The sequence below is a fragment of the Herbaspirillum sp. 1173 genome (assembly GCF_031455335.1).
GTDB lineage: Bacteria > Pseudomonadota > Gammaproteobacteria > Burkholderiales > Burkholderiaceae_D > Herbaspirillum > Herbaspirillum huttiense.
Map to the genome: position 1 here is coordinate 55939 of NZ_JAVDSP010000011.1, position 57671 is coordinate 113609.

Genomic DNA, 57671 nt, shown 5'->3' on the forward strand with positions numbered 1-57671 from the left:
AGCGCGTGCTCATCCAGTAGCGCCAGCGGATCTGCAGCGCCTGCTTCAGGTAGACGCTGTAGATGGCGATGGCCACGAAGACGAAGGCCAGCCCCGTGAACTGCCACAGCAGCGATTTGAACTGCGGATAGTCGCGTGACTGCAGCACGTTGTACATGTCGCGGTTCCAGGAATTGAGCCGCACGTTGATGTAGACCATGCCCAGGTTCAAGGCCAGGATGGCCAGCAGCAGGGCCCAGGCCTTCCACTTTTCTTCGGAAACCCAGAAGGGCTTGATGAGGCGCCATATCTCCGCGCGGGTGGCGCGATTGGCGTGGCTGGCCTGGCGAGCCGGTGTTTGTTCGGTCATGGCGAATCCTGTGGATGTTGTCCTCTTTGCTGCCCAGCTTGCCGCAAAAGACTTAACTCAGGCTTAAAGCTGCATCAGGAAGGCCCTGGAAAGCATTAAGGAGCGCTTAATGCTTTTGCAATTGAGCATTAACGGCTATGGAATGCATCGAAACAATCAATCCCGCGCGCCCGTGAACAAGGCTAGACTGCGGTCTTCGCCGATATTGCCGTGCATCAATGCTGCTCTTGGCAGCAGCGTGCATGGCCATCGGCCCCTCTTTCGGAGAATTCCATGCAGACCCTTCCCCCCAAGCGCCGCTCGCTCAGCGTGGCGGCCCAACTGGCACTGAGCTTTGCGCTGGTGCTGGCGATGATGCTGGTGCTGACGGTGGCCAGCATTTCCAAGGTCAATGCCATCGAAGGCAGCCTGGCCACCGTGAGCGAGGACAACAGCGTCAAGCAGCGCTATGCCATCAATTTCCGTGGCAGCGTGCACGACCGCGCCATTGCCCTGCGTGACCTGACGCTGGTGGGCGACGCCGAGGTCAAGGACGTGATTGCCCTGATCAACAAGCTCGATGCCGACTACCAGCAATCGGCCCGGCCGCTCGATACGGTCTTCTCCACCATGAAGGTCAATGCGGATGAACGTGCCAGCCTGGAACGCATCAAGGCGGTCGAAGCCCGCACCATGCCGCTGGCCGCCAAGGCCATCGCCCTGCGCACTGCCGGCGATGTCGACGGCGCGCGCCAGCTGCTGCTGACCCAGGTAAAACCGGCCTTCGTCGAATGGCTGGCCACCATCAATCACTTCATCGACCTGGAAGAACGCATGAGCCAGATCGAATCCGCCAAGGCCCGCAGCACCGCCCACGGCTTCCAGGCCTTCATCCTGGTGCTGCTGGGAGCCGCGCTGGTGGCCGGTGCCGTGCTGGCCACGCTGATCACCCGCAGCATCCGGGGTGCGCTGGGTGCGGAACCCGATGAGGTCAAGCAGCTGGCACTGGCGGTGGATCGCGGCGAGCTGTATCACGCCGCTGCCGCAACCCGTGGCGACGGCGGCAAGCGCCAGAGCATCATGGCGGCGCTCTCCGAGATGAGCGGCAACCTGCGCAATACCGTGACCCATGTGCGCGATGCCGCCACCGGCGTGGCCACCATCAGCGCCCAGATCGCCGCCGGCAACAGCGACCTCTCGGCGCGCACCGAAGACCAGGCCGCCTCGCTGGAAGAAACCGCCTCGGCCATGGAGCAGCTCACCGCCACCGTGAAGCAGAATGACGGCCACGCCCGCGAAGCCAATCAACTGGCCCGCAACGCCTCCGACATCGCCAAACAGGGCGGTGCCATCGTGGAAGAAGTGGTCGATACCATGGCGGCCATCAACAGCTCCTCGCGCAAGATCGTCGACATCATCGGCGTGATCGACAGCATCGCTTTCCAGACCAACATCCTGGCCCTGAATGCCGCCGTGGAAGCGGCCCGCGCCGGCGAACAGGGACGCGGCTTCGCGGTGGTGGCCACCGAAGTGCGCAACCTGGCCCAGCGCAGTGCCGCCGCCGCCAAGGAGATCAAGCAGTTGATCGATACCTCGGTCGGCAATGTGGACACCGGTACCCGCCTGGTGGAACGCGCTGGCGAGACCATGGAACAGATCGTGGCCAGCGTGCAGCAGGTCACCGATGTGATGGGCGAAATCTCGGCGGCCAGCCACGAGCAGAGCCTGGGCATCGAGGAAGTCAACAAGGCCATCGCGCTGATGGATCAGGTGACCCAGCACAATGCAGCGCTGGTGGAAGAAGCCACTGCCGCAGTGGCTACGCTGCAGGAGCAGGCCGTGAACCTGACGCGCGCAGTCGGTGTGTTCCAACTGGACGCGCCCGATGCAACCGGCGTGGTGGCAACCCCGGCACTCGCGCCCGTGCTCAACACCGTGCAGGTTCCGCTGCGCGTGGTGCCCAAGCTGGAAGTGGTGCGCAAGGCCGCGTGATCCAAAGCAGCAGTCAGCGTGATTCGTCGCACGGCGCAAGCAGGCTGACTACACAACGGGCGAGGCTCTACATTACAGCTCGCCCAGGAATTGCTCCACAAACCCGCGCATCTTCTCCTGACGCGCCTGCGCCATGGCGGCACCGGCAGCCGTCTGGAATCCTTCCTGCAAACGGAACAGCTTGGCCGGGAAATGATCCAGCGCATAGCGCGTATCCTGCAGCGGCCGTTGCTGCGCCTGCGGATCGAGCGCTTCATAGAGGCTCGATCCCATCCTCCCCGCTACATAGAAACAGCGCGCCACGCCGATGGCCCCGATGGCGTCCAGCCGGTCGGCATCCTGCACGATCTTCGCCTCCAGCGTCAGCGGCGTGATCTGCGCCGAATAGCTGTGGGCCTGTACGGCATGGGCCACGCGCTGTGCCTCCTCCTGCGTCCACCCCAGGGACAACAGGATCTCCTGCGCACGTTGGGCAGAGAGCGTGGACGCCTGGCTGCGCAGCGGTGAATTCTTCTCCACCCGCACGCAGTCATGCAGAATGACGGCCGCCAGCAGAATGCGCAGGTCGCCGCCCTCCTCGGCCTGCAGGCGGCGGGCGTTGTTCCATACGCGCAAGAGATGCGAGAGATCATGCGAGCCATCGCCGGCGTCATCCTCGACCTGCGGCAACAATTGCGCGGCCAGCGTGTCGAAGGGGCGGAAGGCGGCGGCAACCTGGGAAAGATTCATGATTCAAACAGATACAAGGGTGACAATTCATCAGTATCGCAGATCAATCGCAAGGGCCGGAAAACGCGGTCTGGTTTACCATTCCGATTTTCCGACAAGTGTTTTCCCAAGGCTCTGCTACACGCAAGCCAGTCGCATGTGAGATGATGCGGCTTCCATCAATTTCGCGGCCTGCCCCGGGATCACGATAGCGGCCCTGCTGCCGCAGCGATCTGCCCGCCGCGCATGAACGGCGTACCGCCACGCGCAATATTCCCTTCCGGTATGCCACAGTAACAACGCCCGACCGCGCCGCTACGCTGGTGGCTGCCTCGCTGGCAGTCTGCCTGTCGCACCGCCGTCGGCCCTGATCCGATTTTTGGAGTTCCCTGATGTTCAGCTGGTTTGAAAAACTGGTCCACCCCTACCCCGAGTCGCAGCCGATGCCGCCGCCGCGCGGCTTCATGCGCTTCATCTGGTTCTGTACCAAGGGCGTGCGGCCCTACATCGCCGCCATGACCTTGACGACGGCCATCATCGGCATCTTCGAGGCACTGCTCTTTGCTGCGCTCGGCCGCATCGTCGACTGGCTGTCCAAGATCGAGCCGGCGCAGCTGTGGGCGCAGGAAGGCCATACCCTGGTGTGGCTGGTGGTGATCCTGGCGGCCAGTCCGCTGCTGATCGCGCTGCAGACCATGTACAAGCACCAGACCCTGGCGGGCAATTTCCCCATGCTGCTGCGCTGGAATTTCCATCGCCTCATGTTGAGCCAGAGCATGAGTTTCTATCAGAACGAGTTCGCCGGACGTGTCGCCACCAAGGTCATGCAAAGCGCGCTGGCGGTGCGCGACTTCTGCATGATCGTGGGCGACATCCTGGTCTTCATCGCCATCTACTTCGCTACCCTGATCGGTGTGGTCGGCAGCTTCGACATGTGGATGCTGGCTCCCTTCTTCATCTGGCTGGCGGCCTTCGCGGTGGCGCTGCGCTACTTCGTGCCGCGCCTGTCGGCAGTGGCACGCAACCAGGCCGATGCGCGCTCGCTGATGACCGGGCGCATCACCGATGCCTATACCAACATCGCCACCGTGAAGCTGTTCTCGCATGCCGGGCGCGAGGCCGATTACGCCCGCAGCGCCATGCGCGAATTCCTCACCACGGTCAATCGCCAGATGCGTCTGGTGTCGGGCTTCGAGGTGGTCAATCACATCCTGAACATGGTGCTCATCATCGGTGCCACCGGGGTCTCGCTGTATCTCTGGACCCAGGGCAAGGTCGGTGTCGGTGCGGTGGCGGCCAGCACGGCGATGGCGCTGCGCCTGAACGGCATCGCGCACTGGATAATGTGGGAAATGTCGTCGCTGTTCGAACACGTGGGTACCGTGCAGGATGGCATCAACACCCTGGCGCGTGCGCACGAGGTCAAGGATGCGGCCGATGCCAAACCCATCAAGGTCAGCCAGGGCGAACTGCGCTTTGAGGGCGTCAGCTTCAGCTATGGCGGCTCGGCCCCGCGCCCGGTGGTGGACAAGCTGGACCTGGTGATTCGCCCCGGCGAAAAGATCGGCCTGGTGGGCCGCTCCGGTGCCGGCAAATCGACCATCGTCAACCTGCTGCTGCGCTTCTACGATATCGAGGGCGGCCGCATCACCATCGATGGCCAGGACATCGCCCATGTCACGCAGGACAGCCTGCGCGCGCAGATCGGCATGGTCACGCAGGATACTTCCCTGCTGCATCGCTCGGTGCGGGAGAACATCACCTATGGCCGTCCCGATGCCAGCGATGCCGAGATGATCCACGCCGCTGAACGGGCTGAGGCGCATGACTTCATCGGTACCCTGGCCGATGCCAAGGGCCGCACCGGTTACGATGCGCATGTGGGCGAGCGCGGCGTGAAGCTTTCCGGTGGCCAGCGCCAGCGTATCGCCATTGCCCGCGTGATGTTGAAGGATGCCCCCATCCTGCTGCTGGATGAAGCCACCAGTGCGCTCGATTCGGAAGTGGAAGCGGCCATCCAGACCTCGCTCTACAAGCTCATGGAAGGCAAGACCGTGGTGGCCATTGCGCACCGCCTCTCCACCATTGCGGCGATGGACAGGCTCATCGTGCTGGACCAGGGCCGTATCGTGGAGCAAGGCACGCACGCTGAATTGCTGGCCGCCGGTGGTTTGTATGCGCGCTTGTGGTCGCATCAGAGTGGCGGCTTCCTCGGTGAGGAGGAAGAGGATGCAGCCGTGATGGCGTGATGGCGTGATGCCGCAAAGGCGTAACGCCTGATTTTTATAAATGATTTAGATCATTTTTGGCTGCTGCAAAAAAAAAAATGGGCGCACTGTCGAGTGCGCCCATTTTTCTTTTCTGTCCGGCTTTATTGCAGATTGAACGATGCCGTTTTCACGTCCTTGGAGTCCAGCCCGATCTGCACCTGGAATTCGCCCGGCTCGGCCACGTATTCCAGCTTGGCGTTGTAGAAGGACAGCGCCTTGCGGTCGATGCTGAACTGCACCTCTTTCTCTTCACCCGGCTGCAGCATCACCTTGCGGAAATCCTTCAACTCCTTGACCGGACGCACCACTGACGCGGCCACATCGCGGATGTACAACTGCACTACAGTCGCACCCGCACGGCGGCCCGTGTTCTTCACCGTCACGCTGGCCTGCACCTTGCCATCCGCCGTCATGGTCGGCTGCGACAGGCGCACTTCGGAGAGCTTGAACTCGGTATAGCTCAGACCGTATCCGAACGGATACAGCGGGCCATTCGGCTCATCAAAGTACTGCGAGGTGTAGTTGCCCGGCTTGCCTTCGGTATAGGGGCGGCCCACGCGCGGATGGTTGTAGTAACTCGGGATCTGGCCAACCGAACGCGGGAAGGTGATGGGCAGCTTGCCGGAAGGATTGACGTCGCCGAAGAGCAGGTCGGCAATCGCATTGCCGCCCTCGGTGCCGGTGTACCAGGTTTCCAGAATCGCCGAGGCATTCTCGCGCGCCCAGTTCAGATCCAGCGGCCGGCCATTCATCAGCACCAGCACCAGCGGCTTGCCGGTGGCCTTCAATGCCTTGAGCAGATCCAGCTGGCTCTGCGGCAACGACAGCGAGGTGCGGCTCGAAGATTCATGCGACATGCCGCGCGATTCGCCCACGGCGGCCACGATCACCTCCGCATTGCGCGCCGCCTTGACGGCTTCATCGATCATGGACTTGGGGCTGCGCTTGTCCTGCACCACTTCCGGATCATCCCAGTTCAGGAAGTTGAGGTAATCGACGATGTGCTTGTCCTCGGTGATGTTGGCACCGCGTGCGTAGACCAGCTTGCCCTGCCCTCCCATCGCCGCCTGCAAACCTTGGCGCAGCGTGATGGTCTGCTTGTCCTTGCCGGCGGCGGACCAGCTGCCCAGCATGTCGATGTGCGAATCAGCCAGCGGGCCGACGAGCGCGATGCGTGCGTTCTTCTTCAGCGGCAGCGCAGCGTTGCGGTTCTCCAGCAGCACCATGGACTGCTGCGCCACTTCGCGCGCATCGCGGCGATGCAGGCGGCTGTCGGCATAGACGTCGGCCGGATCATCGGCCGCACGGCCGATGCGCACATACGGATCCTTGAACAGGCCCAGGTCGTACTTGGCCCCGAGGATGTCGCGCACGGCGTTGTCCAGTTCCTGCTGAGAGACCTTGCCCGAGCGCACCAGCTCCGGCAATTGCTTGATGTAGACCTGGTCGGCCATGCTCATGTCGGTGCCGGCCTTCATGGACAGGCGCGCGGCTTCGGCATCGTTCTGTGCCACGCCATGATTGACCAGTTCGGTGATGGCACCGTGGTCAGATACGGTCAGGCCCTTGAAGCCCCAATCCTTGCGCAACAGGTCCTGCAGCAGCCAGGTGTTGGAGGTGGCCGGTGCGCCGTTGATGGAATTGAGTGCCACCATGACGGCCCCCGCGCCTGCATCGATGGCGGCGCGATACGGCGGCAGGTAATCGTTGTACATGCGCTGCGGATCCATGTTGACGACGTTGTAGTCACGTCCGCCTTCGACCGCACCGTACAGCGCAAAATGCTTCACGCTGGCCATCACGCGGTTGGCGGCGATGGGCTTGGTGTCGCCCTGCAGGGCGCGTACCGAGACCTCGGCAATGCGCGAGACCAGGTAAGGATCTTCACCAAAGCCTTCAGACGTGCGGCCCCAGCGCGGATCGCGGCTGATGTCGACCATGGGTGCAAAGGTCATGTCGATGCTGTCGGCCGCGGCTTCCTCGGCGGAGATGCGCATGGCGCGTCCGACGATGTCCATGTCCCAGCTGGAGGCCAGCCCCAGGCCGATGGGGAAGGTGGTGCGGTGGCCATGGATGACGTCATAGGCGAAGAACATCGGGATCTTCAGCCGCGAGCGCATGGCGCCGTCCTGCAAAGGACGATTCTCGGGACGGGTCACGGAATTGAAGGTGCCACCCACGCGCCCGGCGGCCAGTTCCTCGGCCAGTTTCTTGGCGGGCATGTCAGGACCGATGCTGATCAGGCGCAACTGCCCGATCTTTTCTTCCAGCGTCATCTGGCGCAGCAGGTCGTCGATGAAGGCAGTCTTGTCGCCGAGCAAGGCGGGATTGGCTTGCGCGTGGGCGGCCGGGCCGGTGAGCGCGGCGCTGCAGGCCAGCGCGCACAGGGTCATGGCCAGGGCCAGGCGGGGACGGCGCGCGGACGCGGCTTGCCGCTCGGTAAGCTTGTGGGACACGGGTTTCCTCTCTCTTTTTTAAACTTTGGCGGCAGTCTGCCCTCTACTCTGTGACCTGCACAAGCGGGACAGCAGCCGGAGCGGCGGGAGCAATTATTGCTTGCGTTGTTTGATGCTTAGCCAGCCGGACGGTTCGCTATATTATTCTGTTTTGATGCCTGCGGGACACGCAGGCGCATGGCGGCGACCCGGGTTCCAACGTCCGCGCGCCGCTTCTTCATGGAGAAATGCATTGATCAGACATGGATTGAAATGGCCCCTGCTGCAGGGCCTGGTACTCGCGGCATCCCTGCTGACGGCCTCGGTACAGGCACAGAGCGCGCAGGGCTTCGACCTCAACCAGGCGGTGGTACGCGCGAAGGAACTGGCCGCCAAGCCCTATCAGAAACCGGTGAGCAATCTCTCGCCGACCTTCGCGGCGATGCAGTTCGCCGATTACATGAAGATCCAGCCCAAGAGCGAGAAGTTCGAATGGCGCGACCAAAAGACGCCCTTCAAGCTGGCCTTCTATCACCAGGGCATGCAATTCAATGCCCCCGTAGCCATCCACGAAATCATCGATGGCCGCGTGCAGGACGTGGGCTACAGCACCGACCGCTTCAACTTCGGTGACCTGGCGCTGGCCAAGGACAGCACGGCACACCTGGGCTATGCGGGCTTCCGCGTGGTCTATCCGCTCAATCGCGATGACAAGGAAGACGAGGTCATGAGCGTGCTGGGCGCGAGCTACTTCCGCGTGATCGGCAAGGGACAGGTGTACGGACTCTCGGCACGTGGACTGGCGATCGATACCGCCATGATGAGCGGCGAAGAATTCCCGCATTTCACCGAGTTCTGGATACAGCGTCCGGCCCCGGGCGAAAAGCAGCTGACCTTCTACGCGCTGCTGGATTCGCCGCGTGCGACCGGCGCCTACAAGTTCACGCTCACGCCCGGCAAGGATGCCCTGCTCGATGTGCAGGCCCGCGTGTTCCTGCGCGCCGAGGTGGGCCGTCTGGGCATTGCGCCGCTGACCAGCATGTTCCTGTTCGGACCGAACCAGCAATCCTCGCGCCGCAACTTCCGTCCGGCCATTCATGATTCCAATGGCCTGGCGATCCATACGGGCAATGGCGAGTGGCTGTGGCGTCCGCTGAACGATCCGCAGAACGTGGAAGTGAGTTCCTTCGAGGTCACCAATCCGCGCGGCTTTGGCCTCCTGCAGCGTGGCCGCGAATTCTCTTCCTATGAAGACCTGAAGGACCGCTACGACCTGCGTCCCTCGGCCTGGATCGAACCCAAGGGCGACTGGGGCAAGGGTGCCGTACAACTGGTTGAAATCCCGACCGCCGACGAGACCAATGACAACATCGTGGCCTACTGGGTGCCTGCGCAACAACCCGCACGCGGCACGCCGCTGGCTTATGACTATCGCATCCACTGGACCATGGATGAACCCGCCATCCTCAACAATGAAGTGGGCTGGGTGAAGCAGACCTTCCATACCGATGGCGAACTCACGCAAGCCAACCTGATCCGCGCCTTTGATGGCACCACGGCCTTGCTGGTGGACTTCACCGGTGGGCCGCTGGGTTCCCTGCCCGCAGGGACGGCGGTACAGCCGCAGGTGAATGTTTCCAACAATGGCGAACTGATCGATGCCCAGCTGCAGCCCAATCCGGCCATCAATGGCTGGCGCCTGACGCTGCGGGTGAAGATCCGCAACGTGGCGCAGGCAGTGGAATTGCGCGCAGCGCTCACCGCCAACGGCAAGCCCCTGACCGAGACCTGGAGCTATCAGCTGCCGCCGCGTTCGGATGTGCAGCGGACTTTCTGATGTCGCCGTAAATTATTTATATCAATCAAAAAAGGGGCTGTTCCGAATGGAGCAGCCCCTTTTGCTTTGATGCGCAAAGCCGATGCGATCAGCTCTCCACCGACTCCCCGCGCAGGCGCGCGATGACACCATCGAGCGCATCGAGGTCGTTGAAGTTGATGATCAACTGGCCCTTGTTGCGGGCACCGGTCTTGATGCTGACCTGGGTGGCCAGCAGGTCCGAGAGTTCTTCTTCCAGGCGCGCGATGTCGCGCGACTTGTCCTTGGCTTCGCGCGGCTTGGCGGCCTGCTCGGCGCTGGCGCGGGTGACCAGTTTCTCGGCATCGCGCACCGACATGCGCTTGGCCACGATCTGGTTGGCCAGCTGGATCTGGGTCGCGGAATCGACGGCCAGCAGCGCACGGGCATGGCCCATGTCGATGTCGCCGGCCATGAGCATGGTCTGCACCGGCTTGGCCAGGTTCAACAGGCGCAGCAGGTTGGAGACCGCACTGCGCGAACGTCCCACGGCCAGTGCCGCCTGCTCGTGCGTGAAGGCGAAATCGGTGATGAGGCGATGGATGCCCTGGGCTTCTTCCAGGGGATTCAAATCCTCGCGCTGCATGTTTTCGATCAGGGCCATGGCGGCCGTGGTCTGGTCGTCCACATTCTTGACCAGCACCGGCACCTCGGTCAGCCCGGCGATCTTGGCCGCGCGGAAGCGGCGTTCGCCGGCGATGATCTCGTAGGTATCTTTCCCGTTCTTCTGGCCGATGGCGCGGATCAGGATGGGCTGCAGCAAACCCTGTTCCTTGATCGAGGCCGCCAGTTCATTGAGCGCGCCTTCATCCATGCGGGTACGCGGCTGATACTTGCCGGCCTGCAGTTCGGTCACGGCCATCACCGTGGGCAGGCCCTGCGCAGCTTGCGCCTGGGCTTCTTCAGTGATGTCGGAGGAGCCGCCGAGAAGCGCGTCCAGTCCGCGTCCCAGACCCTTGGATTTTTTCGGTAGAGTTGCCATGCGATTGCCTGATGAAAACGATGCGTGATTACGGCGTTGGGAGGTGCTGCCATTGGAGCGTGAATTCAAGCGTCAATTCGCGTATGAATTCACGCCTGAATTCGCGCTGTGATCAGCGCCTGAATTACAGCGTCTTGATGCGTTCAACCATTTCCGCGCCGAAGGCGATGTAAGCCTGTGCGCCCTTGGACGAAGGATCGAAGGTCACCCCCGGCAAACCATACGAAGGCGCTTCAGCCAGTCGCACATTGCGCGGGATGACGGTCTTGAAGACCTTGTCGCCGAAGTGCTGTTCCAGCTGGTCCGAGACCTGCTGCGACAACGTCATGCGCGGATCGAACATCACGCGCAACAGGCCAATGACTTTCAGCTCCGGGTTCAGCTTGGCGTGCACCTTCTTGATGGTGTTGACCAGGTCCGACAAGCCTTCGAGCGCGTAGTACTCGCACTGCATCGGGATGATGACGCCATGCGCCGAGCACAGCCCGTTCAGGGTCAGCATCGACAGCGCAGGCGGGCAGTCGATGAGGATGAAGTCATAGTCCTCGGCGACGGCGGCGAAGGCGATCTTCAGGCGCGCTTCGCGCTGTTCCAGCTCCACCATTTCCACTTCGGCACCGGCCAGTTCGCGGTTGGCGGGCAGCACGTCGAAGCCGCCGGCTTCGGAACGCTTGCGCACGGCGCGGATGTCGGACATGCCCAGCAGCACTTCATAGATCGAGCCTTCCAGCGTCGACTTGTTGATCCCCGCCCCCATGGTGGCATTGCCCTGCGGATCGAGGTCGGCCAGCAATACGCGCTGGTTCAGTTGTGCCAGTCCAGCCGCGAGATTGACTGCGGTAGTGGTCTTGCCTACGCCACCTTTCTGGTTGGCGACACAAAATATTTTTGCCATAGTTCGTTCTTATGAGTGCGTTATTGCGTGGTCAACTTGATGCCGAAACCGATCAGGAACACGCCGGCTGCCCGTGAGGCCAGCTTGGCGATGGTGCGATTGCGGGCCATGCGGCGCGCGGCGGCATTGCCGACGATGACCAGCAAGCTGCCATACAGGAGGGTGCAGCTGCTGATGACTGCGCCCATCGTGAAGAAGGTCAACGCGCCTTGCTGCGTGGCCGGATCCAGGAACAGCGGGAAGAAGGCCATGTAGAACACGATGGCTTTCGGGTTGAACAAGGTGACCAAAAAGCCGCGCCGGAAATCTGCGGCATTGGAAAAGGGTACGACTGTACCACCGCCCTCGCCTCTTGCAAACAGGAGACGTCCGCCCAGGTAGGCCAGATAGGCCGCGCCCAGGTATTGCAGGCCATGGAACAGCAAGGGATTGGCATGCAGCAAAGCGGCCACGCCGGCTGCAGCCAGGAACATCAGCACGATGTCGCCCAGCATGAGACCCGCCTGCGCCATGAAGCCGCCGCGCAAGCCGCCCTTGGCCGCGCAGGTGAGCACGCAGAAGGTACCGGGACCAGGCAGGAGCAGGAACACCATGGTGGCCGCAATCAATTGCCAGATGTCGGTGATGCCGAGGGAATGAAAGATCGCCTGCATGGTGGGTCTCCTTGAATGTGAGCGGCCCGGGTTGCTGCCCGGGCCGCTGGCCTGATGTGAGGTACCGTGTTACGGCTTGCTCTTGACCACCCGCGCGGTATCGAACCCTTGCTTGGTGGCGTTGTTGAGTGCGTTCTCGTATTGCTCGTCACTGATGGTGGGCGTGCGCGAGAGGATCCACAGGTATTCGCGCGAGGGGCTGCCCACGGTGGCCAGGGTGTATTGATCGTCCAGGTCCATGATCCAGTAGTCACCCCACACCATCGGGATCCAGGACAGCCAGGCCGGCGCAAAGCGCACTTCCAGCTTGCTGTTGTTGCTGCCCGGGACCACCCGCGCCACGCCCTTGGCTTCCTCCGTGCCATCGGCCGTCTTGCAGCGGTTGACGACATCGATCATGCCATCATCGCGCGCGGAATACTCTGCGCTGGTGCCGGAAATGCATTTTTTCTGGAAGCTGTTGGGAATCTTGGCGATTTCGTACCACTTGCCGGCGTAACGCTTCAGGTCCACCGAAGGGACCGTCTTGACCTCCTGAGCAGAGGCGGATGCCATGCCCAGGCCGCCATAGGCTGCCATCGAGACCATGGTGGCCACCAGGGCCAGTTTAAGTTTGTTCATCAGGTCGTTCTTTCCATGAAGATGAGATGCCGTTCGGCATCCAGGCCCGGTACCTGCAGGGGCTGCACTTGCTGCACCTTCCACCCCGCCGGCAACCGGTCGATTTCCTCTTGCGGCAGCACGCCCTTGAGCGCGATGTACTTGCCACCTTGTTGCAGGAGGTGGTTCGACCATGTGACGAAGTCCTTCAGTTCCGCAAAAGCACGTGAAGTGATGACATCGTATTGTTGCTCGACAGGCAACTGCTCGACCCGCGCATGCAGCACCGTCACATTGCCCAGATGCAATTGGGCCTTCACCTGATTGAGGAAAGCGGTTTTCTTCGAAACCGTATCGACCAGGGTAATCTGCATCTGCGGCTGCGCCTCGGCCGCCCAGATGGCCAGCACGATGCCCGGCAGGCCGCCACCGGCACCCACATCCAGCACACGCTGCGCACCGGCGAAGGCCGACACCGCCGAGAGCGAATCCAGCAAGTGGTGCGTCACCATCTGCGCCGGATCACGCAAGGCCGTCAGGTTGTAGACCTTGTTCCACTTGGCCAGCAGAGCCTGGTATGCCATCAGCTTGTCGATCTGGGCAGCGGAGAGCGCCAGGCCCATGGCCTGGGCGCCTTCCTTCAGGGTGCGGGTCAGATTGTTCAGGTCTGCAGTGTTGCTCATCCGTGATGCCTTGGTATTGATCTGGTTCGGGACGGGTGTCCGGTATTTTTCTTCACGCCGCCTGGTTGTCAGCGCCAGTAGCCTGTTTCAGGCCACCCTTCTTCAGGTGCACCAGCAGCAGCGACAGCGCCGCCGGGGTCACGCCGGAAATGCGGGAAGCCTGGCCCAGGGTTTCCGGGCGATGCTTGTTGAGCTTCTGGCGCACTTCGATGGAGAGTGCCTTGACGTCCATGTAGTCGAGGTCGGCCGGCAGCTTCAGGTTTTCATTGTGATCCTGACGGCTGATCTCGTTGGCCTGGCGCGCGATGTAACCGGCGTACTTGACCTGGATCTCGACCTGTTCACGCACCGGGCCCTCTTCGATGCCGGGGCCGGCCAGCGCCTGGCCTTCGGTGCCGGTCAGGCCCATGAGGCTGTCATAAGTCACGTTGGGACGGCGCAGCAGGTCCAGCAGGTTGTATTCGCGCTCGATGGCCTTGCCCAGCACGCGCTCGGCTTCCGCTGCGGCCAGGATGCGCGGGTTCACCCAGGTCGACTTCAGGCGTTCCATTTCACGTGAAACGGCTTCACGCTTGCGCTCGAAGGCTTCCCATTGCGCATCGCCGACGCAGCCGAGTTCGCGGCCGATTTCGGTCAGGCGCAGGTCGGCATTGTCTTCGCGCAGCGAAAGGCGGTATTCGGCGCGGCTGGTGAACATGCGGTACGGCTCCTGCACGCCTTGGGTGACCAGGTCGTCGACCAGCACCCCGAGGTAGGCTTCATCGCGGCGCGGGGTCCAGGCTTCACGGCCCTGGGTCTGCAGGGCGGCGTTGATGCCGGCCAGCATGCCTTGGGCGGCCGCTTCTTCATAGCCGGTGGTGCCGTTGATCTGGCCAGCGAAGAACAGGCCCTGGACCTGGCGGGTTTCCAGCGAAGACTTCAGGCCGCGCGGATCGTAATAGTCATATTCGATGGCATAGCCGGGACGCAGGATGTGGGCGTTTTCCATGCCCTTCATCGAGCGCACCAGTTCCAGCTGCACGTCGAATGGCAGGCTGGTGGAGATGCCATTGGGGTAGAACTCGTGGGTGGTCAGGCCCTCGGGTTCCAGGTAGATCTGGTGCGAATCCTTGCTGGCGAAGCGATGGATCTTGTCTTCGATGGAGGGGCAGTAACGCGGGCCCACACCTTCGATGACGCCGGTGTACATCGGGCTGCGATCCAGCCCGCCACGGATGATGTCGTGGGTGCGGCTGTTGGTATGGGTGATCCAGCACGGCATCTGGCGCGGGTGCATGGCGGCATTGCCCATGACGGAGAACACCGGAACCGGATCGAGATCGCCCGGCTGCTCTTCCAGAATCGCCAGGTTGATGGTGCGGCCATCGATGCGCGGCGGGGTGCCGGTCTTCAGGCGACCCTGCGGCAGCTTCAATTCCTTCAGGCGTGCCGACAGCGAGACCGCAGGCGGATCACCGGCACGGCCACCGGAATAATTGTTCAGGCCAACGTGGATCTTCCCGTCCAGGAAAGTACCGGCGGTCAGCACCACGGCGTGGCCGGCAAAGCGGATACCGGCCTGGGTAATGGCACCGACGACGCGGTCGCCTTCGAGCATCAGGTCATCCACGGCCTGCTGGAACAGCCACAGATTGGGCTGGTTTTCGAGGCGCGAGCGGATCGCCGCCTTGTACAGGATACGGTCGGCCTGGGCGCGGGTGGCACGCACGGCCGGGCCCTTGGAGGAATTCAGGATGCGGAACTGGATGCCCGCCTCGTCGGTGGCAATCGCCATCGCCCCACCCATGGCATCGACTTCCTTGACCAGATGGCCCTTGCCGATCCCGCCGATGGAGGGATTGCAGGACATCTGGCCCAGGGTTTCGATGTTGTGCGTCAGGAGCAGGGTTTTCTGGCCCATGCGTGCTGCGGCCAGTGCAGCTTCGGTGCCGGCGTGACCGCCGCCAACGACGATGACGTCAAATTGTGTGGGGAATAGCATGATGCGGGCCTCGCGTAGAGGTGAGAACAGAGGCGAGATTATAAGACCTTTTATCTGGCGGGGTCCGAGGTGGGGTCGGTAGCTGTTGGTTTACCGCACTTCCCTGCCCTGCCAGACACTATCGGCCGACCGATTCGATAGTCTTGGCTGATCAATGAAACATCGATGGGGATTGTTTCACGTGAAACAGCGGGCTGGATTTTGTGGCTGAAGCAGGAATATGAATGAAAAAACGGAGCATCGCGCTCCGTCTTTTGGGTCGGGGGTCGGATGTTTCACGTGAAACACCCGGTGAAGTTTTTTGCCCTACTTGAGGAAAGCGTCGTAACCCGACTTCAGGATCAGCGCTCCCACCACCACCAGGAACAGCTTGCGAACAAAGACGCTGCCATGCTTCATCGCCAGTCGTGTGCCCACCAGCGAGCCACCGATGTTGAACACGGCCATCAGCAAACCCAATTGCCAGATGACGTGGCCGCTGTACCCGAACCAGCACAAGGCCGCCAGGTTGGTCGCAATATTGACGAACTTGGAGACGGCCGAGGCTGACAGGAAGTCATAGCTGAAAACGCGCACGAACAGGAATACCAGGAAGCTGCCCGTACCTGGACCGAACACGCCGTCATAAAAGCCCACTGCCCCACCGATCAGCGCGGCGTAGATGATTTCCCTGGTGCCGCTCAGCGTGGGCGCATGGGTGGTGCCGAAGTCCTTCTTCTTCAACGTGTAGAGTGCAACGGCGATCAGGACGAAGGGCAAGGCCTTGCGAATCAGGTCGGTCGGGATATGGGTGACGACATAGGCCCCAAAGAAGGAAAAAGCAAAGGCTGCCATCGCGGCTGGTGTCACGGTGCTCCACCTCACCGCGACCTTGCGCGCGAAGTTGATGGCAGCAGCACTCGTGCCCATCACGCCGGCCACCTTGTTGGTCCCCAGCAAAGTCGCCGGAGCAGTATTGGGAAAGACTGAGAACAGCGTCGGCACCAACACCAGTCCGCCTCCTCCCACCACGGCATCGATCAAGCCGGCAACGAAGGCCGCGCCACACAACACTACATAATCCAGCATCACTTGCCCTCCCCGGTCGACGTGAAGAAATGAACTGCAAAATCGGCAAAGGATGAAACAGGGCTGAACATGGGATGAGGGAGATGGATAAACGGTGAAATGAAGAATGGATCAGGCGGGCCACATTCTACCGCCCTGCCCCGGCTGGCATCAGCCACAGAGATGACGCTTTGGGCACTGTTGCGGAACACATCCCTGCTGTTCTGGCTGGCCCGTCATGAAGCAAAAAATTACCGCCGGGAAATCACCCTCAGGTGACTTGCCGGCGGCAGATGAAGTTTTAAGCTTCAGCGAAGAACTAGTGCGATCCCTTGGCTTGCCCCTTCCCGGCCAAGGCCAGGATCTCGCCCACGATGCCTTTTCGGAAAGCCAGCACGCAGACGATGAAGATGAAGCCGGTCACAATCGTCACCGAATCTCCCAGGGTATTGAACCAGTCGATGCTGGTGACATTGGCCAGCCAGGCACCGATATCCCCCAGCTTGTTCTCCAGCATGATGATGATGATCGCACCGACGATGGGACCGACGATGGTGCCCAGGCCACCGACCAGGGTCATCAAGACCACCAGGCCGGACATGCTCCAGTGCACGTCAGTCAGCGTCTCGAAGCCCAGCACCAGCGTCTTGGTGGCACCCGCCAGACCCGACAAGCCGGCCGACAGCACGAAGGCCAGCAGCTTGTAGCGCGCCACGTCATAGCCCAGCGAGATGGCACGCGGTTCGTTCTCCTTGATGGCCTTGAGCACCTGGCCAAACGGGGAATGGATGGTCCGCACGATCAGCGCAAAGCCTGCCACCGCGATCGCCAGCACGACGTAGTACAGGGTCATGTCGCTGCCCAGGTCGATCACGCCCAGCAGCTTGCCGCGCGGCACGCCCTGCAAGCCATCCTCGCCACCGGTGAACGGTGCCTGCAAGGCCACGAAGAACAACATCTGCGCCAGCGCCAGGGTGATCATGGTGAAGTAGATGCCCTGGCGGCGAATCGCCAGCAGCCCCATCACCAGACCGATCAAGGCACCAGTCAGGGTACCGATGATCAGGCCCAGTTCGGTCGGCAAACCCCACACCTTCAGCGACTGGCCGCACATGTAGCCGGCCCAGCCGAGGAAAGCCGCATGGCCGAAGGACAACAGGCCGGTGTAGCCGATCAGCAGGTTGAAGGCGCAGGCGAACAGCGCAAAGCACAGCATCTTCATCAGGAACACCGGGTAGATGCCGAACGGTGCCGCCAACAACAATATTAGTAAAACAGCAATTCCGATTTTCTTGTTCATGCCGGTCTCCGATTATTTCTCTTTGCCGAACAGGCCGGCCGGACGGACCATCAGGACGATGGCCATGATGATGAAGACCACGGTGGCCGACAGCTCCGGGTAGAACACCCGGGTCAGGCCCTCGATCAGGCCCAGCACCAGGCCGGTGATGATCGAACCGAGGATGGAGCCCATGCCGCCGATGACCACCACCGCGAAGACGGTAATGATCAGGTTGGAACCCATCAGCGGCGAGACCTGGATCACGGGCGCGGCCAGCACGCCGGCGAAGGCCGCCAGGGCCACGCCGAAGCCGTAGGTCAGGGTCACCATCAGGGGCACGTTGATGCCAAAGGCTTCCACCAGCTTGGGGTTCTCGGTACCGGCGCGCAGGTAGGCACCCAGGCGCGTCTTCTCTATCACGAACCAGGTGGCAAAGCAGATCACCAGCGAGGCCACCACGACCCAGGCACGATAGTTGGGCAACACCATGAAGCCGAGGTTGGTCGCACCCTGCAGCAGGTCAGGCACCGAATACGGCTGGCCCGAGACGCCATAGATGGAGCGGAAGATGCCCTCGATCATGAGCGTGATGCCGAAAGTCAGCAGCAGCCCGTAGAGGTGGTCCAGCTTGTAGAGCCAGCGCAGCATGGTCTTCTCGATCACGATGCCGAACAGGCCCACCAGGATCGGTGCCACGATGAGCATGACCCAGTAATTGAGTCCCAGATAGGTCAGGCCCATCCAGGCCAGGAAAGCGCCCAGCATGTAGAGCGTGCCGTGCGCGAAGTTGATCACGTTGAGCAAGCCGAAGATCACCGCCAGGCCCAGCGAGAGCATGGCGTAGAAGGAGCCGTTGACCAGGCCCAGCAGCAGCTGGCTCAACAAGGCTTGCAGGGGTATGCCGAATAGTTCCATAAAAACCCGTTCATCCAGATGGGTGAAGAACGCCACCGCTTACAGCAAAAATCTGCCATCCCCGCGTGAACAGAAATGACAGATTTTGCTGGCTGTGCGATGGCCTTACTGCTTGATGCATGCAGCTCGATGCGAAAGGATCACTTCCAGGCCGCGCACTTGGATTCGGCCTTGGTGGTCCACGCCTGCTCTGCCGGAATGGTCTGCACCAGCTTGTAGTAGTCCCACGGGTACTTCGAATCCGCCTGGGCCTTCACCTGGTACAGGTACATGTCGTGCACCACGCGGCCGTCGGCGCGCAGGTAGCCGTTCTTCTGGTACAGGTCGTTGAACTTGGCCTTGCGCAGCGCAGCCATGACCTTGTCGGAATCATCGGTACCGATTTCCTTGACGATCTTCAGGTACTGCAGCGCGGCCGAGTAATCGCCGGCCTGCAGGGAAGACGGCATTTTCTTGCGCACGGCGAAGTAGCGCTTGGCGAAGGCACGGGTTTCCTCGTTGGCATCCCAGTACCAGCTGTCGGTCAGGTACAAGCCTTCGGTGTTCTTCAGGGTCAGCGAGTGCACGTCGTTGATGAACACCAGCAGACCCGCCAGCTTGGCCGTCTTGGTGATGCCAAACTCGTTGGCGGCCTTCACCGAGTTGATGAAGTCGCCACCGGCGTTGGCCAGGCCGATGATCTGAGCCTTGGAGCTCTGTGCCTGCAGCAGGAAGGAGGAGAAGTCGGAGGCGCCCAGCGGGTGCTTGACCGAGCCCACCACGGTGCCGCCGGAGGCCTTCACGACGTTGGCGGTATCGGATTCCAGCGAGTGGCCGAAGGCATAGTCAGCGGTCAGGAAGAACCAGCTCTTGCCGCCCTGCTTCACCACCGCCGAACCAGTGCCCTTGGCCAGGGCCACGGTGTCGTAGGCGTAGTGCACGGTGTAGGGCGAGCACTCTTCATTGGTCAGACGGGCCGTGCCGGCACCGACCGAGAAATACACCTTCTTCTTTTCGGCTGCGACCTTGGCGCTGGCCAGGGCGGTGCCGGAGTTGGTGCCACCGATCAGCACATCCACGCCCTGCTGGTCGAACCATTCACGGGCCTTGCTGGCGGCCACGTCGGCCTTGTTCTGGTGGTCGGCCACGACCAGTTCGATCTTCTTGCCGTTGATGGAACCGCCCATGTCGGCGATGGCCATCTTGATGGCTTCCGCGCCACCCTGGCCGTCGATGTCCGAATACACGCCCGAGATATCGGTAATGAAACCGATCTTGATCACATCCCCCGAGATCTGTGCCGAAGCCGGCGCGGTCGCGAATGCCGCAGCTGCTGCGGTAACGGCCAGTGCCATTGCCTTGAGTTTCATTTTCATCTCCTCTGTTATGAAGCCCGCTTGATGATTTCGATGCGAGACAACTTGGTGGAACGGGGAGAGGATCGCTCACCCCGCGGACGTACTTGTTGGCAGTACTTCTAGTCGTGAAGCTGGTGATACCGGAAAAATCTGGAAGCCGGTCCCGGCAGCGCAGTGCGTTGCCGGGACGCGATGCTTAAACGCCGAGCAGTTCGTTCAGGGTCTGCATCTTCGCTTCCAGCTGGGAGGAAGCGAAGGATTCGACGATCTGGCCGTGTTCCATCACATAGAAGCGATCCGCCAGCGGCGCGGCGAAGCGGAAGTTCTGCTCGACCATGACGATGGTGTAGCCCTTGGCCTTGAGCGTGGTGATCATGCGGGCCAGGGCCTGCACGATGACCGGCGCCAGGCCTTCGGAGATCTCGTCGAGCAGCAGCAGGCGGGCACCGGTGCGCAGGATGCGGGCCACGGCCAGCATCTGCTGTTCACCACCGGACAGGCGCGTGCCCTGGCTGTTGCGACGTTCCTTCAGGTTGGGGAACATCTCATAGATCTCGTCGATGGACATGCCCTTGTCGGTCTTGGAGACGAAAGGCGGCAGCATCAGGTTTTCTTCGGCCGAGAGCGAGGAGAAGATGCCCCGCTCTTCCGGGCAGTACCCCACGCCGTAGTGGGCGATCTTGTGGGTGGCCAGGTTGATGGTTTCCTGGCCGTTGATCTTGATCGAGCCCTTGCGGGTACCGACCAGGCCCATGATGGAACGCAGCGTGGTGGTGCGGCCGGCGCCGTTGCGGCCCAGCAGCGTCACCACTTCGCCCTGGTGGACGTTGAGGTTGACGTTGTGCAGGATGTGCGATTCGCCGTACCAGGATTGCAGATCACTGATCTGCAGCACCAGCGGCGCGGAAGAAGAAGACGTCGTCATGGCAGCAGCATTCATGGTGGCGGTACTCATCAGTGAGCCCCTTGCAGTTCGGCCGAGGTGCTGCCCATGTAGGCTTCCATCACCTGCGGATTGCGCGAGACTTCTTCATAGCTGCCTTCGGCCAGCAGCGCGCCGCGTTGCAGCACGCTGATGCGGTCGCAGATGCCGGAGATCACGCTCATGTTGTGCTCCACCATCAGGATGGTGCGGCCGGCCGAGACCTTCTTGATCAGGGCGGTGACGCGATCCACGTCTTCGTGGCCCATGCCCTGGGTCGGTTCGTCCAGCAGCATCAGTTCCGGCTCCATGGCCAGGGTGGTGGCGATCTCCAGGGCGCGCTTGCGGCCGTACGGGAGGTCCACCGTGGTGGTGCGGGCAAAACTGGTCAGGTCCACTTCTTCCAGCAGCTGCATGGCGCGCTCGTCGAGCTGCTTCAGGCTCTCGCCGTTCTTCCAGAAATGGAAGGACGTACCGAGCTTGCGCTGCAAGCCGATGCGCACGTTTTCCAGCACGCTCATGTGCGGGAAGACAGCAGAAATCTGGAAGGAGCGAATGATGCCCTGGCGCGCGATCTGCGCAGGCGCATCCATGGTGATGTCTTTGCCGTTGAACAGGATCTGGCCCGAGGTCGGGACCAGGAACTTGGTCAAGAGGTTGAAGCAAGTCGTCTTGCCGGCACCGTTGGGGCCGATCAAGGCATGAATGTGACCGCGCTCAATTTGCAGGTTGACCGCGCTTACTGCCGTGAAACCCTTGAATTCCTTCGTCAGGTTTCGTGTCTCCAGAATGACGTCTGTCATGGTCTCTTCTTTCCCTTTGATGCCCGCGCCGGTGGATCCGGTCGTCAAGGCCTGCCTGCTGCAGAACACTGAATCTTTTGGATTCAGGAACCGCTTTGTTTACCTGGCGAATCGAGAAGCTAGTTTTAATATTTGGCGCATAGTAGCCGGTTCGTACCATTCATACAATACGTATAAGTACCGTATGGTCCAGCGCCTGAGAATTGCCGTCTTATGCCCGGGAAAGCAGGCTGGACGCGACTTTCTCGGCGATCATGACGGTCGGGGAATTGGTGTTGCCGGAGGTGATGGAGGGCATCACGGAGGCATCGGCCACACTCAATCCTGACACGCCACGCACCCGGCATTGGGCATCGACCACGGCCATTGCATCATCACTGCGACCCATGCGGCAGGTACCGACCGGATGGAAGATGGTGGTGCCCACTTCACCGGCGGCGCGATACAAATCGGCTTCACTTTCATACTGTGTGCCGGGCTTGTATTCCTCCGGGCGATAACGCGAGAGTGCGGGTGAGGCCGCGATGCGGCGGGTCAGGCGCAGGGCGTTGGCGGCGACCTTGAGGTCTTCTTCGGTAGAGAGATAGTTGGTGGTGATGCGCGGGGCCAGTGCGTGATCGGTCGAGCCCAGGCGTACATGGCCGCGCGAGGTCGGACGCAGGTTGCACACGCTGGCGGTGAAGGCCGGGAAGGCGTGCAGCGGGTCGCCGAATTTTTCCAGCGACAGCGGTTGCACGTGATACTGCAAGTTGGCGCTGGCCTGCTGCGCATCGGACTTGGCAAAGGCACCCAGCTGCGAGGGGGCCATCGACATCGGGCCGCTTTGCATGAGCAGGTATTCCAGTCCAATCTTCATCTTGCCGACCAGCGTGGACGCCATGGCGTTGAGGGTCCTGGCACCATCGACCTTGAAGACCATGCGCATCTGCAGGTGATCCTGCAGGTTCTCGCCCACGCCCGGCAGCGCGTGCACCACGGGGATCTGGTGCTGCTGCAACAGGACCGGATCAGCGATGCCCGACATCTGCAGAATGTGCGGCGAACCGATGGCACCGGCACAGAGGATGGTCTCCTTCGCTTCGGCAAACCAGGCACTGCCACCGCCGGTGAATTCCACGCCAGTACAGACCGGCCCCTGCTCGCCCTGCTCCATGCGCAGGCGGCTCACGTGGGAGCCGGTCATGATGGTGAGGTTGCCGTCCTTCATGGCAGGCCGCAGGAAGGCCTTGGAAGCGTTCCAGCGTACGCCGCGCTTCTGGTTGACGTCGAAGTAGCCGCAGCCCTCGTTGTCGCCCTGGTTGAAGTCCTCGACCTTCGGAATGCCATTCTCGGCGGCCGCATCGCGGAAGGCATCGAGGATGTCCCAGCGCAGGCGCTGCTTCTCCACGCGCCATTCACCGCCGGCACCGTGGAACTGGCTGGCACCGAGGTGATAGTCCTCGCTCTTCTTGAACAGTGGAAGGACGTTCTGCCAGCGCCAGCTGTCGTCACCCGTGACTTCGGCCCAGTGATCGTAATCACGCGCCTGGCCACGCATGTAGATCATGCCGTTGATGGAAGAGCAGCCGCCCAGCACCTTGCCGCGCGGGTAGATCAGGCTGCGGCCATTGAGGCCCGGATCGGCCTCGGTGCGGAACATCCAGTCAGTGCGTGGATTGTTGATGCAGTAGAGATAGCCGACCGGGATGTGAATCCAGATGTAGTCGTCCTTGGCCCCCGCTTCCAGCAGCAGTACCTTCTTGCCAGTCTGGCGCGAAAGCCGGTTGGCCATGACGCAGCCGGCGGTGCCGGCACCAATGATGATGTAGTCGTATTGCCCTGCCGATTGCATGGTGTCTCCGCTGGCTTGTTCTTGTGATCTTGTCGTCTGCCGCCGCCCCCTGCCACGGCAAGAGGCGGCCGGCGCCCTGCTTACTTCGCCACCGGCATGGTGAACTCAGCCCCCTTGCCGATGGTGGCGGACCAGCGCTGCATGATGGACTTGTAGCGCGTATAGAAGCGGATGCCCTCTTCGCCATAGGCATGGGTATCGCCGAAGAGCGAGCGCTTCCAGCCGCCGAAGGAATGCCAGGCCATCGGCACCGGGATGGGCACGTTGATGCCCACCATGCCGACCTGGATGCGGCGCGAGAATTCATGCGCGGTATTGCCGTCGGCCGTAAAGAGCGAGACGCCATTGCCGTACTCATGCGCGTTGATCAGTTGCACAGCCGACGCGAAGTCCGGCACGCGCACCACGCACAGTACCGGACCGAAGATTTCTTCCTGGTAGATCTTCATCTCGGTCGTGACATTGTCGAAGAGCGTGCCGCCGATGAAGAATCCTTCCTCATGGCCCGGCACCTTCAGGCCGCGGCCATCGACCAGCAGCTTGGCACCGGCATCCACGCCGCTCTGGATGTAACCCTCCACCTTGGCCTTGTGGGCGGCGGTGACCAGCGGGCCCATCTCGGCGTCATCCTCCATGCCGTTCTTGACCTTGAGCGCCTTCACGCGCGGGATCAGTGCGTCCACCAGCTTGTCGGCCACGCTGCCCACGGCCACCGCCACCGAGATCGCCATGCAGCGCTCGCCGGCCGACCCATAGGCCGCACCGATCAGGGCATCGACGGCCTGCTCCAGGTTGGCGTCGGGCATCACCACCAGGTGGTTCTTTGCACCGCCCAGCGCCTGTGCACGCAGCGGGAAGGTGCCCGCACGCTCGGTGGCCTTGCGGTAGATGTATTCGGCAATCGGGGTGGAGCCGACGAAGGACACTGCCTGCACCTCCGGATGCTCCAGCAGCGCGTCCACGGCCACCTTGTCGCCCTGAACCACGTTGAAGACGCCATCCGGCAGCCCAGCACGCTTGAACAGTTCAGCCAGCATCAGCGAAGGTGAAGGATCGCGCTCGGAGGGCTTCAGCACGAAGCTGTTGCCGGTCGCAATGGCGATCGGCGCCATCCACAGCGGCACCATCACAGGGAAGTTGAACGGCGTGATACCGGCCGTCACGCCCAGCGGCTGGCGCAGGTTCCAGTTGTCGATGCCGCCGCCGATGTTGTCGGTGAACTGGGTCTTGAGCAATTGCGGGATGCCGGTGGCGAATTCGACGATCTCCAGACCACGCGTGACCTCCCCTTTCGCATCCGAAAACACCTTGCCGTGCTCCAAGGTGATGGCCTTGGCCAGCGCATCGTGGTTCTGCTCGATCAGCTCCTTGAACTTGAACAGCACCCGCGCCCGCTTCAAGGGAGCCGTCTCGGCCCAGGCCGGTGCCGCCGCACTGGCGGCTGCCACGGCCGCATTGACTTCCTGCACCGAGGCCAGCGAGACCTTGGCAGTGGCAGCACCGGTGGCCGGATTGAAGACATCCTGGCTGCGGCCGCTCTCGGAGCGGGAAATCTGGCCATTGATGAAGTGATCGATGTGCGGGAGGCTCATAAGGTTTCCTTTGGTGTTTTCAATGAAGGTGGAAGGCGCTGTCTCCTGCTCCCTCCTGCAATCTGGCCAGTCCGTCACCCCGACGGACCCATGGCATGGATGAGCAAGAATAGTCGCCCACCCGCCGGACATCCAATGAGGAATTATCAAGAGCAATATAAAGATTGCTTATAATCTGGACTTTCTTGTACACACGCTACCCACAAGATCCTCACAGCCTGATCACAGGGATATCCACGGGTTTATCCACATACAGGATCGTGAAGAAGAAGGATCAATTGCGGGAGAAGACGATGGATCTGACCCAGTTACGCGCATTTATCACAGTCGCCCATGAGGGCAACCTGACCCGGGCCGCTGAAAAACTGCATCTAACCCAACCCGCAGTGAGCCTGCAGATCAAGGCCTTGCAGGAAAGTCTTGGCATCGGATTGTTCAATCGGAGTGCATCCGGCATGGTCCTCACCGCCCAGGGCAACACATTGTTGCCGCTGGCCGAGCGCGTCCTGTCCGATGTCCAGGCTTTACGGCGGCACGCGACCGACTTGCGATCGAGTGAAAATATCGTGTCCGGGACATTGGCCATCGGCACGATCCTGGATCCGGAGTTCATCCGGCTCGGCGCTTTCCTGAAGTTGCTGGTCGAGCGCCATCCGCAATTGTCGACTCAGCTGGCGCATCACATGTCGGGATCGGTCCTCAATGAAGTCCGGGCTGGCCATCTGGACGTGGGATTCTTCCTGGGTGACCCCGGCAAAGGTTTTCATGCGATGACGCTGACCTCGTTCAGCTACAACGTCATCGCGCCCGCGGGCTGGAAGAACCGCGTCTCGGGCAAGGGATGGAAGGAACTGGCGCGGTTGCCGTGGATCTGGACGCCGCCAGAATCCGCACATCATCGTCTATTAAGCAAGATCTTCGCTCAACATCAGATAAAACCACAGACTGTAGCCTTGGTTGACCAGGAATCATCGATGCTGGATCTGGTGAAATCGGGGGTGGGATTGTCCTTGGCGCGCGAATCGATCGCGCTCAACCAGGCTCACGCGCATGGCTTGGTCATTGCAGATGCGGTCGAACTGTCGACTGAACTCAGCTTCATTGCATTGGAAAAACGACAACATGAAGCAGCGATCAAGGCGGTTTTCCAACTGTTGCAACAAGTCTGGCAGAACTGAGCGCGACTAGAAAGTTGCCGCATTGACATCTCAATGGGTTGCATTAAAGCAATTTCTTTCAGAAATCTCCTTCTTCCTGCCGAACCTAAAGGACTTTTCATCCGTATCAGGAGCTTGCCAAGGCCTTTTGGTGAGGTTTTTGGGGTTGAAAGCCAATTTTTTGGAAAGATGTCCACTGCGCACGCGCTTTCGGTTCTTTAATTCAGATGTGGATATATATAAGTAGTAGTAGTAGTTAACGCCGCCAAAAACTGTGGATAACTCGGTTTACACGAAAAAAATCAAGACTTTAGCTTTCTGATAAACGCTTGGTAAGCTTCTGCATTATCGAGGCACAGATTCTGGACAAAAATTCGGCCGTGGATAAATCGGCGAGATATACCCAAAACGCCCAGCGGATATGCAGAGACTTATCCACAGGTGGTCTCCAAACCCCACAAAATTACGGCATGGACTCCAAAAAACCTTTCCTGATCGCAATTCAGCCTTCGGGTTTGCAATTTGAACAAGTCGCCGGACTCTCGGTGATGCAATCAGGCTTGCGCGCCGGCATCCGGCTGCCCAATTCCTGCCGGAATGGCACTTGCCGGACTTGCATGTGCAAATTGTTCACAGGCGAGATTACTTATCAGATCGAATGGCCCGGCCTGACGCGAGAAGAAAAGGCCGAAGGCTGGATTCTGCCTTGCGTGGCCGAGGCCCAAAGTGACTTGGTGCTCGACGTTCCAGCCGCCGTCGACCTGAAGGCTTGATGTTTTATCCACAGCGGTCCCCGGGACCGGTCGATTTTTAGCCGACAAACCCAGATTACCTCTCCCTGTGGATAAAAAAAGCCGCCCAAGGCGGCGCGGAGCCCGCTGGCAGCATTTCTTTTCCACAGCGCTCTGCACCCTGCGTTCTCTCTGACGGCGTCGCCCAGGACGTCATTCAATGCCGTTGCCGACGATCAGCTGTAAAAACACCCGCACAGCAAGCTTTTCCTGGTCGACAAGCGCCTTGATCCACGAACACTTTTGTTTTGCCCACAGCCGGTAGCGGTCCTGATGGCCTGCAAACCAAGCCGCGTCGCGTGCGAAAGCTCGCGCGCTTAGGCTTTAAATCTAAGCTGTTTATAAAATTAGTAGTGATGGTTAACGTCCGGCTGACATTGTGGATAACCTTGATTACGCGTGAAAAATCAGCTGTTTACGAAAAGGACAAGGCCTTGGGCAAGGTCTGTATGAAGTCATAACCGATCTTGGATAAAAATCCGCCTTTGGATAACTTTTTGACTTTTCCCCAAACGATGAAAAAGTTATTCAGAACTTTATCCACAGGCTGAGCGGAAATTGATGGATTCGCGTCGTGAAGGCAGGGAATTTCGGGATGTCACCGATTTCAGGCAATTCGACCCCGATTTAAGTCCTTGGCATGGGGGAAACAGGGGGCAGGAAGGGGGATTTCGGGAAATTTGCCCACAGGTGAAAAAAGCAAACGGGAGCCGAGGTCCACTGCGACTCATCCGAAATCACACCAAAAGCCTGCGGGCCAGGAAAGTTATCCCCTGGCCCGCCGGCTTTTTTCATGGTGTTTTGAGGCTGCCTATTTTTTAGGCGTCGACTTCAACGGCATGGATTTTCCCGGTGGCGGGGCCTGCGGCGCCTTCTTCACTTCCTCCAGCAGCTGGCCACATTCGGCCTTCTGATCACCGTCGATATTGATGAGGGGCAGGATGGCCGTTACCGGTGCCAGCAGGCCGAGCGCCACCGCACCGCCAGCACGCAGTGCCAGCACACCCTTGTTCACGCCGACATCCGGATTCTTGAAGCTGCCCTTCACGTACAGCGGCGAGCGCAGCGAGATGATGCGCAAGCCCTTGCTGCGCGGATGCACGTTCAGGTCCAGCTGTTCGTGCTTCATGTCGATGCTGCCATCGACCACGATCAGGGCGTCTTCAGTGTCCAGCAGGAGGGTCTTCACGTTCATCACGCCATCGCGCACTGGCAAGTCGCCGGCCAGGCAATTGAGCTTGACCTCCTTGTCGCCAAACAGCTTGCTGATGACCACGTTGCCCACGTTCAGGCCCGCCGCTTCCAGCAGGAATTTGCTGATCGCCCCTTGGTTGACCAAAGTCTTCACTTCGCCATTGGCCGAGCCCAGCATGGCGGCGACAGAATTGCCCGTCGCGCTCAGCTTCGCATCGCCGTTGATCTCGCCGAAGCTGGTGCGCGAGGCATCGAGCTGGGGATAGAGTTTCTGGATCTTCAGCTTGCGTGCAGAAAGCTTCATCTCGGACTTCATCCGGGCGGCCTGGCCATCCAGCCGGATGGTGGAGGTCAGGTTACCGCCGGCCACGCCGAAATTGAGGGGATCGAGCGTCAGCACCTTGTCCTTGAGGATCAGATGCGCCTGCAGGTCGCTGATGGGCAGTCCCTGCTGGCGCGTGATGCTTTTGCCGGTGAAGCGCACATCCGCATCCAGTGCGCCCCAGGCATCGGTACTGAAGGTCTTGACCGGCAACACCTTGTCGCCGGGCTGGCGCTCCTCGGCAGCGCGCTGGGCTTTCTCCGCATTGGAGTCGGCACCGATCAGTGGCGCCAGATCATCAAAGCGCAGCACGTTGGAGGTCAGCGCCCCGGTCAGTTGCGGGCGTGCGCCCCCGGTCAGGTAGTCCAGGCTGCCGTTGAGATCGCTGTCGCCGACCTTGCCGCTGAAGTCCTGGTAATGCCACTCGCTGCGATCCGGGGAGATCTTGCCGATCAGGCGGCCCTCGGTGGCGAAGGGCGGCGTTTCCGGCAGCAGCACGCCGGTCAGGGGATAGAGATTGCCCATGCTGGCCCCGGCAATCGACAGCCGCAGGTCCAGCGCGGCCAGTTCGGCCGGCTTGGTCAGGGTGCCGCGCACACCGATGGCGGTCTTGCCGACCTTCACCTGGGCTTGCAGCGGATACGGTTGTTGCTGGTCCTGCAATGACAGCACGCCGCCGGCCTTGCCTTCACCCGCAACCGGCGCGCCGTTGAAACTGCCGGTCAGCTTCCAGCCCAAGCCATAAACCTTTTCCTTGTCGGGATCGAGGGTGTCGATGTCGGCCTTGATGTTGATCTTTTGCACAGCGTCGTTGAGGGCCAGCTTGCCCTGGCGCAGGCTGATGCGGCCCAGTTGCAGCTGCCAGGCCGATGGAGTGCTGCTATCGGTCTTGAAAGTCCAGTTGTTCACAGCCTCACGGTTGCGCAGCAGAGAAACTGAAGGATCCTGCACCTCCAGCGACGGCAGGGAAATCTTGTGCACCAGCAGCGGCAAGGGATTGAGCGTGAAAGTGACTTGTCGCACTGTCGCCATCTGGCCTGAGGACGCGAACGCTGAGGGATTGCCCAGGCGCAGATTCTCCGCCTGCAAGCGCGGCCATGGCACCCAGCGCGCCCAGAAGCCAGCCGGCGGCGTGGTCGGCTCAGGCCGTTGCCAGCGCAGGGAGAGATTGCCGTCGATGGCGAACTCGCGCCCGGTGGCGGCCGAGACGCGGGTATTGATCCAGGGCTTGGCCCGGTTCCAGTCGAAGGTAAGAATGAAAATGACCGCGGCGGCGATCACGAGGACGAGGCTGGCAAGCAGCCAAAGGAGGATTCTGGTCAGGCGCGGCATCGGGTCAGCTTCCCTGGTTGGGGTTATCAACAGGCACCGATGCGCGCGGACGGGGGCTTTCCGGGCGCCTGTCTCCTGGACGCCTGTGGATGAGTCAGATCGGGAAAGCCGTTGTCCGCACGCGCTGCATCAGCGCTTCATGTTGATACGACCGAATTCGTCATGGGTTGTTGCAGACAAGTGCGCACGCAGCCACTTGTGGGCGGGATTGCGGGCGTCTCGTTCATGCCAGAGCATGTCGACGTGCTCCTCCGGGGTTTGGAAGGGCAATTCCTTCACCACCAGCGCTTCGGCCATGCCGGTGGCCGCCACCAGGTGGCGCGGCAGCACGGTGATGAGCTCGGAGCTGGCCACGATGCGCCCGGCCGTGAAGAACTGGTTCACTGTCAGCAGGATCTTGCGCTCGCGGTTCATGCCCGCCAGCACGTCATCGATGACGGCATGGGGTTTGCCGGACAGGCTCACCAGCAGGTGATCAGCGCTGCAGTAGCTATCCAGCGTCAGCGGCTGGCCGGCCAGCGGGTGGTTCTTGTGCATCACGCAGACGTACTGCCCGGTGTAGAGCCGCGCATGGCTGATCTGGCTCTTGGCCATGCCCTGCCCATCGGCCAGCTGCGCGGTCACGCCGGGGAAGAAGCCCACGGCCAGGTCGATGTCCCCCCGCAGCAGCATGGCGCGCGGGTCGCGGGTGGTCAGCGGCATCATGCGGATCTTGATGCGCGGAGCGTCGCGCATGATGGTGCGCACCAGCGAAGGCAGCCACAGCGCGGCAGTGGCATCCACCATGGCCATGCGGAAGGTGTTCTGGGCACGCGAGATGTCGAAGCTTTCCGGCGCAATCACCGCTTCCAGCTCGGACAGCGCCCGGCGCACGGTCGGCCACAGCTCTTCAGCGCGCGGCGTGGGCTTGACCCCGTGGGCGGTGCGGATCACCAGGTCATCGTTGAGGGTGTCGCGCAGGCGGCGTAGCGCATTGGAGACAGCCGGCTGCGTCATGGCCAGCAAATTGGCGGCGCGCGTGAGGTTCTGCTCGGTCATGACAGCGTCGAATACGCGCAACAGGTTCAGGTCCAGGGTGAGAAAGCTCATAGGGCGGGCCTTTGCGGCGGTAAGGAGAGGCAGTATGGACGCCGGTGATCGCCGGCAGAAAGATTATTCACAGATTATATAACTGATATCCGAAACGGAAAGTGGGCAAACAAATGTGAGTTCACTACACTGCAATGCAACATAACACACAACGTCAAGGATCGAATCATGGCAACCATCGCACAAAGCACCAACAGCACCTTCAAGAGCAAGTTCGCCGCCGTCATGCGCAACATCTTCATCCACTTCGTCAAGGCCCACGAGCTGCAAGCCGTTGCTCTGGTCGCCGCCGAACAGGATCGCGCTACCGGTGCCCGCCAGCTGAACCGCATGGCCGACAAGTTCGAAGCCACCCAGCCGAACCTGGCTGCTGAACTGCGCTTCATCGCTTCGCGCGGTTAATCGAAGGTTTCTGCTTTACCAGATTCAAGTTTTACCGGTCGCGCATGACTTCTGCGTGACCTTGGCATCAGCCCCGAGGCCGATGCCGGTAGTGAAGGATTTCGGTAGTTCCCGGCGCGTACGGCGCTTATGTTGACGCTGATTCGATCAACGCGTCAGGACACCGATCCGTTGTCTCCTCCTCCCTCTTTAGGAAGGATTAACCCCGCAGGCTCAGCCTGTGGGGTTTTTTTTCGTGGGTCGGCTACGAGCCCCGTCCGGCGGGCTTCCTGCCTTTGCAGGCTTCATGTCCGGATGGCCGGATGTGAGCGTTTTGCCCGATTTCCCCATGTCAGATATTCAGCGCCCTCGGGCTTGGCGTCAAACGGCGTTGTAAATCCGCATCGGTTCCGTCAAGAAAGGTGTGCCGGAGCGACTGCATCGGCGGCCCATGACCGGCTTGTCTCCCGCTTGAAGCGGGTTCCAAGGCGATATGAAGCATTTGGGGCGCTGGAACCGCTTTATTCACAAACGCTATAACTGATATGAGAACTCTAAAGTAGTCATACAGGGTCCCAACCATCATACTGCGACGCAACAACAGTGAACTTGAATGCCGCGCAATCGTGTCGCGGCCTGATTATCAGAGGTAGAAATATCATGTCCTTCCTGAACCTGGCCTTTCCCGCAGAAGCAGCCCTGCCCTTCGCGCAGTCCTTCTTTGGTTTGATCGCGGCTTATGTCCGTCCGGCGCTGGGTCTGGGTGCACTGGTGACCCTGGTGATGGTGTTCAAGCCGCTGATCCTGGGACTGGCACAAGCCGCCGTGCTGCTGGTCAAGCCGCGCAAGTCGCTTGAGCAACGCATCCTGGCGCACAAGTTCAGCGGCAAGATGATGCTGAACCGCATGGCCAATGAATACAGCCTGTCCCAACCGAGTTTTGCCGCCGAACTGCGCAACATGGCCGCGCGTGACTGATCCAGTCCCCGCCTGACCGTAGTTCGAGGCCCACCGGCTTCTGGTCGTGTAGTAGAAGTTTTGTAGGTCGTACTGTGTCTCCTCCTCCCTCTTTAGGAAGGATTAGCCCCGCCAGCGCAAGCTCGCGGGGCTTTTTTTTGTCCACAGCCCGCGTCATGGCCGGCGGCAATCGTGATAACTTGTTCATCTGACTATCATCACAGCCTCACCGCAAGACATCATGTGCCAGCTTCTCGGAATGAACTGCAACACCCCCACCGATATCGTCTTCAGCTTCACCGGCTTTGCCACCCGTGGCGGGCTGACCGATCATCATCGCGATGGCTGGGGGATCGCCTTCTTCGAGGGCTCCGGGGTGCGCACCTTCGTGGATCACCAGGCCGCCGTGGAGTCGCCGGTGGCCGAGCTGATCAAGCGCTATCCGATCAAGTCGCAGCATGTCATCGCTCATATCCGCAAGGCCACGCAAGGCCGCGTCACGCTGGCCAACTGCCATCCCTTCGTGCGCGAGCTTTGGGGCCGCTATTGGGTATTTGCCCACAATGGTGACCTGAAAAACTTCACCCCCACGCTGGACGGCCCTTTCCGGCCGGTCGGTACCACCGATAGTGAACTGGCCTTCTGCTTCATCCTGCAGGAGATGCGCAAGCGCTTCGGCGACACCCTGCCCTTGCTGGCCGACCTGCGCGCGGCGCTGCGCGAGATCGTCGACGGCATCGCCAGCCATGGCACCTTCAACATGCTGCTCTCGGACGGCTCGGCGCTTTATACCCACTGCTCCACGAATCTCTATTACATCGTCCGCCAGCATCCCTTTGCCAAGGCCAAGCTGTCCGACGAGGACCTCTCGGTCGACTTTTCCGAAGTCACCACCACCAATGACCGGGTGGCCGTGATCGTCACCCAGCCGCTGACCGACAATGAAGTCTGGACCCAATATCAGACTGGTGAAATGAAGGTCTTTGTCGATGGTGCCGTGGTCGACTGAGGCCGGCCTTTTTGTTTTATCCACAGCCGGTTTTTTCCTTCAGTTCATGTTGCCCACAGGGGAAATCGGGGACAGAATTCGTCCCGATTTCCGGTTTTGCACAGGCTGTTACAAAAAACCTCGTCCCCAAGGATGAGCTTGTCTTGTCCACAAGCGCGCTACTCTGTCCCCCTATCACCCGCCCCTCAAGCGCCTTTGCGTGAATGCCATGAAGACGGCTGCTGCGCAGCCTGTGGATAGATGAAGTTTTTCAGGGTTTTTTGCCGGTTCGCCTGTGGATAACTTAAGTTTACCGGAGTAAAATGCGTCCCTCGTTTCGCGCCCGGACGACTTCGTCCACCGGCCCGTCCTTTGGACGCGGCAGTCGGGCGCCGCAATCATCCGACAAGAAAGCTTCATGGAAAACTTCTGGCAGGCCTGCTCCCACAAACTTGAGCAGGAGCTGACGCCTCAGCAATACAGCGCCTGGATCAAGCCGCTGGTCCCGCTCGACTTCGAGGACGGGCTGCTGCGCATCGCCGCGCCCAACCGCTTCAAGCTGGACTGGGTCAAGACGCAGTTCGCCAACCGCATCACGGCGCTGGCCTGCGAGTTCTGGGACGCGCCCACCGAAGTGCAGTTCGTGCTGGACCCGCGCGGCAACCAGGGCCGCCGCCCGGCCGCCAATGCGCAAGCCAATGGCGGTGGCGCCAGCGGCCTGGGTTTGCCCAACCACGAGCAGCTGCACCTGGATCCGGAACCGGCCCAGCCGGTGCGCGCGGTCGCCCCGCGTCAGGAACAGTCGCGCATCAACCCGGTGCTGACCTTCGACAACCTGGTGACCGGTAAGGCCAACCAGCTGGCGCGCGCAGCGGCTACCCAGGTGGCCAACAACCCCGGTACCTCCTACAACCCGCTGTTCCTGTACGGCGGCGTGGGCCTGGGTAAAACCCACATCATCCACGCCATCGGCAATCAGGTGCTTGTGGATAACCCGGGCGCCAAGATTCGCTACATCCACGCCGAGCAATATGTGCGCGATGTCGTGACGGCTTACCAGCGCAAGGGCTTTGACGACTTCAAGCGTTATTACCACTCGCTGGACCTGCTGCTGATCGACGATATTCAATTCTTCGGCGGCAAGAGCCGCACTCAGGAAGAATTCTTCTACGCCTTCGAAGCCCTGATTGCGGCCAAGAAGCAGATCATCATCACCAGTGATACCTATCCCAAGGAAATCAGCGGCATGGATGACCGCCTGATCTCCCGCTTCGACTCCGGCCTGACGGTCGCCATCGAGCCGCCCGAGCTGGAGATGCGGGTGGCGATTTTGATGAAGAAAGCTTCCGCCGAAGACGTGGTGCTCTCCGACGACGTCGCCTTCTTCGTGGCCAAGCACCTGCGTTCGAACGTGCGCGAGCTCGAAGGCGCGCTGCGCAAGATCCTGGCTTACTCCCGTTTCCACGGCAAGGACATCACCATCGACGTGGTCAAGGAAGCCCTGAAAGACCTGCTCTCGGTGCAGAACCGCCAGATCTCGGTGGAAAACATCCAGAAGACCGTGGCCGATTTCTTCAACATCAAGGTCGCGGACATGTATTCCAAGAAGCGCCCGGCCAACATCGCCCGTCCGCGGCAGATCGCCATGTACCTGGCCAAGGAGCTGACCCAGAAGAGCCTGCCGGAAATCGGCGACCTCTTTGGCGGGCGCGACCACACCACCGTGCTGCACGCGGTGCGCAAGATCGCCGCCGACCGCGCCAAGAGCCCGGAATGCAACCACGAGCTGCACGTGCTGGAACAGACCCTGAAGGGTTGATCCGCTCAACACGCCACAGGCGCTAAAACACCTGTGGATAAATCGACATGCCGCCCGCTTCCAGCGTGAACCGGGCGGCATTTCTTTTCCACAGGGCATGGCGAAGAGCGCAGGTGTATTTCGCCAAAATCGCCTGTGGATAATTGAAAAAAGCCGCCTTCGGCGGCATATGAAAGAAAAGACAACACGGCCTGTTGCCCATCCTTTTTTCCCTTCCAACGACCTCGCCTGCCCCCTGCCGCACTACTCTGAAGAGGGGATGATTGGTACAATGGAAGGCGTTATTTCGCAGGCGGACGCAAGGGCCGGCCATGGAGCAGGAAATCCGCGAAGTATCACGGAAACATCGAATAAAACCCCGGCAAGTTCCGGTAAAAGTATTCAAATGTTCCAAACGTATAGCCAAGTGGTTCTGGCTGCCCGGGTTTGTCAGGCGCAGATGGACAATGCCGGGTCGCTGTATCACCAGCTCTTCGGGAACGGGTATCGGACCGGCAGCGGCCGGTCATGCACAAGCAGGAGCGTTGCGTATTTCAGGAAGTGAGTTCAGCAGTGCGTGAGGCAGGTTGCACTGCAGGCAGCAGCTGTTTTTCACCAGAGGAGGAACACGCGCGACATGGGCATGACTGAACGCCGGCCAACGGCGCCCTTTAAACCACTATTAGCAAGGACAAACTGACTATGCAATTGGTTAAAACCCAACGAGACACGCTCCTGCGTCCTCTGCAGATCGTGAGTGGTATTGTCGAGCGTCGGCACACATTGCCGATTCTGGCCAATATTCTCATTCGCAAGGACGGCGAGAAGGTGTCTTTCCTGTCCACCGACATCGAAGTGCAGATCACCACGCACGCCGACGTCGGTTCGGGTAGCGAGTCCACGGCCACCACGGTCGCGGCCCGCAAGCTGCTCGACATCCTGCGCGCCCTGCCGGATTCCGGCGAAGTGTCGGTCTCCCTCTCCAACAAGCGTCTGACCGTGCAATCCGGCAAGTCCCGCTTTGCCCTGCAGACGCTGGCCGCCGAAGAATTCCCGACGGTGGCCCAGGCCGAGCACTACAACGCCCAGGTCAACCTGCCGCAGAAGACCCTGAAGCACCTGTTCAACATGGTTCACTTCGCCATGGCCCAGCAGGACATCCGCTACTACCTGAACGGCCTGTTGCTGGTAGTGGAAGGCAAGAACGTCATTGCGGTCGCCACCGACGGCCACCGCCTGGCCTTCTGCCAGGTCGAGACCGAGCAGGACTTCCCGCGCCAGGAAGTCATCATCCCGCGCAAGACCATCATCGAGCTGCAACGCCTGCTCGACGACAGCGATGATGAAGTCCAGCTGCAGATCGCCAACAACCAGGTCAAGCTGACCTTTGCCGACATCGAGCTGATTTCCAAGCTGGTCGAAGGCAAGTTCCCCGACTACACCCGCGTGGTGCCCAAGGGCTACAAGAACAGCTTCACCATCAGCCGTGACCAGCTGCTGCGCTCGCTGCAACGCGCGGCCATCATGACCAGCGACAAGTTCAAGGGCGTGCGCTGGGTGATCGCCCCTGGCAGCCTGAAGATCAGCTCCACCAATGCCGACCAGGAAGAAGCGGTCGAAGAACTGGAAATCGACTACGGCGGCGACACCGTCGACATCGGTTTCAACGTCAGCTATCTGCTGGACGTGCTCAACAACCTCAAGAACGACTACGTCAACATCGCCCTGGGCGATGCCAACTCGTCGGCCCTGATCACCATCCCTGACAACGCCGACTTCAAGTACGTCGTCATGCCGATGCGGATCTGAGCAAACCCGCTCCACGCGCACGAGGGGCCGTCCCAGACGGCCCCTCGGTTGCTTTTAAGAATTCCAAAGATTCGTCCCCAGAATTCCGTTTTTTGCAGCTCCCTAGTCGTTTGGCTAGCATTTTCAGAAGGTAACCATGTCCTCCAGCCCCGCAGACAACACCAATTCCGCGCAACAAAGCTATGGCGCTTCTTCCATCCAGATCCTGGAAGGCCTGGAGGCGGTGCGCAAGCGTCCCGGCATGTACATTGGCGACACCTCTGACGGCACCGGCCTGCACCACCTGGTGTTCGAAGTGCTGGACAACTCGATCGACGAAGCCCTGGCCGGCTACTGCAGCGAGATCCACGTCACCATCCACGCCGACAACTCCATCTCGATCACCGACAACGGCCGCGGCATCCCCACCGGCCTCAAGATGGACGACAAGCACGAACCCAAGCGTTCGGCTGCCGAAATCGTGATGACCGAGCTGCACGCCGGCGGCAAGTTCGACCAGAACTCCTACAAGGTCTCCGGCGGCCTGCACGGCGTGGGCGTGTCCTGCGTGAATGCACTGTCGAAGAAGCTGAAGCTGACCATCCGCCGCGACGGCAAGGTCCACGCGATGGAATTCGCCAAGGGCATCGTGCAGAACCGCGAACTGGAGATGGTGGACGGCGTGCAGGTCTCGCCGATCAAGGTCGTGGGCGAATCCGACAAGCGTGGCACCGAAGTCCACTTCTGGGCCGACGAAGAAATCTTCACGCACGTCGAATTCCACTACGAGATCCTGGCCAAGCGTATCCGCGAACTGTCCTTCCTGAACAATGGCGTTCATATCAAGCTGACCGATCAGCGTACCGGCAAGGAAGAGGACTTCGCCTTCGAAGGCGGCACGCGCGGCTTCGTGGAATACATCAACAAGAACAAGAGCATCCTCAACCCGACCATCTTCCAGGCTACCGGCGAGAAGCAATCCGACCAGGGCACGCTGGTGTCGGTGGACGTGTCGATGCAATGGAACGATGCCTTCAACGAGCAGGTGCTCTGCTTCACCAACAACATCCCGCAGCGTGACGGCGGTACTCACCTCACCGGCCTGCGTGCGGCCATGACCCGCGTCATCAACAAGTACATCGAAGAAAACGATCTCGCCAAGAAGGCCAAGGTCGAGATCTCCGGCGACGACATGCGCGAAGGCCTGACCTGCGTGCTGTCGGTGAAGGTGCCGGAACCGAAGTTCAGTTCGCAGACCAAGGACAAGCTGGTCTCCAGCGAAGTGCGCGGCCCGGTGGAAGAAATCGTCGCCAAGACCCTGACCGACTTCCTGGCCGAGAAGCCGAACGATGCCAAGATCATCTGCGGCAAGATCGTCGAAGCCGCGCGCGCCCGTGAAGCTGCGCGCAAGGCACGCGAATTGACGCGCCGCAAGGGTGTGATGGATGGTTTGGGTTTGTCTTCCAAGCTGGCTGATTGCCAGGAACGCGACCCGGCCCTGTGCGAGCTGTACATCGTCGAGGGTGACTCCGCAGGCGGCTCGGCCAAGCAAGGGCGTGATCGCAAGTTCCAGGCGATCCTGCCGCTGCGCGGCAAGGTGCTGAACGTGGAGAAGGCGCGCTTCGAGAAGATGCTTTCTTCCGAGCAGATCACGACGCTCATCGCCACCCTGGGCACCAGCATCGGTGCTGACGAATTCAATCCGGACAAGCTGCGTTACCACCGCATCATCATCATGACCGATGCGGACGTTGACGGCGCCCACATCCGCACGCTGCTGCTGACGCTCTTCTATCGCCAGATGCCGGCGCTGGTCGAACGCGGCCATATCTACATCGCCCAGCCGCCGCTGTACAAGGTCAAGGCGGGCAAGGACGAGCGCTACCTGAAGGACGACTTCGAGGAAGCGCAGTACATGATGCAGATCGCCCTGAACGATGCCGAGATCAAGCCTTCTGAAGGTGCTGCGCCGATCAGCGGCGAGGCGCTGGTGGAACTGGCACGCCAGTACAACACGGCCAACGCGATCATCATGCGCCTGTCGCGCGCCATCGATGAATCGGCGCTGAACGCCATCATGACCGGCGGCGTGGCCCTGAAGATGGACAACATCGAGCAGGCCACCGCCACTGCGGAAGAACTGAAGAAGGCCATCAACGACATCAACATCGACGTGCAGGCGCGCGTGGATGAGCATAGCGAGAAGGTGGCGCTGCATATCCATCGCCGCCAGCATGGCAACATCAAGGCGACCGTGATCGATGCGGACTTTGTGAGCGGTCCGGATTACCAGCAGCTGTCGACGGCGGCCGAGACCTTCAAGGGACTCATCGGCAAGGGTGCCATCGTGGCACGCGGCCAGGGCGAGAAGCGCAAGGAATCGGTCATCACCGAATTCCGCCAGGCCATGTCGTGGCTGCGTGATGAGGCCGAGCGCGGCGTGAACAAGCAGCGTTACAAAGGTCTGGGCGAGATGAACCCTGAGCAGCTGTGGGAAACCACCATGGATCCGACCGTGCGCCGTTTGCTGAAGGTGCAGATCGAGGATGCGATTGCTGCGGACCAGATCTTCATGACCTTGATGGGCGATGATGTGGAGCCGCGTCGGGCGTTTATTGAATCGAATGCGTTGCAGGCGGGGAATATTGACGTTTGATTCGCTGTCGGGTGACAAAGAGGGTGACCCCACTGCCAGCTAATTGAAGGTCCGTGTCGTCATCAATGACAAAAGCCAACCTGTGGGTTGGCTTTTGCATTTGGAGCTTGGATAGTCAGTAGCTTGGCGCCGTCGTTGGTCATCTTGCGATGTACCAATCCGGCCGATGATTCCATGCAACTAAGGTGTTGAGCACCGATGCTCCAATCAGGGAGAGCAAAACGCGTGATGGCGCCAATACACCGAGCGCGGCGCCGAAGAGAGCGACGTCAAATAACAACTGGCTCCAGCCCGCCTTGAAGTTAGTTTTATCCTGAACATACAGTGCCAGAATCCCTATTCCTCCGCTGCTGGACCCGTGACGAAATAATCCGATCAGCCCTAGTCCGATGACTAGCCCCGCCAGTATCGAACCAATTAAGGGGTCGAAGCTTTGATAGGAAATTCGATGGATGAAGAGGTTGGTGAGCACTGAGATCGAAGACACTGCCAGCAGTGTCTTGAGGGTAAATCTCATGCCCATCCGCAGCACAGCAAGCAGGTAAAACGGGATGTTGACCAGAAAGAACGACAACCCGAATGATATCCCCGTTGCATAAGACAAGAGAAAGCTCAGGCCAGCGGTCTGTCCAGTAATGAGGCCCAGACTGGCAAGCATGGACATGCCAAATGAGATGGCTGTTATCCCGATGAACTGTCCCTGCACGTTATCGAGAAAGCTATGTCGGGCAAACTTTTTCTCTTCTTGAGTTTTCATTTCTCTACGAAGGCGGGACCCTGGCCCCTCTCCCCTGCTGGCGGTTCCAAGTTCAAAATTCCACAATCAATTCAATTTCAATGCACGCCCCAAAGGGAATCTGGGCGACACCAAATGCGCTACGGGCGTGGCTGCCGGCACTGTCAAACACTCAGCAAAGAGTGCGCTTGCGCCGTTGGCGACCACATGGTGGTCCGTAAAAGTGTCTGACGAATTGACCAATGCCGTCAATTTGACCACCCGCTTTACTCTGTTGAGGTCACCCAGCGCTTCGTGAACTGTACCCAGCAAATCAATCGCGACCGACCTTGCGGCGGCGGCACCGTCCTCCACTTTCATGCTGGTGCCGAACTGACCAACCCACGGAGAACCATCCCTTTTCGCGATATGACCGGAGACGAACAACAGATTACCCGTTGCTACCCATGGCACATAAACGGCCGCAGACGGCGCTACTTTGGGAAGCTGGATACCCAGCGCAATCAATTTCTCGTAAATATTCATTTGAAGCTCTCTGAATGATTGGACCATCCGAATGAATGGCATCTTGATCGTCCAAATTATGCGAAGTCAGCATGCCACGCCTGTAGCTGACCGATGGTGGTACCAATACCACCGCAGGCAATGACGACAACGCGTTTGGCTTCAGGGAATAGATGCTTGATTTCACCAAGGGCCGCGACCGAGACACCGCATGCGGGCTCCGTCAGAATTCGATGGAAATTGAGTAGGTCGACTGAACCTTGCACCGCTGCCTTGTCAGTCAGAGCACAGGTTTTTACGTTGAATTCAGAAGCAAGTTCGTAGGTACGGCGGCTAACAGTCTTGGCACCCAGAGAAGTCGCAACCGTGGCAATTTCTGGCAGGCTGACAATACGCCCCTCCGCCAAGGATTGATGCAATGACGCGGCACCAACAGTCTCTGCAGCTACGATACCTACATCGCTCCAGCCGATGTTCTTCATCCCTTCGATGATGCCGTTCAGCAGGCCGCCACCGCCCACAGAACATACGATGACGTCTGGTTTCTCCCCTTGCGCTGCCAGTTCCTCGACCAGCGTGGAATGCCCCTTCCAGAGCAGTGGGTCATCGAACGGATGGATGAAGACGGTCCGCTCGTCCAGAAGTGTTTGGGCTTTTTCATTTGCCTCAATCCAGGAGTCACCGAAAACTACTACCTCCGCTCCCTGGGAAGCAATCAACTTCTGCGCATGCAGTGAGGTTGTCACGGGAACGACCACAGTAACGGGCACGCAGAGCTGCTTGCCTGCATAGGCAACGGCGTAGCCGGCGTTGCCGCCAGAGGAAGAGACGAATCGGCTTGCCCCTTCTGCATAATAGGTTTCACATGCATGCCCGATGCCGCGAATCTTGAAAGAGCCGGACGGTTGTACCGCGTCAAGCTTCAGGAAGACCTCAACGTCGAACTTTGCAGAGAACTCTGTGGACAGGACAAGGGGGGTAATTGTATGTAGGGCCATATCTGTTCAATTGATTGGTGAGATTTCTTTATCGCGAAGAGCAGGCAGCATGAAGGAGCCCGCAACGGCCAGACAAGCTGCAAACGCAACGTACCAGACAGGTGCCAATGGGCTACCTGTGAAATTAATGAGCCATGTGGCGATCAGGGAAGAGAACCCGCCGAACAGCGTTACCGCCAGATTGTAGGCAATGGAAACACCCGTGGAGCGTACGTCAGCGGGGAACAACGATGCCAGCGTATCCATCACTACGCAGACCGGTGCGCCAAAACGGCTAGCTGCGAGCTTGCAGCGCTCAAACTGGTCAGCGTTGTCGGAGGGCTGAATAATCGTGCTTGGAATAATTTCCAGGGAGGAACCACCGGAGTGCAGGCTGAGTAGTGCATCGGACCGGGAAATCAGCTCGTCGTTGACGAACGCCGCAATCTGCTCCGTGATCGTGCCTGCGTGGTCGCCAGGAAAGACCCGATTCATGTTCTTTCCGTCGACGGGTGATGTGCGATGTCCAGCATCTACCGCGGGTGTGTTGATTGCGGGAACGATGATCAAACGTCCATTGATATCTTCCGAACGCAACGTACGTATCAGCTCGCCCAGGGCAATGGGCCCTTCATATTCATCCCCATGATTTCCTCCTTCCAGTAGCACCGTCGGACCATCTCCATTTCCGATAACTGCAATTGGAACGCGCACAGTTCACCACGCTGGCCAGTGCGCAGATCTTCGAGGATGCGCAGCAGCAAAGCCTCTACATCAACCACACCCTGCTGCGCCCGCATGGAGCGACCGGCGAGATCGTGTTGCTCAAGCGTGCCGATGGCCGCAGCTTCCCGGCCGAACTGCATACCTCGCTCATCGATGGCACGGGTCAGAACGACCAGATCTGGGTCATCATCGATGTCTCCGAACGGTTGGAAACCGAGAGCCGCATCGACCGCCTGGCCTTCTATGATCCTGTCACCGATCTGCCCAACAAGAAGCTGTTCCTCGATCGCCTGCGCCGTGGCCTGGGACGGCAGCAGGCACACGGCCTGCCGCTGGTGGTGTTCTACATGGAAATGCATCGCGCCGATCTGTCGCACGGCCTGGTCAAGGCCGATGATGCAGACCGGCTCTTCAAGGAATGTGCGCGACGTCTGGGGGCCTGTGTCGCCGCCGACCAGACGCTGGCGCGGCTCGATGGCGAACGATTTGCGCTGGGATGCGATCTGCCGGTGAGCGACCTGGCCGAAGGCATCCGCTTCTGCGAAACGCTCGCACACCGCCTTATCGCCGCGCTGGCCGAACCGCAGGGCAGCACCGTGAGTTTCCCCTACTCTCTCAACATCGGCATCAACATCCTGCGCGGTGACGTGCAATCGGCCGAGGAAGCGGTGATGCAGGCCAAGTTGGCCATGGTGCAGTCACTGGCAGCAGGCCGCAATGTGTTCCGCTTCTTCGATCCGGCCATGCAGGCCCTGGCCAGCCAGCGCAGCGCACTGGAAGTGGAATTGCGCACGGCGGTGGCGCAGCATCAGTTCGTGGTGCATTACCAGCCGCAGGTTACCTTTGAGGGCAAGGTGGTCGGGGCTGAGGCGCTGGTGCGCTGGAAGCATCCGCTCAAGGGCATGGTGCCGCCGGCGCTGTTCATTCCGGTGGCCGAAGAATTGGGATTGATGGAAGAGATCGGCCACCAGGTGCTGGAAGCCATCTGCCGCGATCTCGAATCCTGGCAGCGCGAAGGACTGGCCAGGGAGCTGGTGGTGGCGGTCAATGTGTCGGCGCAGGAATTCAAGGTGGACCACTTCGTGGCGCGCTTCCACGAAACCATTCGCCAGCACCGCATCAGCTCCAAGGCGGTGAAGGTGGAACTGACCGAAAGCATGATGATCGACAAAATCGATGAGGTCATCGAAAAAATGAATGACCTCAAGTTGCATGAGGTCTCGATTTCGCTGGATGATTTCGGGACCGGGTATTCGTCCCTGTCCTACCTGGGACGCTTCCCCATCGACCAGCTCAAGATCGACCAGAGCTTCGTGCGCCGGATGCAGGATGATGCGGCCACGGCCAGCATCATCCGCAGCATCATCATGCTGGGCCAGAGCCTGGGGCTGTCCATCATCGCCGAAGGAGTGGAAACGATGGAACAGCGTGACCTGCTGCATGCGCAGGGTTGCACGCTGTATCAAGGCTATTGGTACGGCCGGCCCATGCCGGGAGAACAGTTCACGGCGCTGCTGGAGGGCCGGCAGCGCGCGTCCTGAGCACAGACCCGGGCAGGTGCGATCACGCGCCGCTGTAGAGCGAGGTGTCGAGCGCCTGGCCCTGGGTGCTGCTGTCGGAGACCGAAGGCTTGGTGCCGGTGTTCTGCATCGGTTCGCCCAGGCGTGCAGCTTGCAGCTCGGCGACGACATCGGCGCGCGTCTTGCTGCCCTGGAATTGCACCACCGGATAGTTGCTGCGGGCGTTCAGGTTGGCCTGATCGCGTGCGGCTTCCGTGGTCACGGTCGATTGAGCGAAGGCCGACAGGGAAAAGGCGGTGGCCAGTGCGCCGAGGACGAGGTGCGAGGTTTTCATGATCAGATTCCTTTGAGTGCGTTTTCACAAGATCCCTGGTGCTGCACAGGATGTGCGCTGCCAGGGATGGCGCGATCGCCGTGCTTGGTTGGCGAGTCGTTGGAATGGATTCTAGGGAGGGGGTCCGTACAGAAACATTGCCCAGTCATTACACATTTGTAATGAATGCCGCATCCGGCTGCGTCACAATACGGACTTGTCCGTCAGGAATTCCGATCATGCACATCTTGTTGGTAGAGGACGAGCCCAAATCGGGCGAGTACCTGCGTCGCGGCCTGACCGAGTCCGGCTTCGTGGTGGACTGGGTGCAGACCGGTGTGGACGGCCTGCACAATGCGCGCACGCTGGACTACAAGCTGATCATCCTGGACGTGATGCTGCCCGGCATGAACGGCTGGGATATCCTGCGCGAACTGCGCCGCACGCATGACACGCCGGTGCTCTTCCTCACCGCCCGCGACGAAGTCGAAGACCGCGTCAAGGGCCTGGAGCTGGGTGCCGACGATTACCTGGTCAAGCCCTTCGCCTTCACCGAACTGCTGGCGCGCGTGCGCACCCTGCTGCGGCGCGGTCCCAGCCGCGAGGCCGACCTGATCGAGTACGTGGATGTGGTGGTGGATGTGATCCGCCGCAAGGTCACGCGCGCCGGACAGCGCATCGATCTCACCGCCAAGGAGTTCGCCCTGCTGCACATGCTGATCCGCCGTCCGGGCGAGGTGCTGTCGCGTCCGCAGATTGCCTCGCAAGTATGGGATATGAATTTCGACAGCGATACCAACGTGGTGGATGTGGCCGTGCGCCGCCTCCGCGCCAAACTGGATGAAGGATTTGACCAGAAGTTGCTGCACACCGTGTGGGGCATGGGTTACGTGTTCGAGGTGCGGCGGTGAGACGAGCTACCGCGTCGATGAGCCTGCGGCTGGTGGTGCTGTTCGGATTGCTGGCACTGGTGCTGTTCACGGCCGTCGGCAGCTATCTGTCGCACTCGCTGCACATGCAGCTGGAGGCGCGCGACGATGAAGAGCTGGCCGGCAAGTGCCGCTCCATCAATCACCTGGTCGAGCATGCGGCGTCACTGGAGGACATCCTCGCTCGCCGCCACCTGGTGCTGGACACCCTCTCCGGCCATGACCAGCTGCTGGTGCGCATCGCCCGCGCCGATGGCAGCACCCTGCTGGAAAGCCATGACCCCACGCGCACCTCGCCGGATGTGGACCTGTCCACCGTCAAGATCCGCAGCTGGGACCACATCGAGGCCTTGCGCATGGGCGACCTGCGCGCGCGCTACATTGCCAGCATGCCGGTCACTCGCTCGGGCGAAAAGGCCATCGTGCTGGTGGTGCGTACGGCCTCGGATCGCATGCTGCTGCTGGCGGACTATCGCGCCGATGTGTGGTGGGCGGCGGCCATCGGCACCGTGCTGGCAACGCTCTTGAGTTACTTCCTCGTGCGCAGCGGCTTGCGTCCGCTGCGCATGATGGCGGCACAGACGCGCGCCATCTCGGCCAACAAGCTCGATACCCGGCTCGATCTGCAGGCCGCGCCGCGTGAACTGCACGAGATCGTACAATCCTTCAACGACATGCTGGACCGTCTGCATCGCAGCTTCCAGCAACTGAGCCAGTTCTCCGCCGATCTTGCGCATGACGTGCGCACCCCGCTCAACAACCTGATGGTGCAGACCCAGGTGGCGCTGGGCAAGCCGCGCAGCCTGGATGAATACCAGGCCCTGCTCAGTTCCAACATCGAGGAATACGAACGCCTCTCGCGCATGATGGAAAGCATGCTGTTCCTGGCCCGCGCCGACAACGCCCACGTGGTGTTGCAGATCCAGCCGCTGGACGTGGCCGAGGAACTCAACCGCATCGCCGACTATTTCGAGGGCATCGCCGAAGAGGCGCAGGTACGCATCGCGGTGGCCGGCAGCGGCATCCTGCACGCCGATGCCACCCTGCTGCGCCGTGCAGTGGGCAACCTGGTCGCCAATGCCATCCGCTATACACCGCCGCAGGGCATCATCAGCCTGGAGGCCACCGTGGTGGCGGGCGCGACCCTGATCGGGGTGGCCAACCCCGGGCCGGGGATCCCGCCGGACCAGATCGAACGCATCTTCGACCGTTTCTACCGCGCCGATCCTTCGCGCAGCAGCGCCAGCGGTTCCAGTGGCCTGGGCCTGGCCATCGTGCGGACCATCATGGCGCTGCACGGCGGACAAGCCAGCGCAAGCAGCGAACCGGGACGACGTACCGTGTTCACTTTGCGCTTCCCCGAAGCTGCGGTAAACGTGCCGGACAAAGCGTGACACAGGAGGCGAACAGCGCGCGTGCACTGTACCTGGAAACGTGCAGAGCGATGTACAGATGAACGTGCAGAAAAACGAACAACAAACCTTGCAAGAAGACGGTCAACAAGAATCGAAAAGCGCAGCAGAAAGCAAACATGGCGCGCACGCGCCATGCAGCTTCAAGCCGGGATGCCGGGGGTCAGCGCGAATCCTCACTGGGCAGCGAAATCAAGCTGGTCCGCATGAGATCGGGCAATTCCATCTCCAGCGCGAGGGCCAGGGCCTCCATGTTGTCGACGGAAATATTCCTTTCCCCGCGCTCGACTTCGCTCAGGTAGGTGCGACTGATGTCAGCGCGGAAGGCCAGCTCTTCTTGTGACATCTCTTTAAGCCGGCGCACCCTGCGGACGTTCTGTCCGAAGATGACGCGGGCGCTCTGTGGAGTCTCTGATTTTTTCATGAGCGCAAGGATCAATGCGGCTAGGGGTGACGGTCGATTAGCTACAATTACAAACGCACAAACTATCGGTGACAATCACTTATACCCTCGAATGTCTTGGTGAATAATCGAAATTTATCGAGATTCCGATCCTAGTTTCAGCGCGTATTTTTCGAAATTGTTCTAGTGGCGATTCGAAATTTTTCAGAACTTCCCGCCTTGTTTTGACTCCTCGTCTCATGCTGCGAGCATGCCGCCGGAAATTTCTCACTCTCTGCCATGGATAAACAACAAGCCTTGCGCCGTACCAAGCGTCTAGCCCTGGGTTGTCTGCTGGGCTCGGCTGCGCTGTTCGTGGCTGCCTCGTTGGCAGCGCCCTCCACCTGGAGCGCGTTGCTGCGTGCCATGGCCGAGGCCGCCATGGTGGGCGCACTGGCCGACTGGTTTGCCGTCACGGCGCTGTTTCGTCGGATTCCGCTGCCGCTGCTGGCCCGCCATACCGCCATCATCCCGCGCAACAAGGATCGCATCGCCGACAACCTCGCCGTCTTCGTGGAAGAGAAATTCCTGAGTCCGCAGTCGCTGGCCGGACTGGTGCGCCGCCATGATCCGGCGCAGCGACTCTCGGCCTGGATGGCTGCGCCCGAGAATGCCGCGCGCCTGGGCGGCTACATGGCGCAGGCGGTCGGTGGCGTGCTCACGCTCACCGATGACCGCCGCATCCAGGCCTTTGTACGAGAAGCTCTGCAGACCGCGCTGGGCAAGCTGGACCTGTCACGCTCGCTGGCCAGCATTCTGGATACGCTGACACTGGATGGCCGTCACCAGCAGCTGCTGGACCGCGCCATCGTGGCCCTGGCCGAGCTGCTCAACCGCGAACAGACGCGTGCGTTCATCGCCGAACGCATGGTGGAATGGCTGCAGCGCGAATATCCCAAAATTGAAAAATTGCTGCCCTCGAACTGGATTGGCGAGAAGTCCGCCGATACCCTGGCCGACATTCTGGACAAGCTGCTCACCGGCATCGCCGAGGATCCGCGGCACTCGCTGCGCCAAGCCTTTGATCGCCAGCTGGCCGGCTTCGTGACGCGCCTGAAGGAAGACCCGGCCCTGCGCGAGCGGGCGGAGGAGATCAAGCGCGAGATCTTGCAGGGCGAGGCCGTCAACGCCTATGTGGGTAGCCTGTGGGACAGCCTGCGCCAGTGGCTGCGGCAAGACCTGGCGCGTCCCGATTCGGCCCTGCACGCCCAGGCCGGCGCAGCCACGCAGTGGATCGGGCGCGCCCTGCAGGAAGATGCCGAACTGCGCGCCTCGCTCAACGCCCATCTGGAACAGGCCATCGCCAGCCTCAGTCCGGATGTGGCCCAGCTGCTCACGCGCCACATCAGCGACACCATCAAGCAGTGGGACACGGCCGAGCTGTCACGCCAGATCGAACTCAACATCGGCCGCGACCTGCAGTACATCCGCATCAACGGCACGCTGGTCGGGGGACTGATCGGCGCGCTGCTGTTCGGCTTGTCGTGGCTGATGCAGTGGCTGGTGCACGGGGTTTGAGCGGCCTCAGGAGGATTGCTCGGCACGCTCCTTCAAGGCCTTGCGCATGATCTTCCCGGTGGCCGTGGTCGGCAGCGCATCGACAAAGGCAATTTCGCGCGGATATTCATGCGCCGCCAGCTGTGAACGGACATGCTGCTGCAGGGCCGCCACCAGTGCAGCGTCCGGGGCATGTCCTTCCTGCAGCACGACAAAAGCCTTCACTACCTCCGTACGCAGGGCATCTTTCACGCCGACCACGGCGGCGATCCGCACTGCCGGATGGCGCATCAGGCATTCCTCGATCGGAGCGGGGCCGATGCGATAGCCGGCACTGGTGATGACGTCATCATTGCGGCCCAGGTAGCGGATGTAGCCGGCTTCGTCCATGTTGCCCAGGTCTCCCGTGAGCAGGAAATCGCCGGCGAATTTTTCGCGCGTCGCTTCATCATTGCGCCAGTAGCGCAGGAACATCACCGGATCCGGCGCACGGATGGCGATATTGCCGACTTCGCCGCGCGGCAGGACGGCACCCTCTTCATCGACGATCTGCACATCGTGCCCCGGCACCGCGCGTCCCATGCTGCCCGAGGCACTGGGGTAGAGCCGCGACGAGGATGATACGACGAGGTTGCATTCGGTCTGGCCGTAGAACTCGTTGATGGTCACGCCCAGCGCGCTGCGGCCCCAGGCGATCAGGTCATCGCCCAGCGTCTCACCACCGCTGGCCACGCTGCGCAGCGCCAAATCCCATTGCGCACGTGGATCCGGCGTGCCGCGCAGCATCTTCAACGCCGTCGGCGGGAAGAACACGTTGCGGATGCCATGCCGCGCCAGCAATCCGAAGACGGTGGACGCATCGAATTTTTCCAGACGGCGCGCTACTACCGCCACGCCGTGATACAGCGACGGCAGCAGGACATCCAGCAGGCCGCCGATCCAGGCCCAGTCGGCGGGCGTCCAGAAGCGGTCACCGGGCTGCGGGAAACTGTCGTGCGAGACTTCCACGCCCGGCAGATGACCCAGCAGGACGCGGTGTGCATGCAGTGCGCCCTTGGCCTTGCCGGTGGTGCCGGAGGTATAGATGATCATGGCCGGATCGTCGGCCAGCGTCGTGACCGGCTCGAACGTGGACGATGCCGCATGCAGCCGGTCCCAGAAATCGGTAGTCTGCGGCAGCACGATGTCGGACTGCTCCACGCAGAACACCACTTTCAGTGCCGGCAGTTCTCCGGCGAGATGGACCTTGTCCATGCCCGATGCGTCGGTGACCAGGGCGGCGGCTTCGCTGTTGTCGAGCCGATAGGCGATCGCTTCCGGGCCGAACAGGTAGAACAGCGGCACCGTCACTGCGCCCAGCTTGTAGGCGGCGATGTGAGTGATGACGGTCTCGATGCGCTGCGAGAGGTAGATCCCGATGCGGTCGCCGCGCCGGATGCCGGCCTCGCTCAGCACATTGGCGAACTGGTCGCTCAGGATCTTGAGCTGGTCGAAACTCCAGGTGGTGACCTTGCCATCGCCGTCCTCGGCAATGATGGCGGGACGCCCGCTGCCATCCGCCCAGCGGTCGCAGGCGGCGTGGGCGATGTTGAAGACCTCGGGGATCTGCCAGTCGTAGGCGGCGGTGGTATCGGCACGGTAGTGGGCCGGGGTGATCACGGGGCGTGGCGCGATGTCTGGGGGCACGTCTTGTCTCCTGTCGGGTGGCTATGGGCCAGGCCTGCATCGGGCCGGGCTCCGGATGGCCGGTCATGCCGGCACGCCGCCTATCATAGCGCCCCCGGGGCGGATCAGCATGGCACAACAAAATGGCAGCCGCGCAATGCGGCTGGTCGAACTCTGACGAGTTTGCCTGACAACCTCGGCCACTTCCTCCAAGCGCGCGCAGCCCTCCTCTAGCATGGCTCTCCTCTCGCCTTCTGCCGTTTGATGCTGGCATCGCCCTGGTTCCGGGATGCTGCGCGGATGGCTATTCCAGCAAGGATGTCCGCATGCCCGACCGCACGTTTTCCGCGCTACTCCAACCTTGGTCCCAACAGGCCCGCGCCCTCCGGCTGCGCTTGCCGCAATCGCACGCGGCCTTGCAGGACGCGCTGCTGATACAGCAGGTGACGGGCCGCGAAACGCTGTGTGGTGCCACTGAAGTGGAGGTGCTGTGTCTCTCGCCGCGCGAGGACTTGCCGCTCAAGGAATTCATGGCGGTGCCGGCAGAAATCCAGCTGGTGACGGACCAGGGTCTGTTGCGCACCATCTGCGGCTTCATCGCCGAGGTCCATGCGGGACAGATCGATGGCGAGCTGAGCAGCTATCGCCTGCTGTTGCGCGATGCCCTGAGCCTGATGGGCCAGCGCATCAACACCCGCGTCTTCCTGCACGCCAGCGAGGCCGATGTAACGCAGATCCTCATCAGCGAATGGCGGCAACGCAGCCCCTTGCTGGCCAGCAGCATGGAGGTGGATTGGTCGCTGCTGGGAGAACGCTATCTGAACAATACGTCGGATTGGTGGAAGTTGGTACGGGAGGATTTGATTGATCCGGCGGGGAGGGAGGATAGGGAGCGGGCGGAGAGGGAGGGAAAGGTTTTCGTTCGGGCAGATTTAGAGTCTTCCGATTTTGAGAAATACGCAAAAAACATGAAGTTCGCTCGTCGATTTCATCAACTGATTGAAGACAATTATCACGCCAATACTTACGCATATTTCGCCGCCGATCCACAACAGCCTGCATGGAACGAGATCAGCTGGAAGTGCGGACCCTTGGTGCCAGGGGACCCGATAAAAGCACGGCTCGCGGAAGATGATCTGAACGGAACATTGGAACTGCGGTTTGGCGAAAATCAGCTGTATTTCTTCAAATTGCAGGGACGCACAGGAGCTGGAGATGGGACGGTTCCGGCCGAGTCGGGAGGTGCTCCGAAGCCGTATGTCATTCAGCTATTCAAGCATGAAGGAAAGCTGAAATCGAACGAAAGTTATGACCATCAATTTTCCTTCAACGCCAAGCTTGCACAGGCGGTTATCGGGCAGCGTGGAATGGCTGAGGAAATGGAAAGCTTTCTGGGCGAGGGCGATCCCTACCGCAACATCTATCTCAACAATTCGGCGGATTGGTGGAAGCTGATTCGGGAGGATTTGATTGATCCAGCCGGTCGTGAAGATAGCAAGCATGCCAAGAAGGATGGAAAAGTGACGGTCGCAAAAACGCGACCCGCACCAGACTTCGACAGATATGCCAGGACCCTGAAAATCGCGCGCTCCTTTCACAAACAGATTGAAGACCGCTATCACCCGAATACTTACGCGTATTACGCCGCGGATGGACAACAGTTGGCATGGAACGAGATCAACTGGAAGTGCAAGCCGATGGTGCCTGGCGATCCGACGAAAGCGCAGCTGGTAGCGGATGATCTGAATGGAATGGTCGAGCTGCGATTTGGCGGCGAGGACAATCGCTACTGCATTCTGCAGGATGGCACCGGCCCTGGAGATGGAACTGTCCCTGCCGAATCGGGAGCCGCTCCGAAGCCGTTTGTCGTTCAGCTTTTCAAGCATGAAGGAAAGCTGAGGTCGCACGAGAGCTATGACCACCAGTTTTCCTACAATGCCGCAATTTCTCAGGCGGTCACCCTGTATTCAATAGTCCGTATTGTCAATTCTTCGGGGCTGTTGCGGAAATCTTGAGAAGAATAATGAGCATCAAAAAGTCTCCGCGCTTGAGAGTCGTCACGGCCATGCTGGTCTTGACGTCCTTGTCTGGAGACCTGACACCTTTCCAACGATTGACCATCATGAATAGTGCCCAGTCACGTCAAGCAACTCCAGCAGTCTCCACTTTTTGTACCGGCCGTTTTCTGCTCGACCTGCCAGCAGGTTCGACATTGAGTGGCGGTAATTATCGCTATGACTTCGCTCTTCTGGAGCAGCCAAAGGACATGAGCCAGGAAGAGTTTGAGAAGGAAATGGTCGCCAAGGAAGAGATTCTCAGATCGGCCAGGCACGATATCGAACCTGGCTTGTTACGCTTGCTGATCAAGCCTGATCAGTATTCGCGAATCTTTGTCTATTGGGAGGAGAGCTTTATCGAGGAAATAGTGCAGGTAGCAGGCTACCGCTGGATCGATGGCACCCGTTACTTATTCAGGACGGAGGCCGGCATGAGCGCACCGCCCGCCGGCATGCCGAGTTATCAGGACGACGCAGTGGAACGCATGCGCCTGACGCTGGCTGGCCTGCGTAAAAGAGCGACGCATGACATCCCCACCGACCCCGGCTATTGCTTCGAAGGCGGCTTCATCGCCAACCCCGAATGGGAAAACGAAGAAGCCGGCATCGATATCGACCTTGCCGGCCACCCGGACGCCTTCGTGTCCGTCTGGTTCTATCCCCTGGCGATGAGCAAGCACGACCGTCCGTTGCTGGAGCGCATGCACAGCGGACTGCAGACCCTGGGCCGGTTGGCTACTGCCGTGCGCGTGCTGCGCAAGGGAGACCGCCAGATCGGTCCCTACCAGGGCCAGGAATTTTTGGTCACCGTCCCCAACAGCGGCGGTGGGCGCAGCCACAGCTTCATCTGGGAAACCGAAGGCCAGGGCACGCTCGATACCCCCGCCATCAAGATCGAACTGACCACCGGCCATCACGACCAGAACAGCAATGCGCAACAAACCACACTGAACGATGCGCGAGCGCTGCAGCTGTGGGATGCCGTGCTGACGAGTTTCCGGCTGCGGCCAACGCAGGTAGCACCCGCATCAACCACGTCAGGTACGCCACCATAGCCGCCTGCGGCAACATTTCAGACCCCTCGCCCGACCTTCACCCTGGCCCCGCCTCTGCTCTCACCCTGCTTGAAAGGAATCCACCATGCCCAACATCATCCGCCTCGGCGACGCCACTTCCCACGGCGGCAAGGTCACGCAAGTGAGCGCGACCCATTTCAAGGTAGGCGGCCTGCCGGTCGCGCGGGTCGGCGATGCCTGCAGTTGCCCCCGGCAGGGGCACGACAACTGCACCATCGCCGAGGGACACCCGCATCACAAGATCGATGGCATCGCCGTCGCCTACGACGGCCACAAGACCAGCTGTGGTGCCACGCTCATCGCCAGTGCCGGCAATTTCAGCGCGCAATAGCGCTATCCCTTTCGTGCGATCTTGCGTGAACGGTCTCACGCACAGGCCAGCCGCGCCGCCGTGGGTGCCGCAACGCGCTTGTGCTCCGGTGCCCCGCCCTCCAGCTTGAACACCGACACCAGCCTTGCCAGCTGCGCCGCCTGATCCTGCAAGGATTGTGCCGCGGCTGCGGCTTGCTCGACCAGCGCGGCGTTCTGCTGGGTCACCTGATCCATCTGCACGATGGCCAGGTTGACCTGTTCGATGCCTGCACTCTGTTCCTGCCCGGCGGCGCTGATCTCGGTGACCACTTCACCGACCCGCTGCACGCTTTGCACCACGTCCTGCATGGTGCGTCCGGCTTGCTCCACCAGCCGGCTGCCATTGCCGACCCGTGCCACCGAGTCGGCGATCAGCCCCTTGATCTCGTGCGCGGCGGTCGCGGAGCGCTGCGCCAGCGCCCGCACTTCCGAGGCCACCACCGCGAAGCCGCGTCCCTGCTCGCCCGCGCGCGCCGCTTCCACTGCGGCATTCAGGGCCAGGATATTGGTTTGGAAGGCGATCCCGTCGATGACCCCGATGATGTCCACGATCTTCTTGGAGGACGCATCGATGGCCCCCATCGTATCGACCACCTGGCTGACCACCTCGCCGCCCTGGCGCGCGATATCGGAGGCCGATCCGGCCAGCTGGTTGGCCTGGCCGGCATGACTGGCGTTCTGCTTGACGGTGGCGGTGAGCTGCTCCATCGACGAGGCCGTTTCCTCCAGCGAGGCCGCCTGCTCTTCGGTACGCGAGGAGAGATCCAGATTGCCGCGCGCAATCTCGCTGCTGGCCGTGGCAATCGTATCGGTCGAGACCCGCACCTGGCTGACGATGTCCAGCAAGCGGTCATTCATCTTCTTGAGCGCACGCAACAGCATGCTGGTTTCATCGCGGCCTTGTGCCTCGATGGCCGAGGTCAGGTCACCGGCCGCCACCGTCTCGGCCACGCGCACCGCGCGATCCAGCGGCGCGGTGATGCTGCGCGTGATCATCCAGGCGATCGCCGCCGCAGCAGCCAGCCCGGCGGCCGCCAGCGCCAGCAGCAGCGTACGGGCCTGAACGTAATTGCTTTCGACTTCATCGCCGGCACTCTTCATCATGTCGTGCTGCTGCTTGATGAGGGCGTCGGCGGCGCTCATGGTGGCGCTCTGCACGGGCCGCACCTCGTCGATCAGCATGTCGATCGCACCTTCCTTGCCGCCCTGCTGCACCATGGCCAGCACCTTGTCGCGTTTTTCGAAGTAGGCGTTCTGGGCTGTTACCAGCTTCTTCAGTGCGGTGCGGCTGTCTTCGTCGGTAAGCAGCTTCTCCAGTTGTGCCAGGTCCTCGCGAATGGCACGGTCCGCACCGGTGATGCGGTCGTATTCGCTCTTGATCTGCGGTTCCCGCTTCAAGAGCAGAATGTTTCGTACCGAGCGCGCGATCAGGTTGAGCTGGTCGACGATATCGCCCGCCACTACGGTCTTGGGATACTTGTCGTGGATCACATCCTTCATTTGCCCGTTGAGCTGCCCCAGGCGGGCGATGCCGCTGGCCGCCATGGCCAGCATCAGCACCATCAGCAGACCGAAGCCCAGCCACAGGCGCGCACGAATGGTCACATTGGAAAGTTGCATGGAATTCCCCCTTGTTATCGTTGATTGTCGGCAGGCAAGCCACTGGCGCGGCGTAACTGGAAAGCAACTAATGCGTGGCAACAAGTTGCGGCCTGCCCGCTTCAGCATAGGTGACGGGAGGGAGGAATCCAAGCGCGGCCGATGCCACGCAGCAGGAGTGCGGCTGGTCTCAGCCCGGCGCGGCCATGACCTCCACCCGTAGCGCTTGCGGCGCAGGAGAAAAACCGAAGCGCACTGGCAGAAAGGCCTCGATCACCTCGGCGTTGGAGGCCATGTGCGGGCTCAGTTGCGTGGTGGTAAAGCGCCCCGCGCCGGCCAGTGCCAGCGGCAGCATCAGTTGATCGGCCAGATGCTCGCTGACCGCCGCATTGCTCTGCAGATAGCGCTGCATGGGTCCCAGGGCGTCCAGAGCAACCTGTTCGGCCGGCCGGGATTTGGCACCATGGCCGCAGAACAACTCCTCCACATGCGCATGCGTCACATGCAATTCGACCAGATTGCCCGGACCATCGCAGTCGCTCAGGGCGATCACCTTGCAATGATCCTGCAAGCCCTCCACGGCTTCGCCCAGGACCTGCAACTCCCGTTTGCCGATGGCACTCGGCAGATTGGCCACCAGTGCGCGCGCCCGCGTCTGCAGCAGCGCGCCGCGCTCCTCCAGGACCAATCCCTGCAAGCCATGGCCCGCCTCCACCTGCAGGCGCACCTGGCCGCCACCGGCCGGATGGAATCCGTGCCGCAGCAACTCCAGCGTGACCGCGGCCCCCATTCGCCGCAACAGCGGCAGGAAGCAGTGCTGCAGGAAATCGGCCGATGGGGCCAGGGGATTGTGCGTGCCGCCGCTGACTTCAATGCAGAAGCGCCCCGCTGGCGCGGCCAGCATGGCGGGCAGCAGGGTTTGCAGGACCAGCGTGGTACTGCCGGCCGAGCCGATGGCGAAACGGAAATCGCCGCTGCGCAGCGCACCGGGCACAAAGCGCAGTGCGCTGCTGCCGGGCTCGGCACCTTCCACGACGGCGTCGCACAAGGTGGCGGCGGCCGTCACGGCGGCCAGGTGCTGGCGCATCAGACCGGGTTTGGGGCGTTGCGCGCGGATCGCGCCGAGCTCGAACGGACGGCCGGTGATCATCGCCAGGCTCAGCGCACTGCGCAGGATCTGGCCACCACCATGGCGGCCATCCAGGGTCAGAGGAGAGGACATGTTTGTTCTTTTCTTTCTTCGTATGTTGCGTTTTGTTGCTGTGCGCGAGCGGGCCTCACAGGCAGCGCACCCAGTGCGTAATACGCTCTCGGCGCGCTGTATTTCAGCCTTTCACGCAGACGATCTGGCGCAGCGTATGCACCACTTCCACCAGGTCTTGCTGGGCCGCCATGACGGCATCGATGTCCTTGTAGGCCATCGGGATTTCGTCGATGACGGCTTCGTCCTTGCGGCACTCCACACCTTCGGTGGCGCGGATGTGATCCTCTACCGAGAAGCGCTTCCTGGCCTCGGTACGGCTCATGGTGCGTCCCGCACCGTGGCTGCAGCTGTGGAAGCTCTCGGCCTCGCCCTTGCCGCGCACGATGAAGCTCCTGGCCCCCATCGAGCCGGGAATGATGCCCAGTTCGCCGGCACGGGCCGATACTGCACCCTTGCGGGTGACCAGCACATCCTGGCCGAAGTGATGTTCCTTCTGCACGTAATTGTGGTGGCAGTTCACCGCCTCCACATGCGTCTGGAAAGGCTTGGCGATCACGCTGCGTACGGCGGCGATCAGGTTCTGCATCATCACTTCACGGTTCATGCGCGCAAATTTCTGCGCCCAGCCCACGGCTTGCAGATAGTCGTCGTAGTGCGTGCTGCCCTCCTTCAGATAGGCCAGGTCACGATCCGGCAGGTTGACCATGTGCTTGCGCATGTCCTGCTGCGCCAGTTCGATGAAGTGGGTACCGATGGCATTGCCCACGCCGCGCGAACCCGAGTGCAGCATGAACCAGACTGCGCCCTCTTCATCCAGGCAGATCTCGATGAAGTGATTGCCCGACCCCAGCGTGCCCAGGTGCTTGTAGTGGTTGGTCTTCTCCAGCTTGGGCGTCTTCTGGCACAGCACGCCGAACTCATCCTTCAGCGTCTGCCATGCGGTATCGACCGGTGCCGGCGGATGTTCCCAGGAACCCTGATCGCGGCCGCGATGGCTGCGCGTACGTGGCGAGGAACCGTGCGGCACGGCGCGTTCGATGGCACTGCGCAAGGGACCCAGGTTGTCCGGCAGGTCGGCGGCGCACAGGGTGGTCTTGGC

The 57671-nt window shown here is 61.0% G+C and carries 46 protein-coding genes and 1 pseudogene (2 of these 47 only partly in view); 18 read left to right on the plus strand and 29 right to left on the minus strand.

Features of this window, described 5'->3' with window-relative positions; all coding sequences use genetic code 11:
• Window positions 1–349: the 5' end (the start) of an ABC transporter ATP-binding protein/permease gene (locus J2X56_RS24205; protein ID WP_204726325.1), read on the minus strand. 1427 nt of this gene lie to the left of the window's left edge; only the first 349 of its 1776 coding nucleotides appear in the window; the start codon lies at window positions 347–349; the stop codon falls past the left edge of the window.
• A 273-nt stretch (window positions 350–622) separates the two neighbouring features.
• On the opposite strand from J2X56_RS24205, the gene J2X56_RS24210 reads away from it, so the two are divergent.
• Window positions 623–2320 carry a methyl-accepting chemotaxis protein gene (locus tag J2X56_RS24210; protein WP_121037427.1) on the plus strand — a complete coding sequence of 566 codons (1698 nt, stop codon included), beginning with the start codon at window positions 623–625 and terminating at the stop codon, window positions 2318–2320.
• A gap of 72 nt (window positions 2321–2392) precedes the next feature.
• On the opposite strand, the gene J2X56_RS24215 is transcribed toward J2X56_RS24210, so the two are convergent.
• Complete coding sequence (locus J2X56_RS24215) at window positions 2393–3049, minus strand: HD domain-containing protein (protein WP_134137676.1); 657 nt, start codon at window positions 3047–3049, stop codon at window positions 2393–2395.
• A gap of 371 nt (window positions 3050–3420) precedes the next feature.
• Between J2X56_RS24215 and J2X56_RS24220 the strand changes: the two genes are divergently transcribed.
• On the plus strand, window positions 3421–5277 hold the full coding sequence (locus J2X56_RS24220) for an ABC transporter ATP-binding protein (RefSeq protein WP_310163398.1): 1857 nt from the start codon (window positions 3421–3423) through the stop codon (window positions 5275–5277).
• A gap of 122 nt (window positions 5278–5399) precedes the next feature.
• Here J2X56_RS24220 and bglX read toward each other — a convergent pair whose 3' ends face one another.
• On the minus strand, window positions 5400–7754 hold the full coding sequence (gene bglX, locus J2X56_RS24225) for a beta-glucosidase BglX (RefSeq protein ID WP_310163400.1): 2355 nt from the start codon (window positions 7752–7754) through the stop codon (window positions 5400–5402).
• 259 nt (window positions 7755–8013) lie between these two features.
• Here bglX and J2X56_RS24230 point away from each other — a divergent pair, with 259 nt between their 5' ends.
• Window positions 8014–9570 carry a glucan biosynthesis protein G gene (locus J2X56_RS24230; RefSeq protein ID WP_310163560.1) on the plus strand — a complete coding sequence of 519 codons (1557 nt, stop codon included), beginning with the start codon at window positions 8014–8016 and terminating at the stop codon, window positions 9568–9570.
• 88 nt (window positions 9571–9658) lie between these two features.
• Here J2X56_RS24230 and J2X56_RS24235 read toward each other — a convergent pair whose 3' ends face one another.
• The 14 genes from J2X56_RS24235 to J2X56_RS24300 all read right to left on the minus strand — a co-directional run bounded on the left by J2X56_RS24235 (window position 9659) and on the right by J2X56_RS24300 (window position 25111).
• The gene (locus J2X56_RS24235; RefSeq protein WP_034335237.1) at window positions 9659–10570 is read right to left on the minus strand and encodes a ParB/RepB/Spo0J family partition protein; all 912 of its coding nucleotides are present in this window, start codon (window positions 10568–10570) and stop codon (window positions 9659–9661) included.
• 124 nt (window positions 10571–10694) lie between these two features.
• Complete coding sequence (locus J2X56_RS24240; protein ID WP_039789186.1) at window positions 10695–11465, minus strand: ParA family protein; 771 nt, start codon at window positions 11463–11465, stop codon at window positions 10695–10697.
• A 20-nt stretch (window positions 11466–11485) separates the two neighbouring features.
• On the minus strand, window positions 11486–12118 hold the full coding sequence (leuE, locus tag J2X56_RS24245) for a leucine efflux protein LeuE (RefSeq protein ID WP_039789187.1): 633 nt from the start codon (window positions 12116–12118) through the stop codon (window positions 11486–11488).
• Window positions 12119–12187: 69 nt separating this feature from the next.
• Window positions 12188–12739: a lipocalin family protein gene (locus J2X56_RS24250; protein ID WP_121037416.1), complete on the minus strand. Its 552-nt coding sequence runs from the start codon at window positions 12737–12739 to the stop codon at window positions 12188–12190.
• The gene (gene rsmG / locus J2X56_RS24255; protein WP_121037413.1) at window positions 12739–13401 is read right to left on the minus strand and encodes a 16S rRNA (guanine(527)-N(7))-methyltransferase RsmG; all 663 of its coding nucleotides are present in this window, start codon (window positions 13399–13401) and stop codon (window positions 12739–12741) included. Before rsmG ends, J2X56_RS24250 begins: the two co-directional genes overlap by 1 nt.
• 52 nt (window positions 13402–13453) lie before the next feature.
• Window positions 13454–15382 (minus strand): tRNA uridine-5-carboxymethylaminomethyl(34) synthesis enzyme MnmG, encoded by a 1929-nt coding sequence (mnmG, locus tag J2X56_RS24260; protein ID WP_209569984.1) that lies wholly within the window; start codon window positions 15380–15382, stop codon window positions 13454–13456.
• Window positions 15383–15688: 306 nt separating this feature from the next.
• Window positions 15689–16450, minus strand: a complete 762-nt coding sequence (locus J2X56_RS24265; RefSeq protein WP_039782929.1) for a TSUP family transporter — start codon at window positions 16448–16450, stop codon at window positions 15689–15691.
• A 298-nt stretch (window positions 16451–16748) separates the two neighbouring features.
• Window positions 16749–17729 (minus strand): branched-chain amino acid ABC transporter permease, encoded by a 981-nt coding sequence (locus J2X56_RS24270; RefSeq protein ID WP_121037407.1) that lies wholly within the window; start codon window positions 17727–17729, stop codon window positions 16749–16751.
• Between the two features lie 12 nt (window positions 17730–17741).
• Window positions 17742–18626 carry a branched-chain amino acid ABC transporter permease gene (locus tag J2X56_RS24275; RefSeq protein WP_034335261.1) on the minus strand — a complete coding sequence of 295 codons (885 nt, stop codon included), beginning with the start codon at window positions 18624–18626 and terminating at the stop codon, window positions 17742–17744.
• A 140-nt stretch (window positions 18627–18766) separates the two neighbouring features.
• A complete protein-coding gene (locus tag J2X56_RS24280) occupies window positions 18767–19975 on the minus strand; it encodes an ABC transporter substrate-binding protein (protein WP_121037405.1) in 1209 nt (402 codons plus the stop codon).
• Window positions 19976–20159: 184 nt separating this feature from the next.
• Window positions 20160–20918, minus strand: coding sequence for an ABC transporter ATP-binding protein (locus J2X56_RS24285; RefSeq protein ID WP_371925508.1), 759 nt, complete (start codon window positions 20916–20918; stop codon window positions 20160–20162).
• On the minus strand, window positions 20918–21688 hold the full coding sequence (locus J2X56_RS24290; RefSeq protein ID WP_034335283.1) for an ABC transporter ATP-binding protein: 771 nt from the start codon (window positions 21686–21688) through the stop codon (window positions 20918–20920). The genes J2X56_RS24285 and J2X56_RS24290 overlap by 1 nt, the downstream gene beginning before the upstream one ends.
• Before the next feature lie 211 nt (window positions 21689–21899).
• Entirely contained in the window at window positions 21900–23519 is a 1620-nt protein-coding gene (locus J2X56_RS24295; RefSeq protein ID WP_121037402.1) for a GMC family oxidoreductase, read from the minus strand.
• An 80-nt stretch (window positions 23520–23599) separates the two neighbouring features.
• Window positions 23600–25111 (minus strand): CoA-acylating methylmalonate-semialdehyde dehydrogenase, encoded by a 1512-nt coding sequence (locus J2X56_RS24300; RefSeq protein ID WP_121037399.1) that lies wholly within the window; start codon window positions 25109–25111, stop codon window positions 23600–23602.
• Between the two features lie 293 nt (window positions 25112–25404).
• Between J2X56_RS24300 and J2X56_RS24305 the strand changes: the two genes are divergently transcribed.
• Complete coding sequence (locus tag J2X56_RS24305; protein WP_310163565.1) at window positions 25405–26289, plus strand: LysR family transcriptional regulator; 885 nt, start codon at window positions 25405–25407, stop codon at window positions 26287–26289.
• A 449-nt stretch (window positions 26290–26738) separates the two neighbouring features.
• Window positions 26739–27041: a 2Fe-2S iron-sulfur cluster-binding protein gene (locus J2X56_RS24310; RefSeq protein ID WP_121037529.1), complete on the plus strand. Its 303-nt coding sequence runs from the start codon at window positions 26739–26741 to the stop codon at window positions 27039–27041.
• A gap of 829 nt (window positions 27042–27870) precedes the next feature.
• On the opposite strand, the gene J2X56_RS24315 is transcribed toward J2X56_RS24310, so the two are convergent.
• Entirely contained in the window at window positions 27871–29907 is a 2037-nt protein-coding gene (locus tag J2X56_RS24315; protein WP_310163422.1) for an AsmA family protein, read from the minus strand.
• A gap of 129 nt (window positions 29908–30036) precedes the next feature.
• The gene (locus J2X56_RS24320) at window positions 30037–30996 is read right to left on the minus strand and encodes a LysR family transcriptional regulator (protein ID WP_034330421.1); all 960 of its coding nucleotides are present in this window, start codon (window positions 30994–30996) and stop codon (window positions 30037–30039) included.
• Window positions 30997–31164: 168 nt separating this feature from the next.
• Between J2X56_RS24320 and J2X56_RS24325 the strand changes: the two genes are divergently transcribed.
• The 6 genes from J2X56_RS24325 (at window position 31165) to gyrB (ending at window position 39564) form a co-directional block, all read left to right on the plus strand.
• Entirely contained in the window at window positions 31165–31398 is a 234-nt protein-coding gene (locus J2X56_RS24325) for a hypothetical protein (RefSeq protein WP_034330420.1), read from the plus strand.
• A 639-nt stretch (window positions 31399–32037) separates the two neighbouring features.
• Window positions 32038–32355, plus strand: coding sequence for a hypothetical protein (locus J2X56_RS24330; protein ID WP_034330301.1), 318 nt, complete (start codon window positions 32038–32040; stop codon window positions 32353–32355).
• A gap of 220 nt (window positions 32356–32575) precedes the next feature.
• Window positions 32576–33343, plus strand: coding sequence for a class II glutamine amidotransferase (locus tag J2X56_RS24335; protein WP_204726316.1), 768 nt, complete (start codon window positions 32576–32578; stop codon window positions 33341–33343).
• A gap of 397 nt (window positions 33344–33740) precedes the next feature.
• Window positions 33741–35141 (plus strand): chromosomal replication initiator protein DnaA, encoded by a 1401-nt coding sequence (dnaA, locus tag J2X56_RS24340; RefSeq protein ID WP_039782909.1) that lies wholly within the window; start codon window positions 33741–33743, stop codon window positions 35139–35141.
• Between the two features lie 681 nt (window positions 35142–35822).
• Entirely contained in the window at window positions 35823–36929 is a 1107-nt protein-coding gene (gene dnaN, locus J2X56_RS24345) for a DNA polymerase III subunit beta (RefSeq protein ID WP_039782907.1), read from the plus strand.
• Window positions 36930–37065: 136 nt separating this feature from the next.
• A complete protein-coding gene (gene gyrB / locus J2X56_RS24350; protein WP_121037393.1) occupies window positions 37066–39564 on the plus strand; it encodes a DNA topoisomerase (ATP-hydrolyzing) subunit B in 2499 nt (832 codons plus the stop codon).
• A 139-nt stretch (window positions 39565–39703) separates the two neighbouring features.
• On the opposite strand, the gene J2X56_RS24355 is transcribed toward gyrB, so the two are convergent.
• From J2X56_RS24355 to J2X56_RS24370, 4 genes and pseudogenes are all read right to left on the minus strand, one after another.
• The gene (locus tag J2X56_RS24355) at window positions 39704–40321 is read right to left on the minus strand and encodes a YitT family protein (RefSeq protein WP_134137670.1); all 618 of its coding nucleotides are present in this window, start codon (window positions 40319–40321) and stop codon (window positions 39704–39706) included.
• A 52-nt stretch (window positions 40322–40373) separates the two neighbouring features.
• Window positions 40374–40825: pseudogene (locus J2X56_RS24360) on the minus strand (RidA family protein).
• Between the two features lie 56 nt (window positions 40826–40881).
• Window positions 40882–41802, minus strand: a complete 921-nt coding sequence (locus J2X56_RS24365; RefSeq protein ID WP_209569909.1) for a pyridoxal-phosphate dependent enzyme — start codon at window positions 41800–41802, stop codon at window positions 40882–40884.
• 6 nt (window positions 41803–41808) lie between these two features.
• A complete protein-coding gene (locus J2X56_RS24370; RefSeq protein WP_310163435.1) occupies window positions 41809–42450 on the minus strand; it encodes a succinylglutamate desuccinylase/aspartoacylase family protein in 642 nt (213 codons plus the stop codon).
• A gap of 32 nt (window positions 42451–42482) precedes the next feature.
• On the opposite strand from J2X56_RS24370, the gene J2X56_RS24375 reads away from it, so the two are divergent.
• The gene (locus tag J2X56_RS24375; RefSeq protein ID WP_310163438.1) at window positions 42483–44048 is read left to right on the plus strand and encodes an EAL domain-containing protein; all 1566 of its coding nucleotides are present in this window, start codon (window positions 42483–42485) and stop codon (window positions 44046–44048) included.
• A 22-nt stretch (window positions 44049–44070) separates the two neighbouring features.
• Here the strand turns inward: J2X56_RS24375 and J2X56_RS24380 are convergent, their stop codons facing one another.
• Window positions 44071–44361, minus strand: a complete 291-nt coding sequence (locus J2X56_RS24380; protein WP_039784135.1) for a DUF4148 domain-containing protein — start codon at window positions 44359–44361, stop codon at window positions 44071–44073.
• Window positions 44362–44579: 218 nt separating this feature from the next.
• On the opposite strand from J2X56_RS24380, the gene J2X56_RS24385 reads away from it, so the two are divergent.
• Entirely contained in the window at window positions 44580–45251 is a 672-nt protein-coding gene (locus tag J2X56_RS24385) for a heavy metal response regulator transcription factor (RefSeq protein ID WP_310163441.1), read from the plus strand.
• Entirely contained in the window at window positions 45248–46663 is a 1416-nt protein-coding gene (locus tag J2X56_RS24390; RefSeq protein ID WP_252697497.1) for a heavy metal sensor histidine kinase, read from the plus strand. The genes J2X56_RS24385 and J2X56_RS24390 overlap by 4 nt, the downstream gene beginning before the upstream one ends.
• A gap of 181 nt (window positions 46664–46844) precedes the next feature.
• On the opposite strand, the gene J2X56_RS24395 is transcribed toward J2X56_RS24390, so the two are convergent.
• Entirely contained in the window at window positions 46845–47105 is a 261-nt protein-coding gene (locus tag J2X56_RS24395) for a helix-turn-helix domain-containing protein (RefSeq protein ID WP_121037375.1), read from the minus strand.
• A gap of 258 nt (window positions 47106–47363) precedes the next feature.
• On the opposite strand from J2X56_RS24395, the gene J2X56_RS24400 reads away from it, so the two are divergent.
• Window positions 47364–48641 (plus strand): DUF445 domain-containing protein, encoded by a 1278-nt coding sequence (locus J2X56_RS24400; protein ID WP_209569921.1) that lies wholly within the window; start codon window positions 47364–47366, stop codon window positions 48639–48641.
• A gap of 6 nt (window positions 48642–48647) precedes the next feature.
• On the opposite strand, the gene J2X56_RS24405 is transcribed toward J2X56_RS24400, so the two are convergent.
• Complete coding sequence (locus J2X56_RS24405) at window positions 48648–50276, minus strand: acyl-CoA synthetase (RefSeq protein WP_134137734.1); 1629 nt, start codon at window positions 50274–50276, stop codon at window positions 48648–48650.
• Window positions 50277–50611: 335 nt separating this feature from the next.
• Between J2X56_RS24405 and J2X56_RS24410 the strand changes: the two genes are divergently transcribed.
• From J2X56_RS24410 to J2X56_RS24420, 3 genes are all read left to right on the plus strand, one after another.
• Complete coding sequence (locus J2X56_RS24410) at window positions 50612–52300, plus strand: contractile injection system protein, VgrG/Pvc8 family (RefSeq protein WP_310163444.1); 1689 nt, start codon at window positions 50612–50614, stop codon at window positions 52298–52300.
• A gap of 8 nt (window positions 52301–52308) precedes the next feature.
• Entirely contained in the window at window positions 52309–53397 is a 1089-nt protein-coding gene (locus J2X56_RS24415) for a T6SS immunity protein Tli4 family protein (protein WP_134137650.1), read from the plus strand.
• An 85-nt stretch (window positions 53398–53482) separates the two neighbouring features.
• Window positions 53483–53749 carry a PAAR domain-containing protein gene (locus J2X56_RS24420; protein WP_121037351.1) on the plus strand — a complete coding sequence of 89 codons (267 nt, stop codon included), beginning with the start codon at window positions 53483–53485 and terminating at the stop codon, window positions 53747–53749.
• Window positions 53750–53784: 35 nt separating this feature from the next.
• Here the strand turns inward: J2X56_RS24420 and J2X56_RS24425 are convergent, their stop codons facing one another.
• The 3 genes from J2X56_RS24425 to J2X56_RS24435 all read right to left on the minus strand — a co-directional run.
• Entirely contained in the window at window positions 53785–55389 is a 1605-nt protein-coding gene (locus J2X56_RS24425) for a methyl-accepting chemotaxis protein (RefSeq protein WP_134137649.1), read from the minus strand.
• Window positions 55390–55558: 169 nt separating this feature from the next.
• Window positions 55559–56590, minus strand: a complete 1032-nt coding sequence (gene rtcA, locus J2X56_RS24430) for an RNA 3'-terminal phosphate cyclase (protein WP_134137647.1) — start codon at window positions 56588–56590, stop codon at window positions 55559–55561.
• 103 nt (window positions 56591–56693) lie between these two features.
• On the minus strand, window positions 56694–57671 hold the 3' portion of the coding sequence (locus tag J2X56_RS24435; protein ID WP_134137646.1) for an RtcB family protein. 276 nt of this gene lie beyond the right edge of the window; 978 of the gene's 1254 nt are visible here — the last part of the coding sequence; the start codon falls outside the window, past its right edge; the stop codon is at window positions 56694–56696.

Coding starts and splice junctions, on each gene's coding strand:
- J2X56_RS24210 (WP_121037427.1), top strand. CDS start 623: ATGCAGACCCTTCCCCCCAAGCGCCGCTCGCTCAGCGTGGCGGCCCAA.
- J2X56_RS24215 (WP_134137676.1), bottom strand. CDS start 3,049: ATGAATCTTTCCCAGGTTGCCGCCGCCTTCCGCCCCTTCGACACGCTG.
- J2X56_RS24220 (WP_310163398.1), top strand. CDS start 3,421: ATGTTCAGCTGGTTTGAAAAACTGGTCCACCCCTACCCCGAGTCGCAG.
- J2X56_RS24235 (WP_034335237.1), bottom strand. CDS start 10,570: ATGGCAACTCTACCGAAAAAATCCAAGGGTCTGGGACGCGGACTGGAC.
- J2X56_RS24240 (WP_039789186.1), bottom strand. CDS start 11,465: ATGGCAAAAATATTTTGTGTCGCCAACCAGAAAGGTGGCGTAGGCAAG.
- leuE (WP_039789187.1), bottom strand. CDS start 12,118: ATGCAGGCGATCTTTCATTCCCTCGGCATCACCGACATCTGGCAATTG.
- J2X56_RS24250 (WP_121037416.1), bottom strand. CDS start 12,739: ATGAACAAACTTAAACTGGCCCTGGTGGCCACCATGGTCTCGATGGCA.
- rsmG (WP_121037413.1), bottom strand. CDS start 13,401: ATGAGCAACACTGCAGACCTGAACAATCTGACCCGCACCCTGAAGGAA.
- mnmG (WP_209569984.1), bottom strand. CDS start 15,382: ATGCTATTCCCCACACAATTTGACGTCATCGTCGTTGGCGGCGGTCAC.
- J2X56_RS24265 (WP_039782929.1), bottom strand. CDS start 16,450: ATGCTGGATTATGTAGTGTTGTGTGGCGCGGCCTTCGTTGCCGGCTTG.
- J2X56_RS24270 (WP_121037407.1), bottom strand. CDS start 17,729: ATGAACAAGAAAATCGGAATTGCTGTTTTACTAATATTGTTGTTGGCG.
- J2X56_RS24275 (WP_034335261.1), bottom strand. CDS start 18,626: ATGGAACTATTCGGCATACCCCTGCAAGCCTTGTTGAGCCAGCTGCTG.
- J2X56_RS24280 (WP_121037405.1), bottom strand. CDS start 19,975: ATGAAACTCAAGGCAATGGCACTGGCCGTTACCGCAGCAGCTGCGGCA.
- J2X56_RS24285 (WP_371925508.1), bottom strand. CDS start 20,918: ATGAGTACCGCCACCATGAATGCTGCTGCCATGACGACGTCTTCTTCT.
- J2X56_RS24290 (WP_034335283.1), bottom strand. CDS start 21,688: ATGACAGACGTCATTCTGGAGACACGAAACCTGACGAAGGAATTCAAG.
- J2X56_RS24295 (WP_121037402.1), bottom strand. CDS start 23,519: ATGCAATCGGCAGGGCAATACGACTACATCATCATTGGTGCCGGCACC.
- J2X56_RS24300 (WP_121037399.1), bottom strand. CDS start 25,111: ATGAGCCTCCCGCACATCGATCACTTCATCAATGGCCAGATTTCCCGC.
- J2X56_RS24305 (WP_310163565.1), top strand. CDS start 25,405: ATGGATCTGACCCAGTTACGCGCATTTATCACAGTCGCCCATGAGGGC.
- J2X56_RS24310 (WP_121037529.1), top strand. CDS start 26,739: ATGGACTCCAAAAAACCTTTCCTGATCGCAATTCAGCCTTCGGGTTTG.
- J2X56_RS24315 (WP_310163422.1), bottom strand. CDS start 29,907: ATGCCGCGCCTGACCAGAATCCTCCTTTGGCTGCTTGCCAGCCTCGTC.
- J2X56_RS24320 (WP_034330421.1), bottom strand. CDS start 30,996: ATGAGCTTTCTCACCCTGGACCTGAACCTGTTGCGCGTATTCGACGCT.
- J2X56_RS24325 (WP_034330420.1), top strand. CDS start 31,165: ATGGCAACCATCGCACAAAGCACCAACAGCACCTTCAAGAGCAAGTTC.
- J2X56_RS24330 (WP_034330301.1), top strand. CDS start 32,038: ATGTCCTTCCTGAACCTGGCCTTTCCCGCAGAAGCAGCCCTGCCCTTC.
- J2X56_RS24335 (WP_204726316.1), top strand. CDS start 32,576: ATGTGCCAGCTTCTCGGAATGAACTGCAACACCCCCACCGATATCGTC.
- dnaA (WP_039782909.1), top strand. CDS start 33,741: ATGGAAAACTTCTGGCAGGCCTGCTCCCACAAACTTGAGCAGGAGCTG.
- dnaN (WP_039782907.1), top strand. CDS start 35,823: ATGCAATTGGTTAAAACCCAACGAGACACGCTCCTGCGTCCTCTGCAG.
- gyrB (WP_121037393.1), top strand. CDS start 37,066: ATGTCCTCCAGCCCCGCAGACAACACCAATTCCGCGCAACAAAGCTAT.
- J2X56_RS24355 (WP_134137670.1), bottom strand. CDS start 40,321: ATGAAAACTCAAGAAGAGAAAAAGTTTGCCCGACATAGCTTTCTCGAT.
- J2X56_RS24365 (WP_209569909.1), bottom strand. CDS start 41,802: ATGGCCCTACATACAATTACCCCCCTTGTCCTGTCCACAGAGTTCTCT.
- J2X56_RS24380 (WP_039784135.1), bottom strand. CDS start 44,361: ATGAAAACCTCGCACCTCGTCCTCGGCGCACTGGCCACCGCCTTTTCC.
- J2X56_RS24385 (WP_310163441.1), top strand. CDS start 44,580: ATGCACATCTTGTTGGTAGAGGACGAGCCCAAATCGGGCGAGTACCTG.
- J2X56_RS24395 (WP_121037375.1), bottom strand. CDS start 47,105: ATGAAAAAATCAGAGACTCCACAGAGCGCCCGCGTCATCTTCGGACAG.
- J2X56_RS24400 (WP_209569921.1), top strand. CDS start 47,364: ATGGATAAACAACAAGCCTTGCGCCGTACCAAGCGTCTAGCCCTGGGT.
- J2X56_RS24410 (WP_310163444.1), top strand. CDS start 50,612: ATGCCCGACCGCACGTTTTCCGCGCTACTCCAACCTTGGTCCCAACAG.
- J2X56_RS24415 (WP_134137650.1), top strand. CDS start 52,309: ATGAGCATCAAAAAGTCTCCGCGCTTGAGAGTCGTCACGGCCATGCTG.
- J2X56_RS24420 (WP_121037351.1), top strand. CDS start 53,483: ATGCCCAACATCATCCGCCTCGGCGACGCCACTTCCCACGGCGGCAAG.
- J2X56_RS24425 (WP_134137649.1), bottom strand. CDS start 55,389: ATGCAACTTTCCAATGTGACCATTCGTGCGCGCCTGTGGCTGGGCTTC.
- rtcA (WP_134137647.1), bottom strand. CDS start 56,590: ATGTCCTCTCCTCTGACCCTGGATGGCCGCCATGGTGGTGGCCAGATC.